This window comes from Isoptericola sp. NPDC060185 (genome assembly GCF_042728595.1).
Classification (GTDB): domain Bacteria; phylum Actinomycetota; class Actinomycetes; order Actinomycetales; family Cellulomonadaceae; genus Isoptericola.
On sequence record NZ_JBHWYY010000003.1, the window covers coordinates 110,992 to 158,226 of the forward strand.

The window sequence follows — 47,235 nt, forward strand, 5'->3', positions numbered from 1 at the left end:
CAGCGCGGTGAAGCTGAAGCGACGACCACCCTTGACGACCTTCGAGACGCGGTTGATCGTCACCACGCGCTCGACGAAGGCGTTCTTGTCGGCCGCGTCGCGGCCGCCGCCCCGGCGGTCGTCGCGACGGCCGCCGCCACGGCGCCCGTCGTTCTTGTTGGACTCGTTGGCGCCCTGGGGGGCGCCGGTGCGCTGCCCTGCAGCCATCAGAGGATCCTCATCTTCCGTGCGAAATCGCGGACGTCGGCCATCACAGCTCCAGCCCCGCTTCCCGGGCGCCGTCGGCGACCGCAGCCACCCGGCCGTGGTACTTGTTGCCACCGCGGTCGAAGACCACGGTGTCGACCCCGGCGGCCTTGGCACGCGCGGCGACGAGCTCGCCGACCTTGCGGGCCTTCGCGGTCTTGTCGCCGTCGAGGGCGCGCAGGTCCGCCTCGAGGGTCGAGGCGGAGGCGACGGTCTTGCCGACCGTGTCGTCCACGACCTGCGCCACCATGTGGCGCGAGGAGCGGGTCACGACGAGGCGCGGACGCGTCGCGGTGCCCTTGATCTTCTTGCGCAGGCGCAGGTGACGGCGCTGACGAGCGACGGCCTTGCCCTTGCCCAGAACCTTGAGAGCCATCACTTACCAGCCTTTCCGACCTTGCGGCGGACGACCTCGCCGGCGTAGCGCACGCCCTTGCCCTTGTAGGGCTCGGGCTTGCGGATCTTGCGGATGTTCGCTGCGACCTCGCCGACCTGCTGCTTGTCGATACCCGCGACCGAGAACTTGGTCGGGCTCTCGACCGAGAAGGTGATGCCCTCCGGCGCCGTGACGGTCACCGGGTGCGAGAAGCCGAGGGCGAACTCGAGGCTCTGACCCTTGGCGGCCACGCGGTAACCGGTGCCGACGATCTCGAGCTTCTTCTCGTAGCCCTCGGTGACACCGGTGACGATGTTCGCGAGGAGGGTGCGCGTGAGGCCGTGCAGCGCACGGGACTTGCGCTCGTCGTCCGGGCGCGACACCACGAGGGTGCCGGCGTCCTGAGCGACCGTGATGGGGGTGGGCACCGTGTGCTCCAGGGTCCCCTTCGGGCCCTTGACGGTCACGAGCGCACCGCTGATGGTGACGTCCACGCCGGCCGGGACCGGAACGGGGAGCTTGCCGATTCGAGACATGGCGATTCTCCTTTCCGGATTACCAGACGTAGGCGAGGACTTCGCCGCCGACGCCCTTGGCCTGGGCCTGACGGTCGGTCAGCAGGCCGGAGGACGTGGACAGGATCGCCACGCCGAGGCCGCCGAGGACCTGAGGCAGGTTGGTGGACTTCGCGTAGACGCGGAGACCGGGCTTCGAGACGCGGCGGACGCCGGTGAGGGCGCGCTCGCGGCTCGGGCCGTACTTGAGCGTGAGGGTGAGGGTCTTGCCGACCTTCGCGTCCTCGACGGTCCAGCCGGAGATGTAACCCTGCGCCTGCAGGATCTCCGCGATGTTCGACTTCAGCTTCGAGTGCGGCATGGTGACCGTCTCGTGGTGCGCCGAGTTCGCGTTACGCAGACGCGTGAGCATGTCTGCGATGGGGTCTGTCATGGTCATTGGGCTCCAGCCCTTCCTCGCCGGGGTATCCGGGCGGTACCGCGGTACCGCCCGGACCTACGGCGTAGTGGTTTTACCAGCTGCTCTTGGTGACGCCGGGGAGCTCGCCGCGGTGGGCCATCTCCCGCAGGCAGATCCGGCACAGGCCGAACTTGCGGTAGACCGAGTGCGGACGGCCGCAGCGCTGGCACCGGGTGTAGGCGCGGACGGCGAACTTCGGCTTGGCGTTCGCCTTGTTGATCAGGGCCTTCTTCGCCATGTCAGTTCTCCTTGAAGGGGAAGCCGAGACGGCGCAGCAGGGAGCGGCCCTCGTCATCGGTCGTCGCCGTGGTCACGACCGTGATGTCCATGCCGCGGACGCGGTCGATCTTGTCCTGGTCGATCTCGTGGAACATCGACTGCTCCGTGAGACCGAAGGTGTAGTTGCCGTGCCCGTCGAACTGCTTCGGGCTCAGGCCGCGGAAGTCGCGGATACGCGGCAGCGCGATCGACAGCAGGCGGTCGAGGAACTCCCACATCCGGTCGCCGCGCAGCGTGACGTGCGCGCCGATCGGCATGCCCTCACGCAGCTTGAACTGCGCGATGGACTTCTTCGCCCGCGTCACCTGGGGCTTCTGCCCGGTGATCGCGGTGAGGTCGCGGATCGCGCCCTCGATGAGCTTGGAGTCCTTCGCCGCGTCACCGACACCCATGTTCACGACGATCTTGGTCAGACCGGAGACCTGGTGCAGGTTCTGGTGGCCGAACTCCTCGCGCAGGGCCGCGACGATCTCCTCGCGGTACTTCTGCTTGAGGCGCGGGGTGGCCGGGGCCTCGAGAGTGGTCTCGGTCATCAGATGTCCTTCCCGGAACGCTTGGCGACGCGCACGCGGACGGTGCGGGTACGGCCGTCGCGCTCGACCTGCTCGGTGCGGAACCCGACGCGCGTGCCCTTCTTGGTCTCCGGGTCGACGATCATCACGTTCGAGACGTGGATCGGCGCCTCGACGGTCTCGATGCCACCCGTGCGGGTGCCGCGAGCCGTCTGGCCGGCCTTGACGTGCTTGGTGACGCGCTGCACGCCCTCGACCACGATGCGGTCGGAGTCCTTGAGGACCTCGAGCACACGGCCCGTCTTGCCCTTGTCGCGACCGGCGATGACGATCACCTGGTCGCCCTTCTTGATCTTCGCCATGGTCAGAGCACCTCCGGCGCCAGCGAGACGATCTTCATGAACCGCTTGTCGCGCAGCTCGCGCCCGACCGGGCCGAAGATGCGGGTGCCGCGGGGCTCGCCGTCGTTCTTGAGGATGACGGCGGCGTTCTCGTCGAACTTGATGTAGGAACCGTCCGGACGACGGCGCTCCTTGGCGGTCCGGACGACGACGGCCTTGACCACGTCGCCCTTCTTCACGTTGCCGCCGGGGATCGCGTCCTTGACGGTGGCGACGATCGTGTCGCCGATACCGGCGTAGCGACGGCCGGATCCACCGAGAACACGGATGCAGAGAATCTCCTTGGCACCCGTGTTGTCGGCGACCCGCAGTCGCGACTCCTGCTGGATCATCGATTGATCTCCTGTCGTCGAGCTGGTTCTCGTCCCGAGAGATCCCGGGCGAGCCTTGCCGAACGGATAGTTGCTGTGGTGGTCGGGACGGGCCGCATACGTGTGTCACGGCCCGCCCCGGCCGAAGGTCTCAGAAGACCTTCTGGATCACTTGGCCTTCTCGAGGATCTCCGTCAGGCGCCACCGCTTGGTCGCGGACAGCGGACGGGTCTCCATGATCTCGACCAGGTCGCCGATACCGGCGGAGTTCTGCTCGTCGTGCGCCTTCACCTTGGTGGTGGTGCGCAGGACCTTGCCGTACAGCGGGTGCTTCTTGCGGTCCTCGACCTCGACGACGATGGTCTTGTCCATCTTGTCGCTGACGACGTAGCCGCGACGCACCTTGCGCGTACCGCGCTCGGTCGCCTCAGCGGCCACCGCGTTGGTGTTCTCGCTCATCGATGCCTCACTCACTCACGCTCGGGGCCGTGCGGATACCGAGCTCGCGCTCGTGCAGGACCGTGTAGATCCGCGCGATGTCGCGCTTGACGGCCTTGATCCGACCGTGGGACTCCAGCTGGCCGGTGGCCGACTGGAAGCGGAGGTTGAACAGCTCCTCCTTGGCCTTCTTCAGCTCGGCGACGAGCTTCTCGTCGTCGAAGCCATCGAGGTCAGCGGGGGCCAGGCCCTTGGTTCCGACTGCCATCAGTTAGCACCACCCTCGCGCACCACGAAACGGCACTTCATCGGGAGCTTGTGGATCGCGCGGCGCATGGCCTCACGGGCCAGCTCCTCGTCGACACCCGCCAGCTCGAAGACGATCCGGCCGGGCTTGACGTTGGCGACCCACCACTCGGGCGAACCCTTACCGGAGCCCATGCGGGTCTCGGCGGGCTTCTTGGTCAGGGGACGGTCCGGGTAGATGTTGATCCAGACCTTGCCGCCACGCTTGATGTGGCGGGTCATCGCGATACGAGCAGCCTCGATCTGGCGGTTGGTGACGTAGGCCGGCTCGAGAGCCTGGATGCCGAAGTCGCCGAACGCGATCGTGGTGCCACCCTTGGCCGCGCCGGAGCGCTTGGGGTGGTGCTGCTTGCGGTGCTTGAGCCTGCGGGGGATCAGCATGACTCAGGCCTCCGTTCCGGACTCGGGGGCCGCAGCCTGCTCCGTCGCCGGGGCCGCGTCGGACGCGGGGGCGTTCTCGGCGGCCGGCTGGGCCTGACGCTCGGGGCGACGACCGCCACCGCGGCGCTCCCCACGCTCCGGACCACGGCCACGACCCTGACGGGGCGCGGCGGCGGCCTGCTGCGCGGCGAACTCCTTCTCGGTGATGTCGCCCTTGTAGATCCACACCTTCACGCCGATGCGGCCGAAGGTGGTGCGGGCCTCGTAGAAGCCGTAGTCGATGTTCGCGCGCAGCGTGTGCAGCGGCACACGACCCTCGCGGTAGAACTCCGACCGGCTCATCTCGGCGCCGCCGAGGCGGCCGGAGACCTGCACGCGGATGCCCTTGGCACCGGCCCGCTGGGCGGACTGGATGCCCTTGCGCATGGCGCGGCGGAACGAGACGCGGCTCGCGAGCTGCTCGGCGATGCCCTGCGCGACCAGCTGCGCGTCGATCTCCGCGTTCTTGACCTCGAGGATGTTGAGCTGGACCTGCTTGCCCGTGAGCTTCTCGAGCTCGCCGCGGATGCGGTCGGCCTCGGCACCCCGGCGACCGATGACGATGCCCGGACGCGCCGTGTGGATGTCCACGCGGACGCGGTCGCGGGTGCGCTCGACCTCGACCTTGGAGATGCCGGCCCGCTCGAGACCGGTGCTCATGAGCTTGCGGATCGCCACGTCCTCGCGGACGTAGTCGCGGTACCGCTGACCAGGCTTGGTGCTGTCGGCGAACCAGCGCGACCGGTGGTCGGTGGTGATGCCGAGGCGGTACCCGTGCGGGTGAACCTTCTGCCCCACTATCGGGCCCCTTCCTTCTGCTCACGCGGTGCGACGACCACCGTGATGTGGCTGGTGCGCTTGAGGATCTGGCTCGCACGCCCCTGCGCCCGCGGACGGAACCGCTTGAGCGTCGGCCCCTCGTCGACGAACGCCGCCGAGACGAAGAGCTCCGTCTCGTCGAAGCGCTCGCTGGCGCGGTCGGCCTTCACCCGGGCGTTCGCGACGGCGCTCTCCACAACCTTGCGGATCGGCTCGCTCGCCGCCTGCGGCGCGAACTTCAGCACCGCGACGGCCTCGGCGGCCTGCTTGCCACGGATGAGGTCCACGACGCGCCGGGCCTTCTGGGGCGTGACACGGACGAACCGCGCCTGCGCCTTGGCTTCCATTGCTGTCCTGCTTCCTTTTCTCAGACCGTCGGGGCCTGTCGTCCGGCTGACCCGGGGGTCAGCGGCGACGGCCCTTCTTGTCGTCCTTCACGTGGCCGCGGAAGGTTCGCGTGGGAGCGAACTCGCCGAGCTTGTGGCCGACCATCGCCTCGGTGACGAAGACCGGGGTGTGCTTCCGGCCGTCGTGCACGGCAAAGGTGTGACCGAGGAAGTCGGGCGTGATGACCGACCGACGGGACCAGGTCTTGATGACGTTCTTGGTCCCCTTCTCGTTCTGAGCGTCCACCTTCTTCTGCAGGTGGTCGTCGACGAAGGGGCCCTTCTTCAGGCTACGAGGCATCTGTCAGGCTCCTATCAGCGCTTCTTGCCGGTGCGGCGACGGCGGACGATCAGCTTGTCGCTCGGCTTGTTCGGGCGGCGGGTCCGGCCCTCGGGCTGGCCCCACGGGCTGACCGGGTGGCGACCACCGGAGGTCTTGCCCTCACCACCACCGTGCGGGTGGTCGACCGGGTTCATGACCACACCACGCACGGTCGGGCGGACGCCCTTCCAGCGCTTGCGGCCGGCCTTGCCCCAGTTGATGTTCGACTGCTCGGCGTTGCCCACCTCGCCGACCGTGGCGCGGCAGCGCAGGTCGACGTTGCGGATCTCGCCGGACGGCATGCGCAGCTGGGCGTACGGGCCGTCCTTCGCGACGAGCTGCACGGACGCACCGGCGGAGCGGGCGATCTTCGCGCCGCCACCGGGGCGGAGCTCGACGGCGTGGATGACCGTACCGGTCGGGATGTTGCGCAGCGGCAGGTTGTTGCCGGGCTTGATGTCGGCGCCGGCACCGGCCTCGACGACGTCGCCCTGCGACAGCTTGTTCGGCGCGATGATGTAGCGCTTCGTGCCGTCCGCGTAGTGCAGGAGCGCGATCCGAGCCGTGCGGTTCGGGTCGTACTCGATGTGCGCGACCTTGGCGGGCACGCCGTCCTTGTCGTGGCGACGGAAGTCGATGACGCGGTACGCGCGCTTGTGGCCACCACCCTTGTGACGGGTCGTGATGCGGCCGGTGTTGTTGCGCCCACCGGTCTTGGACAGCGGTCGGACCAGAGACTTCTCCGGCTGCGAGCGCGTGATCTCGACGAAGTCGGCGACGCTGGAGCCGCGGCGGCCGGGCGTCGTCGGCTTGTACTTACGGATTCCCATGGGTTAGTCCTCGATCTGCTCTCTGCGCCTCAGGAAGCCGGACCGCCGAAGATGTCGATCGTGCCCTCACGGAGGGTCACGATCGCGCGCTTCGTGTCCTTGCGCTTGCCCAGGCCGAAGCGCGTGCGACGCGCCTTGCCCTTGCGGTTGATCGTGTTGACCGAGTCGACCTTGACGCCGAAGACCTGCTCGACCGCGATCTTGATCTCGGTCTTGTTGGCCCGCGGGTCCACGACGAAGGTGTACTTGCCCTCGTCGAGGAGGTTGTAGGACTTCTCGGAGACGACCGGCGCGATCAGGATGTCGCGCGGGTCCTTCGTCACGGCGGTCACTTGGTGGCCTCCTCGGTCTCGGCCGCCTCGGACTCCGTGGCGACGGCCTTCACGCTCTTGCCCGTGGCCGGGCCGGCGAGGAACGCGGCGAGCGCACCCTCCGTGAAGACGACGTCGTCGGAGACGAGCACGTCGTAGGTGTTGAGCTGGTCCGCCGTCAGCAGGTGGACCTGCTGGACGTTGCGGAGCGACTTGATCGTCAGCTCGTCCGAGCGCTCGGTGACCACGAGGACGTGCGTGCGCTCGGTGAGCGCGGCGATCGTCTTGACGGCGGTCTTGGTCGACGGCGCGCCGTCGATGCCGAAGCCGGAGACCACGTGGACGCGGCCGGCGCGAGCCCGGTCGGACAGGGCACCGCGCAGGGCGGCGGCCTTCATCTTCTTCGGGGTCCGCTGGTCGTACTTGCGCGGCTGCGGGCCGTGGACGGTGCCACCGCCGGCGAACTGCGGGGCGCGGGTCGAACCCTGGCGGGCGCGGCCGGTGCCCTTCTGCTTGTACGGCTTGCGGCCACCGCCGCGGACCTCGCCGCGGGTCTTGGTGGCGTGCGTGCCCTGGCGGGCGGCAGCGAGCTGCGCGACGACCACCTGGTGGATCAGCGGGACGTTGGTGTCGATGTCGAACACCTCGGCAGGAAGCTCGGCGGAGCCGGCCTTCTTGCCCTGGGCGTCGAGCACGTCGACGGTCTGGTTAGCCATGGGGGTCACGCACCCTTCGCGGCGCTACGCACGACGACGACGCCACCCTTGGGGCCGGGAACCGCGCCCTTGACGAGCAGCAGACCCTTCTCGGCGTCGACCGCGTGGACGGTCAGGTTCTGGACGGTCATGCGCTCGTGGCCCATGCGACCGGCCATCCGCAGGCCCTTGAACACGCGCGACGGCGTCGAGGCGCCACCGATCGAGCCGGCCTTGCGGTGGTTGCGGTGGGCACCGTGCGAGGCGCCGACACCGGAGAAGCCGTGGCGCTTCATGACGCCCGCGGTGCCCTTGCCCTTGGTGGTGCCGACGACGTCGACCACGGCGCCGGCCTCGAAGGCGGCGGCAGTGATCTCCTGGCCGAGCGTGAACTCGGCGGCGTCCTCGGTCCGGACCTCGGCGACGTGGCGGCGCGGCGTGACGCCGGCCTTCTCGAAGTGGCCCTTGAGCGGCTTGGTGACCTTGCGCGGGTCGATCTGGCCGGCGGCGAGCTGGACGGCCGCGTAGCCGTCGGCGTCCGCGGAGCGGACCTGCGTCACGACGTTGGTCGGGACGGCCACGACGGTGACGGGGACAAGACGACCGGCGTCGTCCCACAGCTGCGTCATACCGAGCTTGGTGCCGAGCACCGCGGTCACGTTCTTCTGCTGGTTGGTCATATCTATCCCAGCCTCAGAGCTTGATCTCGATGTTCACGTCGGCAGGCAGGTCGATACGCATGAGCGAGTCGACGGCCTTCGGCGTGGGATCGATGATGTCGATGAGCCGCTTGTGCGTACGCATCTCGAAGTGCTCGCGGCTGTCCTTGTACTTGTGAGGCGACCGGATGACGGTGAAGACGTTCTTCTCCGTCGGCAGCGGCACCGGACCCACGACCGTCGCACCAGCGCGCGTCACCGTGTCGACGATCTTGCGCGCCGAGCTGTCGATGACCTCGTGGTCGTAGGACTTGAGCCGGATGCGGATCTTCTGTCCCGCCATGGCGTCGTCTGACTCTCTCTCTCGAACCGCTACTGTCCGACCCCCGCGCTCGGGCGTGTCGCAGTTGTTGAAACAACAGCGCGACGTACCCGGGCGCACACCGAACCGGCGTGGGGCCGTTGATTGTGGTCCGCGAGGCGGACCACGACGTTTGTCTGGCCTGTCGAGACATGTGTCCCGCGGGGCGCTCTAGCGCGTCGACAGCCGGCAACCCCGCGACCCCTCTCCGGGAGGGGATCCGCTCCAGGCGACGCGGGCCGTTCCGAAGATTCCGGACCGGCGCACGCACCGTGGTGCTACACACTGTTCGACACGAGAAAGAACGCGCCCGTGACAGGCAACCTGAACATCTTGCCACAGGGAAGCCCCTGATTCCAAGCCGGAACGGGGTTCTTCCGCTGTGACGCCGGACGCACCGGTCCTCGAGGACCAGCTGCGCCCGGGCACGCAGGAGGCCCGGACCCTGTGCGGGCCCGGGCCTCCTGCTCAGGCGATCAGCAGATCACTTGATGATCTTGGTGACACGGCCGGAACCGACCGTGCGGCCACCCTCACGGATGGCGAAGCCGAGGCCCTCCTCCATGGCGATCGGCTGGATCAGCGCGACCGTCATCTCGGTGTTGTCGCCGGGCATGACCATCTCGGTGCCCTCGGGCAGCGTGATGACGCCGGTGACGTCCGTGGTGCGGAAGTAGAACTGCGGACGGTAGTTCGAGTAGAACGGGTTGTGGCGCCCACCCTCGTCCTTGCCCAGGATGTAGACCTGAGCCTCGAAGTCGGTGTGCGGGGTGATCGAACCCGGCTTCACGACGACCTGGCCGCGCTCGACGTCCTCGCGCTTGATGCCGCGCAGGAGCAGACCGGTGTTGTCGCCGGCCTGGGCCTGGTCCATCTGCTTGTGGAACGTCTCGATACCGGTGACCGTGGTCTTCTGCGGCTCGCGGATACCGACGATCTCGACCTCGGAGTTGACGTCGAGCGTGCCGCGCTCCACCTTGCCGGTCACGACGGTGCCGCGGCCGGTGATCGTGAAGACGTCCTCGATCGGCATGAGGAACGGCTTGTCGAGCTCGCGCACGGGGTCGGGGACGTTCTCGTCCACGGCCTCCATGAGCTCCAGGATCTTCTTGGTCCACTCGGGGTCACCCTCGAGGGCCTTGAGGCCGGAGACGCGGACGACGGGCGCGTTGTCGCCGTCGAAGTCCTGCGACGACAGCAGCTCGCGGACCTCCATCTCGACGAGCTCGAGGATCTCCTCGTCGTCGACCATGTCGGACTTGTTGAGCGCGACCAGCAGGTAGGGCACGCCCACCTGGCGGGCCAGCAGCACGTGCTCGCGCGTCTGGGCCATCGGACCGTCGGTCGCCGCGACCACCAGGATCGCGCCGTCCATCTGGGCGGCACCGGTGATCATGTTCTTGATGTAGTCGGCGTGACCCGGGGCATCGACGTGCGCGTAGTGACGCTTGGGCGTCTCGTACTCGATGTGCGCGATGTTGATCGTGATGCCGCGCTGCTTCTCCTCCGGCGCGGCGTCGATCTCGTCGAAGTTGCGCTGCGTGTTCGCCGGCAGGTCGGGGTACGTGTCCGCGAGCGTCTTCGAGATCGCGGCGGTGAGCGTGGTCTTGCCGTGGTCCACGTGCCCGATCGTGCCGACGTTGACGTGCGGCTTGGTCCGCTCGAACTTGGCCTTAGCCACTGGGGTCCTCCTGGGACTTGGGTAGATGTTCCGAACGTTGCGGGTGTTGGCCGATCAAGCCTAGACCCGCGGGGCGTTGCGGCTTCCTACAGGTTGATGGTTGTGCTGGTCGTCGACCTGTGGGGGCTCACTCGCCCCGGGTCTTCTTGATGATCTCGTCAGCAACGTTGCGAGGAACCTCGGCGTAGCTGTCGAACTGCATCGAGTACACCGCGCGGCCCTGCGTCTTGGAACGCAGGTCACCGATGTACCCGAACATCTCGCTCAACGGTACCTGGGCGCGCACGACCTTGACACCGGTCGCGTCCTCCATGGACTGGATCATCCCACGACGCGAGTTGATGTCACCGATCACGTCGCCCATGTACTCCTCGGGCGTCCGGACCTCGACGGCCATGACGGGCTCGAGGATGACCGGGTCGGCCCGCTTGATGCCCTCCTTGAAGACCATCGAGCCGGCGATCTTGAACGCCATCTCCGAGGAGTCGACGTCGTGGTAGGCACCGTCGAGCAGCGTGGCCTTGACCCCGACCACGGGGAACCCGGCCAGGACGCCCTGCTGCATCGCCGACTGGATGCCGGCGTCCACGGACGGGATGTACTCGCGCGGGATGCGCCCACCGGTGACCGCGTTGGCGAACTCGTAGAGCTCGCCGTCCGCCGTCTCGAGCGGCTCGAAGGTCACCTGGACCTTCGCGAACTGGCCCGAGCCACCGGTCTGCTTCTTGTGCGTGTAGTCGATCTTCTCCGCGGCGCGGCGGATCGTCTCGCGGTACGCCACCTGCGGCTTGCCGACGTTCGCCTCGACCTTGAACTCGCGACGCATGCGGTCGACGAGGATGTCGAGGTGGAGCTCGCCCATGCCGCCGATGACGGTCTGGCCGGTCTCCTCGTCCAGCTTGACGCGGAAGGTCGGGTCCTCCTGGGCGAGCTTCTGGATCGCCGTGGAGAGCTTCTCCTGGTCGGCCTTCGTCTTCGGCTCGATGGCCACGTCGATGACCGGCTCGGGGAAGGTCATCGACTCGAGGATGACCGGGTTCGCCGGGTCGCACAGGGTGTCACCGGTGGTGACGTCCTTGAGCCCGATGAACGCGTAGATGTGCCCGGCGTGGGCCTCCTCGACCGGGTTCTCCTTGTTGGAGTGCATCTGGAAGAGCTTCCCGATGCGCTCCTTCTTGCCCTTGGTCGAGTTCTGGACCTGCGCGCCCTGCGCGACCTTGCCCGAGTACACGCGCACGTAGGTGAGCTTGCCGAAGAACGGGTGCGTGGCGACCTTGAACGCGAGGGCCGAGAACGGCTCCGCCTCGTCCGGGCGACGCTCGATGATCTTCTCCGCGTCCTTGACGTCGTGGCCCTGGACGGCCGGGACGTCGAGCGGGGTCGGCAGGTAGTCGATGACGGCGTCGAGCATGGGCTGCACGCCCTTGTTCTTGAACGCCGAGCCGCACAGGACCGGGAAGGCCTCCGAGCGGATCACGAGCTTGCGGATGCCGGACTTGATCTCGGCGATCGAGAGCTCCTCGCCACCGAGGAACTTCTCGAGCAGCTCGTCGTCGGCCTCGGCGACGGCCTCGACGAGCTCGGCCCGGTACTGCTGAGCCTTCTCGACGAGGTCGGCCGGGATCTCCTCGACCGCGTACTCCTCGCCCATCTTGGTGTCGCCGCGCCACGTGAGCGCCTTCATCTCGAGCAGGTCGACGACGCCCTCGAAGTCGTTCTCCGCCCCGATCGGGAGCTGGATGACCAGCGGCTTCGCCTTGAGACGGTTGATGATGGTGTCGACCGTGAAGTAGAAGTCGGCGCCCAGCTTGTCCATCTTGTTGACGAAGCAGATGCGCGGGACGTCGTACTTGTCGGCCTGGCGCCACACGGTCTCCGACTGGGGCTCCACGCCCTCCTTGCCGTCGAACACCGCGACGGCACCGTCGAGCACGCGCAGCGAGCGCTCGACCTCGACGGTGAAGTCCACGTGACCGGGGGTGTCGATGATGTTGATCTGGTTGTTCTTCCAGTAGCAGGTCGTCGCGGCGGACGTGATCGTGATGCCGCGCTCCTGCTCCTGCTCCATCCAGTCCATCGTCGACGCACCGTCGTGCGTCTCACCGATCTTGTAGTTCACACCCGTGTAGAACAGGATGCGCTCGGTGGTGGTGGTCTTGCCGGCATCGATGTGGGCCATGATGCCGATGTTGCGGACCTTGTTCAGGTCGGTCAGCACGTCGAGTGCCACGGTGTCTTACCCCTTGTCGGTGGAAGGTCGGAAGCCGGGCCGGAGGTCCGGCCCCCGGCCGGCTCCGGATCCGCGGACGGCCCCGGGGATCACCCGGAGCCGTCCTGAGCGCATCACCAGCGGTAGTGCGCGAACGCCTTGTTCGAGTCGGCCATCTTGTGCATGTCCTCGCGGCGCTTCACCGCGGCACCGAGGCCGTTGGAGGCGTCGAGGATCTCGTTCATCAGACGCTCGGTCATCGTCTTCTCGCGACGGGCGCGCGAGAAGTCCGTGAGCCAGCGGAGCGCGAGCGTCGTGGAACGGGCCGGACGGACGTCGACGGGAACCTGGTAGGTGGCGCCACCGACACGGCGGGAGCGGACCTCGAGAGCCGGGCGGACGTTCTCCAGCGCGCGCTTGAGCACGACGACCGGGTCCTGGTCCGTCTTGGCACGGACACCCTCGAGGGCGCCGTAGACGATCGCCTCGGCGGTGGACTTCTTGCCGTCGAGCAGGACCTTGTTGATCAGCTGCGTGACGACGGGCGACCCGTAGACGGGGTCGACGATGAGCGGCCGCTTGGGGGCCGGACCCTTGCGAGGCATCAGGCCTTCTCCTTCTTCGCGCCGTACTTGCTGCGGGCCTGCTTGCGGTTCTTCACGCCCTGCGTGTCGAGCGCGCCGCGCACGATCTTGTAGCGGACACCCGGGAGGTCCTTCACACGGCCGCCGCGGACGAGCACGATCGAGTGCTCCTGCAGGTTGTGGCCGACGCCCGGGATGTACGCCGTGACCTCGGTACCCGAGGACAGCTTGACGCGCGCGACCTTGCGGAGCGCGGAGTTCGGCTTCTTGGGGGTGGTGGTGTACACACGGGTGCACACGCCGCGCCGCTGGGGGGAGGACTTGAGGGCGGGCGTCTTCGACGCCGTGGCCTTCGTGCTCCGGCCCTTGCGGACGAGCTGCTGGATCGTAGGCACTACGTCTCCGTCGTCTTCTCGAGCTCACGAGGGCCGGCCGGCCCTCGACGGTGGTCTGTCTGGCTGGTGCGTGCCGATCGCATGCGGCACCGGCGGCCCTCACGGACCGCAACGCCACTTACCACCGGCTCGATGGCCCGGGCCCGCTCCCCCGTCCTCGCGGACGGTCCGAGCGATCTTCCCGGGGTACCTGTGCGCTCAGGTCGGCGACGCCTCCGGCAGCCGGCCCGAGCCGAGGCTCCGGACTGACAGCGGGATGCGCGCGCGACGGCACGGGCACGGCTTCCAAGATTACCCGCGGAAGCAAGCGGGGTCAAAGGAACGAGGCATCCGCTCGGTGTGACCTGCGCCCGGCCCCCCGCCGAGGTAGTTCGATTCTCGGCGAGGTGGTACGCAGCACGCCGCGCCCGCTCGGTGAGCGGACGCGGCGTACTCCCTCGCCGAGGATCGAACTACCTCGGCGCTATGGCATCAGCGGAAGTCGCCGAAGTCGAGGTCCTCCAGCGGGATGGCCTCGCCCGTGCCCATGCCGAGCGTCGGGAAGTCGATCTCGTCGTAGCCGAAGCTCGGGTAGAGCTCCGCCTTCGCCTGCTCGGTGGGCTCGACCTCGATGTTCCGGTAGCGGGGCAGGCCCGTGCCGGCGGGGATGAGCTTACCGAGGATGACGTTCTCCTTGAGGCCCAGCAGCGGGTCACGACGACCGCTCATGGCCGCCTCGGTGAGCACGCGGGTCGTCTCCTGGAAGGAGGCGGCCGAGAGCCACGAGTCGGTGGCGAGCGAGGCCTTCGTGATGCCCATGAGCTCCGGACGGCCGGAGGCCGGCTGGCCACCCTCCGCCACGGCACGACGGTTCGCGTCCTCGAAGCGGACGCGCTCCGCGAGCTCACCCGGCAGCAGGTGCGAGTCACCCGAGTCGAGCACGGTCACGCGACGCAGCATCTGCCGCACGATGACCTCGATGTGCTTGTCGTGGATGTCCACGCCCTGCGAGCGGTAGGTCTCCTGGACCTCGTCCACCAGGTGCTTCTGCGTGGCACGCGGGCCGAGGATGCGCAGCACCTTCTTCGGGTCGACGGCGCCCTGGACCAGCTGGGTACCGACCTGGACCTGCTCGCCGTCCGTGATCAGGAGGCGCGCACGCTTGGTCACCGGGTAGCGGATCTCCTCGCCACCGTCGGCCGGCGTGAGGACCAGGTGGCGCGTGCGCTCCGTGTCCTCGATCGCCACGGTGCCCGTGTACTCCGCGATAGGCGCCTCACCCTTGGGGGTGCGGGCCTCGAAGAGCTCGGTGACACGCGGCAGACCCTGCGTGATGTCCTCCGCGGAGGCGACACCACCGGTGTGGAAGGTACGCATCGTCAGCTGCGTGCCCGGCTCACCGATGGACTGCGCCGCGATGATGCCGACGGCCTCGCCGATGTCCACCAGCTTGCCGGTGGCCAGGGAGCGGCCGTAGCACTTGGCGCAGGTGCCGACGCGCGACTCGCAGGTCAGCACGGAGCGGACCTTGACGTTCTCGATGCCGGCGGCGATGACCTTGTCGATCACCACGTCGCCCGCGTCCGAGCCCGCCTCGGCCACGACGTTGCCGTCCGCGTCCACGACGTCCGTCGCGAACGTGCGCGAGTAGATGCTGGTCTCGACGCGCGGGTGCGGCACCAGCACGTCGCCGATGCGCTCGGCGACGGGCAGCGTGAGGCCGCGCTCGGTGCCGCAGTCCTCCTCGCGGATGATGACGTCCTGCGACACGTCGACGAGACGACGGGTCAGGTAGCCGGAGTCCGCGGTACGCAGCGCCGTGTCGGCCAGGCCCTTGCGGGCACCGTGCGAGGCGATGAAGTACTCGAGGACGGACAGGCCCTCGCGGTAGTTGGACTTGATCGGGCGGGGGATGATCTCGCCCTTCGGGTTCGCCACGAGGCCGCGCATACCGGCGATCTGACGGACCTGCATCCAGTTACCACGGGCGCCCGAGGACACCATGCGGTACAGCGTGTTCCGCGAGTTGCTCTCGAGGTTCTCGCGCATGACCGACGCGATCTTGTCGGTGGCCTGCGTCCAGATCTCGATGAGCTCCTGGCGACGCTCGTCGTCGGTGATCAGACCCTTGTCGAACTGGTCCTGCACCTTGAGCGCGCGCTGCTCGTGCTCGTCGAGGATCGTGTCCTTGACCGCCGGCATCGCCACGTCCGAGATCGCGATCGTGACGCCCGAGCGCGTGGCCCACCGGTAGCCGGCGTCCTTCAGCGCGTCGAGCGACGTCGCGACGTCGACCTTGGGGTAGCGCTCCGCGAGGTCGTTGACGATCGTCGAGAGCTCCTTCTTGCCGACGACGCCGTTCTGGAACGGGTAGTCGATCGGGAGCGCCTCGTTGAAGATCGTGCGGCCCAGGGTGGTCTCGAACAGCAGCGTCTGCCCCTGCTCCCAGCCCTCGGGGGCCTCGAAGCCGCTGGTCGGCGGCACGAGGTCGGACATCCGCAGCTTGATCGTGGCGTTGAGGTCCAGCTCGCCGCGGTCGAGGGCCATGATCGCCTCGGCCTGCGAGGAGAACACGCGCCCCTCCCCCGTCGCGCCGGGGCGGTCCGAGGTGAGGTGGTGCAGACCGATGATCATGTCCTGCGAGGGCATGGTCACCGGACGGCCGTCCGACGGCTTGAGGATGTTGTTGCTCGAGAGCATGAGGATGCGGGCCTCGGCCTGCGCCTCCGCGCTCAGGGGCAGGTGGACCGCCATCTGGTCGCCGTCGAAGTCCGCGTTGAACGCGGCGCACACGAGCGGGTGCAGGTGGATGGCCTTGCCCTCGACGAGCTGCGGCTCGAACGCCTGGATGCCGAGGCGGTGCAGGGTGGGGGCACGGTTCAGCAGCACCGGGTGCTCCTGGATGACCTCCTCCAGCACGTCCCAGACCTCGCCGCGGGTGCGCTCGACCATGCGCTTGGCGCTCTTGATGTTCTGCGCATGGTTGAGCTCCACGAGCCGCTTCATGACGAACGGCTTGAACAGCTCGAGCGCCATCTGCTTGGGCAGACCGCACTGGTGCAGCTTGAGCTGCGGGCCGACCACGATGACCGAACGGCCCGAGTAGTCGACGCGCTTGCCGAGCAGGTTCTGACGGAACCGGCCCTGCTTGCCCTTGAGCATGTCGGAGATCGACTTCAGCGGGCGGTTGCCCGGGCCGGTGACCGGACGGCCGCGGCGGCCGTTGTCGAACAGCGAGTCCACGGCCTCCTGGAGCATCCGCTTCTCGTTGTTGACGATGATCTCCGGCGCGCCCAGGTCGAGCAGGCGCTTGAGCCGGTTGTTGCGGTTGATCACGCGGCGGTACAGGTCGTTCAGGTCCGACGTCGCGAACCGGCCACCGTCGAGCTGCACCATCGGGCGCAGGTCCGGCGGGATGACCGGGACGGCGTCCAGCACCATCGCCGTGGGCGAGTTGGTCGTCGTGAGGAACGCGTTGACGACCTTCAGGCGCTTGAGCGCGCGCGTCTTGCGCTGGCCCTTGCCCGTGCGGATGGTCTCGCGCAGCGACTCGGCCTCGGCGTCCAGGTCGAAGCTCTCGAGGCGCTTCTGGATCGCCGCGGCGCCCATCGAGCCCTCGAAGTACGTGCCGTACCGGTCGACGAGCTGGCGGTACAGCATCTCGTCACCCTCGAGGTCGGCGACCTTGAGGTTCTTGAACCGGTCCCAGACCTGCTCGAGGCGGTCCAGCTCCGCGTCGGCACGCTTGCGCAGCTGCGCCATCTCGCGCTCGGCGGAGTCGCGCACCTTGCGGCGCGCGTCGGCCTTGGCGCCCTCGGCCTCGAGCTCGGCCAGGTCGGCCTCGAGCTTCTGGGCGCGGACGTTGATGTCGTTGTCGCGGCGGTCCGAGATCTCCTTCTTCTCCAGGTCGATCTCGTTCTGGAGGTTCGGGAGGTCCTCGTGGCGGGCCTCGTCGTCGACCCACGTGACCATGTAGGCCGCGAAGTAGATGACCTTCTCCAGGTCCTTCGGGGCCAGGTCCAGCAGGTAGCCGAGGCGCGACGGCACACCCTTGAAGAACCAGATGTGCGTGACCGGGGCGGCGAGCTCGATGTGACCCATGCGCTCACGGCGCACCTTCGAGCGCGTCACCTCGACGCCGCAGCGCTCGCAGATGATGCCCTTGAACCGCACGCGCTTGTACTTGCCGCAGTAGCACTCCCAGTCCCGGGTGGGGCCGAAGATCTTCTCGCAGAAGAGCCCGTCCTTCTCCGGCTTCAGGGTGCGGTAGTTGATGGTCTCGGGCTTCTTGACCTCACCGTGCGACCAGGCACGGATGTCGTCGGCCGTTGCCAGGCCGATACGCAGCTCGTCGAAGACGTTGACGTCGAGCAAGATGTCCTACTTCCTCAAAGCTTTTCGAATGTCCGTGGAGTTCAGCTGGTCGCTGGATCAGATCTCGTCGACCGTGGCGGCCGAGTTGGGGCGTCGGGACAGATCGATGCCCAGCTCCTCCGCGGCGCGGTACACCTCGTCGTCGGACTCCTTCATCTCGATGGAGGTCCCGTCGCTCGAGAGCACCTCGACGTTCAGGCACAGCGACTGCATCTCCTTGAGGAGCACCTTGAAGGACTCCGGGATGCCCGAGTCGGGGATGTTCTCGCCCTTGACGATGGCCTCGTACACCTTCACGCGGCCGGGGACGTCGTCGGACTTGATGGTGAGCAGCTCCTGCAGCGTGTAGGCCGCGCCGTACGCCTCGAGGGCCCACACCTCCATCTCACCGAAGCGCTGGCCACCGAACTGCGCCTTACCACCCAGCGGCTGCTGCGTGATCATCGAGTACGGGCCGGTCGAGCGCGCGTGGATCTTGTCGTCGACCAGGTGGTGGAGCTTGAGGATGTACATGTAGCCCACCGACACCGGGTCCGGGAACGGCTCGCCGGAGCGGCCGTCGAAGAGCCGGGCCTTGCCGTCGGTGGCGACCATGCGCTCGCCGTCGCGGTTCGGCAGGGTCGTCGAGAGCAGGCCGCGCAGGCCGGACTCCTCGAGGCCGTCGAACACCGGCGTCGCCACCGGCGTCCCCGGCTCCGACTTCGCCGCGACCGCGGGCAGCGTCTCCTTCCAGGAGAGGTCGTCGCCCTCGGCCAGCTCGATGTCCCAGCCGCGGCTGGCGACCCAGCCCAGGTGGGTCTCGAGGACCTGGCCCACGTTCATACGACCGGGCACGCCCAGCGGGTTGAGGATGACGTCGACCGGGGTCCCGTCGGGGAGGAACGGCATGTCCTCCTGCGGCAGGATCTTCGAGATGACGCCCTTGTTGCCGTGCCGGCCGGCGAGCTTGTCGCCGACGGTGATCTTGCGGCGCTGGGCGATGTAGACGCGCACCAGCTGGTTCACGCCGGCGGGCAGCTCGTCGCCGTCCTCGCGGTTGAACTCGCGCACGCCGATGACCGTGCCCTGCTCGCCGTGGGGCACCTTGAGGGACGTGTCGCGGACCTCGCGGGCCTTCTCGCCGAAGATGGCGCGCAGCAGGCGCTCCTCCGGGGTCAGCTCGGTCTCGCCCTTCGGGGTGACCTTGCCGACCAGCACGTCGCCCGCGCCGACCTCGGCACCGATGCGGATCACGCCGCGCTCGTCGAGGTCCGCCAGGACGTCCTCGGAGACGTTCGGGATGTCCCGCGTGATCTCCTCGGGTCCGAGCTTCGTGTCGCGGGCGTCGACCTCGTGCTCCTCGATGTGGATCGAGGAGAGGACGTCGTCCTCCACGAGGCGCTGCGACAGGATGATCGCGTCCTCGTAGTTGTGGCCCTCCCACGACATGAACGCCACGAGCAGGTTGCGGCCGAGCGCGAGGTCGCCCTCGTCGGTCGCCGGGCCGTCGGCCAGCACGGAGCCGACCTCGACCCGCTGGCCCTCGTCCACGAGCACGCGCTGGTTGTAGCTGGTGCCCTGGTTCGAGCGGCGGAACTTCGCGGCGCGGTACGAGCCGGTGGTGCCGTCGTCGTTCGCGACGAGGACCAGGTCGGCCGAGACCTCGGTGACCACACCGGGCTTGGTCGCCACGATGACGTCGCCGGCGTCGACGGCCGCACGACGCTCCATGCCGGTGCCGACCAGCGGCGCCTCGGAGCGCACCAGCGGCACGGCCTGGCGCTGCATGTTGGCGCCCATCAGCGCGCGGTTCGCGTCGTCGTGCTCGAGGAACGGGATGAGCGCCGTCGCGACGGACACCATCTGACGCGGCGAGACGTCCATGTAGTCGATCTCGGCCGGCGGCAGGTCGTCGGTCTCGCCACCCTTGGTGCGCACCAGCACGCGCTCGCGGAGGAACGTGCCGTCCACGGCGAGCTCGGTGTTCGCCTGGGCGATGATGTGGCGGTCCTCGTCGTCGGCGGTCAGGTAGACGATCTCGTCCGTGACCTTGCCGTCGGTGACCTTGCGGTACGGCGTCTCGATGAAGCCGAACGGGTTGATGCGACCGAACGACGCGAGCGAGCCGATGAGGCCGATGTTCGGGCCCTCAGGGGTCTCGATCGGGCACATGCGGCCGTAGTGCGACGGGTGGACGTCGCGGACCTCCATGCCGGCGCGGTCGCGGGACAGACCACCCGGGCCGAGGGCGTTCAGACGACGCTTGTGCGTCAGGCCCGCGAGCGGGTTGTTCTGGTCCATGAACTGCGACAGCTGCGAGGTGCCGAAGAACTCGCGGATCGACGCCACCACAGGGCGGATGTTGATCAGCGTCTGCGGAGTGATCGCCTCGACGTCCTGCGTCGTCATGCGCTCGCGGACCACGCGCTCCATGCGGGACAGGCCCGTGCGCACCTGGTTCTGGATGAGCTCTCCGACGGCGCGGATGCGGCGGTTGCCGAAGTGGTCGATGTCGTCCGTCTCGACGCGGACCTCGACCGGCTGGCCGTCGCGGGTGCCGGGGATGGTCGCCAGGTCGGCGTGCAGCGCGGCGAGGTACTTGATCGTCGCGACGACGTCCGTCACGGACAGCGTGGAGTCGGCCAGCGGCGCGTCGACACCGAGCTTCTTGCTGATCTTGTACCGGCCGACCTTCGCCAGGTCGTAGCGCTTCGGGTTGAAGTAGAAGTTCTCCAGCAGCGCGCGACCGGCCTCGACCGTGGGCGGCTCGCCCGGACGGATCTTGCGGTAGAGGTCGACGAGGGCCTCGTCCTGCGTGTGGACGTGGTCCTTCTCGAGGGTGTCGAGGATCGACGGGAAGTCCGCGAACTCCTCGCGGATCTCCGCCTCCGTGAGACCGAGGGCCTTGAGGAGGACGGTGACGGGCTGCTTGCGCTTGCGGTCGACGCGCACGCCGACGGCGTCGCGCTTGTCGATCTCGAACTCGAGCCAGGCGCCGCGCGACGGGATGACCTTCGCCGAGAAGACGTCCTTGTCGCTCGTCTTGTCGGGCGTGCGCTCGAAGTAGACGCCCGGGGAGCGGACCAGCTGCGAGACGACGACGCGCTCGGTGCCGTTGATGATGAACGTGCCGCGCGCGGTCATGAGCGGGAAGTCGCCCATGAAGACCGTCTGGCTCTTGATCTCACCGGTCGTGTAGTTCACGAACTCGGCCGTCACGAACAGCGGCGCGGCGAACGTGAAGTCCTTCTCCTTGCACTCGTCCGCCGTGTACTTCGGCGGCTCGAAGCGGTGGTTCGAGAAGGAGAGGGACATCGACTGACCGAAGTCCTCGATCGGCGAGATCTCCTCGAAGATCTCCTCCAGGCCCGACGTCGCGGGGACGTCGTTGCGGCCGGCCGACGTCGCGGCCTCGACCCGGGCCTGCCAGGCGGGGCTGCCGAGCAGCCAGTCGAAGCTCTCGGTCTGCAGCCCGAGGAGGTCGGGGACCTCGAGCGGCTCGTAGATCTTGGCGAAGGAGACGCGGCGGGAAGCGGTGCGGTTCGCGATGGCGTCGGCGGACGGAACAGAAGGGGTGCGCGAGGCAGCCAAGAGGGGTCCTTCCCTGCAGTTCGATGGCACGCTGTACGCTCTGCGAGGGCTGGAGGCGCCGGACCGCGGGAGAGGACCGTCCCAGGGGTCACGAAGACGTGATCACGGAGGGCGGGGCTTCGTCGGCGGGGAGGCGTCGGGGCACAAGCGAGCGCAAAGCGCTAGCGTAGCCAGAACTTCGTCGTTTGTCCACTCGCGCGGGCACACGAGCGGACGCCCTCGGTTCTGGGTCTTTGAGGACGTTGTCTCGGTGGCCGCCATATGCCGCCCAAGAAACGGTTGTCGGACCAGCCTAACCCGTGCTATGGCCGTCCGGCCAGGCGTCGGCGCGCGACGTCGGTCACGGCACGACACCTCCACAAGCGGGCCGCTCCCCCGCCACGTCGTTGCCGCACCGCTCGCTCGCGGCGGCAGCTCGAGCTGCCGCGCCGACGTCGTCGGGCGTGCCGGGCCGTCGTCGATGGTCAGACGCAGCGAGGCCCGCACCCCCGAAGGGATGCGGGCCTCGCGGAGCGATGCGCGGCTAGGCCGCGACGATCACTTGAGGGTGACGGTGGCGCCGGCGCCCTCGAGGGCAGCCTTGGCCTTCTCGGCCGTCTCCTTGTTCGCGGCCTCCAGGACCGGCTTCGGGGCGCCGTCCACGAGGTCCTTGGCCTCCTTCAGGCCGAGGGACGTGAGCGCGCGCACCTCCTTGATGACCTGGATCTTCTTGTCGCCGGCGGCCTCGAGGATGACGTCGAACTCGTCCTTCTCCTCGGCGGCCTCGGCGCCACCGGCACCGCCGGCGGCGGGGGCGGCGGCCACGGCGGCGACCGGGGCCGCGGCGGTGACGTCGAACTTCTCCTCGAAGGCCTTCACGAACTCGTTGAGCTCGATGAGCGTGAGCTCCTCGAAGGCGGCCAGGAGCTCGTCGGTGCTGAGCTTCGCCATGATGGCGTTCCTTTCGATCAATGTCCCGTGGCGCCTGTCGGCCGGCCACGTGATCCGGGTGGTGCGTCCTGGGACCCGGGGGCCCCGCAGAAGCAGAGGGGGTGGTGCTCGCCGCACCGCCGTCAGGCGGCAGCGGCCTCCGATTCCTGCTTCTGACGCAGGGCATCGATGACGCGAGCGGCCTGGGCCGGCTTCGCAGTGAAGGCGTAGGCAGCCTGGTAGAGCTTGGCCTTCATCGCGCCGACCGTCTTGGCCAGCAGGACCTCGCGGGACTCGAGGTCCGCGAGCTTGGTGACCTCTGCAGCGGTCAGCGGCTTCCCGTCAAGGACACCGCCCTTGATGACCAGTGCAGGGTTCGCCTTGGCGAAGTCACGCAGACCCTTGGCGGCCTCGACCGGGTCACCGGTCACGAACGCGATCGCGGACGGACCCTTGAGGTCCGCCTCGAAGGCGTCGATCCCAGCCTCCTTGGCCGCGATGGAGGTCAGCGTGTTCTTCACCACGGCGTAGGTTGCGTTGCCGCTGAGCGACCGACGCAGCTCCTTGAGCTGCGCGACGGTGAGCCCGCGGTACTCGGTCAGCACGGCCGCGTTCGAGTCACGGAACTTGTCCGCGACCTCCGCGACAGCGGCTGCCTTGTCCGGCCTCGCCATGGCAATCCTTCCGGTGGTGGTGCCACCGGTACCCGGAAAAGAAAGGAGCCCCGGCGCAGGTGCGCACGGGGCTCGGAGCTCACAGCGGACTGTGTGATCGTCGTCGTGTCACCTACGCAGGCCCCCGCACTCTTCGCGGGACTTCGGTCTTCGGCTTCCTGGGCGAGCCCGGGCAGCGTCTGACGACCGGCGGTCTTGGGTTACCCGACGATGCTAGCGCACGCAGCCCCTCGGCCCAAGCCGCGGACAGCACATTGTGACCCAGATCATGGTGCTGCTAGCTTCACCCCGCGGCTGCGTGGGGACGTCGAACATGAGCGCCCCCTCCCATGGGCCACCGAGCCCGCGTGCCATGCATCTCGTCCAACGCAACGAGGAAGGAAGCGACGATGAGCGACCCCATCACCATGGGCCACTGAGCCTGCTTGCCCCGCATCTCGTCGAGACGACACAGGGAAGGAAGCGTCGATGAGCGACCCCATCACCGTGGGCCACTGACACACCGTCGTGCCCGCCCCAGACCCCCCCCCCCGCGACCTGGTTCCGTCCCGCCCGAGGGGTGCCGACCACCGAGAACGGACAACCTTTCTGTGACTCCTGGCGACACGGCGCCGACGCTGAGGCAGATCGACCGGCGGTTCACCGCCCTCACGGCACTCCGCTGGCTCCCGTCCGGGCTGTCGGTCCCGACGATGGTCCTGCTGATGCAGGAACGCGGACTGGACGTGCGCACCGTCGGCATCCTGCTCGCGGTCCTGGCGGCGGCGATCATCGTGCTCGAACTCCCGTCGGGCGGGTTCGCCGACGTGGTCGGCCGTCGTAACTCTCTCCTGATCTGCGGATCCTTGAGCGCACTCGCCGCCCTCGGCTTTGCCTTGAGCCCCGGCATCGGCGCTTTCGCCGTGACGATCCTCGTCCACGCGGTCGCCAAGGCGCTCGACTCCGGGCCCCTGAAGGCGTGGTACGTGGACGCCGCACAGTCGCTGGATCCCGACGTGGACCTGACGCCAGGCTTCGCCCGCGCGGCGACGGCCGAGTCGCTCGGTCTGGGAGCCGGCGCGCTGCTCGCAGGCGGTCTCGTCGCCATCGCGCCGTTGCCCGCCGCGGAGGGTCCGATACTTGCCCTGTCCGTGCCGTACCTCGCCGGGAGCTGTCTGACGTTGCTGTCGCTCGGACTCGTCGCGCGCTGGGTCCACGATCCGCCGCGCCAGCGCGCCCTCGTCGTTCGCGAGATCGTGACGCGAGAAGTTCCGGCGACCATGGCGCGAGGCGTCCGCCTCGCGGTGACGCGCGGGCCATTGCGCAGCATCGCGCTCTACATAATCGCCCTCGGCGTCGCGCTGTCGGGCGTCGAGCTGCTCGCACCCACCGCGTTCTCGGGGTTCTTCGGTGGCGGCTCGGCCGCGTCCGGCTTCTACTCGGTCCTGGTGACCGCGGGGTTCGCGGGGTCGGCACTCGGTGCGTCGCTCGCACCTCGCGTCGCGCAGCTGGTCCGCGGTTCGCGCCGTGGCGCAGGTCTCGCGACGGCGGTGGCGGCACTCGGGATCTGCGGGCTCGCGGTGCCACTCGTCGGGTTCGCGGCCGCCGGGTACTTCCTCGTGTTCCTGCTCCTCGGGATCGCCAGCCCGCTCGTGGACGAGGCGACGCAGAGCGCGACGCCGTCGGACCAACGCGCCACCGTCGGCTCCGTGATGTCCCTGGCGATGCAGTCGGGCGGAGTTCTCGCGAACGTCGTCTGCGGCGCTCTCGCGGCATCGGTCGCCCTGCCCATGGGCGTGGGTGTCATCGCCCTCGGCCTGGTGCTCGGCGCCGTCGCCATCGTCACCAGCACGAGCACGAGCGGGGATCGCCGCACCCGGACCTCCCGCGAACACCCTGCAGGCGACCCTTGGACGGCGGGCCAGCCCGCCGGTCGCCCCTAGAGGACCAGCGGCCCGAAGCACACCAGCGGGACAGGCTCCGGCTCGTCCGCCACCGCCCGGGCGAGTGCCTCCCCCGGCCGTAGCCCGTCGCGCAGCCCCACGTGGAGCACCGGCATCACTCGGACGGCGACGTCGTCGCGCAGCGGCGCGACGCTCGCGATGACGGCCCGGGCACCCATGCGTAGCAGCACGCTGGTCAGGCCGAGCGGCTCGCCCCCCTGGCGGATGCTCGCGGACCCCACGTCGCATGCCGAGAGGACCATGACTGCCCGAGTCAGGTCGTGCCCATCCAGCTCGTGCGCGAACAGCGGTCCGTCGGCCAGGAGGAGGCTCGAGAAGACCGGGTTGTCCGGCTCGTGCGAGCCGTGGGTGGCCAGATGGACCACCGATGCCTCCTTGACCGCGCCTGCGACCGCCGCGCAGGTCGCCTCGCCGTCCACCAGGGTCCGCGCCGCACTCCCCCACACCCTGGCCACCTCGGCGGCCTCCGCGCCCGCCAGCCGAAGGCCGGGGCCGGCGACCGCCAGTGCCGAGCCGGCTTCCCACCCGCCATCGCCGCTGGTGACCCAGGAATTCACGACCGTCGACACTCCGCGCCGGGACGGCAGCATGGACCACGGGACCGACACCAACCGGTCCCGGGCCGCGATGTACACGGGCCCGTCGACGTCGGCGCCCCGGAGGAGTGCGTCGTCCAGCCAGGCCAGGCTCCGTGCGAGGGACTGCGAGACGGTGGCACGCAGCGGCGGGGGGAGCAACGGGTTGGACAGCGCCCCAAGGTCTGCGCGCACACGACGCGCCTGCTCGAGCGTCTGCTCCAGCGGGGCCAGGTCGAGCAGGCGCGTGCCACCCCCGTCGACCCGCACCGCGCAGACCCGGCCCTTGATCATCATGAGGTCGAGGACGGTGCGGTCCGAGCCCGCCGCCCGGAGCTCCGCACGCAGCGCGCGGGCCGAGGTGGCCTGCGGCACCCCCGCGTGGCCGTCCGCGTGCCAAGACCGTTCGCGGGCCCGGCTCTGGAGCCGGCGCGCGTCGCGCCGGAGCCGCGCCTGCTCGATCCCGGAGGTCGCGTCCCCCTCGAGCTGCCGGGCGCGCTCGGCTAGCCGGCGCGCGCTCCCCACGAGCGCGGCCATCTCAGGGTCCTCGGGGGGCTGCACCCTCCCGGACCCCGCGAAGGTGGCGCGACCGCGCTCCACCGCGTCGAAGACCGCGTCGGGACGCCCTGAGCGCATGGCCGCGTCCAGGTCCACCGACTGGAGCCGGATCCCGTGGACCGACGCGGCGGTGACCGCCTCGACGGAGCCCAGCCGCTGCCGGTGCTGCGCCAGGAGCTGGTGGCCCCTGCGCACCGCGGCGAGACCGCGGCGCCGGTCCTCGTCCGCGAACGCCGCGAGGGCCCTCACGACCTGGGCGCGCAGCTGCGTGCCCAGCGAGAGCCCCGACGGCGGCGGCAGCCGGCGCAGCCGCTCGGCCGCCACGTCCGGCCGCCCGCCGCGCACGGCCCCCTCAGCGACCACCAGGTCGAGGTCGACGGCCACGCGGTCGGCGCCCGGCAGGGCCCGCGCGCGCTCGGCGAGGCGCGCCGCGTCGTGCGCGAGCCGCAGGAACGCGCGCGGCGGCGCACCCTCGTCAACGAGCACCTCGTGCCGCGCGTCGATGGTGATCAGGCCCGCCCGCAGGTCGAGCAGGTCGTGACCGGCCCGTCGTGCCCGCCCCCGCACACGCCGGGCGACGGCCATCGCCTCGTCGTAGCGCCCCAGCCCCACCAGGCACCGGGCCTGGCCGAGCTGCGCGTCGATGAGGTCGCGCCACGCGCGGGTGTCCGCGAGGACGTCGGCGGCCATCCCGAGCGCCTCGGCCGCCTCGGTCAGCAGGCCGGCCTCGTAGAGCACCGCGGCCTTGTCCATGAGGCCGATGCCCGCGTGCTCGGGTGGCGAGCTCTCCGCCGCAGCGTCCATCGCCCGGAGCGCCGCCGGCAGATCGCCGCCCAGGTAGCGTGCGTAGCCCAGGTTGTGCTCGGCCATGAGCTCGACCGCGGTCTCCCCCACCCGGTGCGCGAGCTCCCGAGCGCGCTCGAGGTCCCTGACAGCCACGTCGAGCTCGCCGGTCTCGAGGCACAGCCAGCCCCGGTTGATGAGGACGGGCACGAGGTCCCGCTCGTCCATGATCCCCACGAGGGCCGCGTCGAGCTCGGCCCGCGCCTGGGCGAGGTCCCCCATGCGCATGAGCTGCAGGCCACGGTGCCCCTGCACCACCGCGACCATCGACTCGTCGCGAGCCCCCGACGCGAGGACCTGCGCGGCGTCGAGGAGGTCCAGGACGACGTCCCGCTCGGCGCCACGCTCGTACTCGCAGGTGGCGATCCCGACGAGGACTCGCGCGCGGGCCCGGACGACGTCCGCGCCGCCCGGGCCCTGCATCCCGTCGAGCCTGCGGAGGGCGGCGCGGTAGGTCCGCAGGGCGAGCCCGAACCGCCGGTGCGACCGGGCGCTCGTCCGTGCCCGTTCGATCTGCTCCAGCACGGCCTCGAGCCCGTCCACGCCTCACCTCATGTCGTCACCCTCGGTGGGCACCCTCCACCGACAGCCCGCCGGTCGCACCGCTGATGGCCGACCAGATCTGCTGCACCCTCGTGGGGACGAGCGTATCGGCGTCGTCCTCCGCACCCAACGCGAGGGCGTCCTGGCGCAGTGCCAGGAGCTCCCGGGCGATCTCGCCCGCCAGCACGGGGGCGGAGAAGGAGGTGCCGCTCCACGTCGCGAACCCGCTCTGGAAGCCCTCAGGGTCGATGGTCGACCGGAACTGGTCCGAGTGCCGCTCCTTGATGCGCAGCGAGGGCGTCACCGGACCGTCGAGCGTGACGGGCACGGTACTCACCACGCCGGCGCCCGGCCGCAGGCAGGTGACCCACGGCCCGTCGTTGCTGAAGAGCGCGGTGGTCCCGTCGGGGTTCAGCGCCCCCACCGTCAGGATTGGGGGCCGCTCGGACGACGTGTCCCCTGCCTCCGTGATGGTCGGGGGCACGGACCGCCGGTCGACCTCGGGGGCGAACGCTGCGGGGAACTCGGGCCGTGTCTCGCCGTCGTTCCCGGCCGCGACGACGACGGCGACGCCGGAGTCGCGGAGCTTGGCGAGCACCGCGCGGAGGGGGTGGTCCCACCGCATGTCCTCCGGGCGCTCGTGGTAGTAGCCCATGGAGAGCACGACCACGTCGACCGGCACGTACCCGTCCTCGCCCGCCAGCCCACGGTCGTGGAAGCGCGCCAGCCGGCGCAGCGAGTCGATGACGTCGGACTCCGCCACGACCCCGGACCCGCCGACGGTCCGCACGGGCAGGAGCAGCGCGTCCGGGCAGACCTGGTGCACGATGCCGGCGATGAAGGTGCCGTGCCCCGCGACGGGGTCCAGCGGCCCGGTCAGCGGCGACGTGCTCGACCCGCCGATCTCGGCGTCCTCCTCCGGGTAGCGCTGCGCGGGGTAGGTCCCTATGGGCTCCCCGTCGAGCAGTGCGTCCCGGATGACGACCCCGTTGCCGTCCGACCCGCCGTCGGCGTCGTAGGTCCCGAACCAGTCGTGCGTCCCGATGCCCGTGTCGAGCACGGCGACGACCGGGCGGGCCGCGCCGTCCGGGGTCCGCCGCATGTCGCCGTCGTCACGCACGTGGCGGGTCGGGGCGGCCCCGAGCCAGCGGACGGGAGCACGGCCGCCCGACCCGGCGACGCCGTACTCCGCGAGCCCCTCGACCGGGTGGGTCGAGAACGGGTGGGTCGAGAACGGGTGCGTCGAGAACGGGTGCGTCGAGAACGGGTGCGTCGAGAACGGGTGCGTCGAGAACGGGTGCGTGGAAAACGGGTGCGTGGAGAACGGGTGCGTCGAGAACGGGTGCGTCGAGAACGGCCGCGTCGACATGACGTGGTCGAGGCTGAGAGACCAGTCCGTCGAACGGTCGTCGCCGTCGGCCTCGAGCGCCTCCCACGCGTCGGGCTGCGCGTCCTGGCTCTCGGGGAGCAGGCGGAGCACGAAGCCGCGCTGGTCGTCCACGTCGCCGAGCAGGTCCGACGACGCGCCGTCCTCGCGGTAGTGCACCTGGAGGCTCACCCTGCACCCCTGGCGTCGTGCCTCCCGCTCCACCCGGGTCGCCTGCGCGGCGTCGTCGGGGAAGTCCACGTCGAGAAGACGAGGGCGTGCGTCGGGGGCCTCAGGTCGCCGCACCCGGTCACGCAGGCCGCGGGGCAGCTCGCCGTGCACGATCACCCGGTCAGCGACGTACCACGTCGGCTCGACCGCGCGACGCCCCGGGCGGGCGCGCAGCGCGTTCGGGTCCAGGTACCGCATCGGCGAGTCGGCCGGTCGCGGCTCGCGACCTCCCGGTCCAGTGGGCGTCTCGGTCACGGGTCCTCCTCGTCACGGGCGCGCCGGATCGGCGCAGGTCAGGTCCGGGCGCAGGTCGCGCCCGGGTTCAGAGCTCGACGACCGGGGTGGCGACGGTGAGGTCGCTGCCGTCGGGCAGTCGCACGAGCAGGCTGGTGGGGCCGCGGTCGACGGCGGTGAACGCGAAGCGGCCGTCGTCGTCGGCGGTGGTGACGCGCTCGCCACCGGGCTGGCGCAGCTCCACGACCAGGGTGTCCGCGGGAGCCACCCAGCCGTCGAGGCGCACGTGCGTGCCGTCGTCGTCGGTGGACAGCGCGATCATCACCGTGAGTCGCTCGTGCGTGAAGGTGATGGTGCGCGCCTCGAGCGGCGGGGCGTCACCGCGCACGGAGCCGACGGGCGCGTCGATCTGCTGCAGGTCCATCACCTCGGCCTCGAGGCGGGCGAGCGTCATCGCGAACAGCGACCGCTCGACGAGGCCCTCGGGCATCGGGTCCACCGCCTGCACGGCACGGCCGAGGCGGTCCAGGACGGCGACGTCACGCTCGTCCAGGGGCTCGTCCTCGCCGGGCACGGGCGCACCCCACGCGTTCTCGTGCTTCGGGTTCATGTCCACGAGGCCTCCCCTTGTTCGGTGAGGACGGCGCGCAGCTTCGCCAGGCACCGTCCCCGTGTGGCGCCGATGCTTCCCACCGGCATGCCGATCGACGCCGAGATCGCCTTGTAGTCCGGGCGGTCGGCGAGCGAGACGAGTCGCAGCAGCTCCTGGCAGCGCTCCGGGAGCTTGCGCAGCGAGGACCACAGGAGGCGGTCGCGCTCGTCGCGCAGCACCTCCGCCTCCGGGCCCGGGCCGGCGTCGGGCAGGGCCGCGGAGCCCTCCGTGACGTCGTCGGGCAGCTCCGTGCGGCGACGCTGGTCGGCGCGCCCCTTGCGGACCGCCTCCCACGCGGCCCGGCGGGCCGTCACGAGGAGCCACTTCAGCACGGCCTTCGGCTCCGCGATCGTGTCCGCGTGCCGCACCAGCGCCGCCCACGTGGACTGCACCACGTCGTCGGCGACGTCCCGGTCGACGCCCTGGGCGCGCACCGTGTGCCACAGCAGCGGGCTGGCCTCCCGGACCAGGTCGGTCAGGGCGTCGGTGCGCCCCTGGCGGAAGTCGAGGATCGCCCGCGCGGCCCGGTCGCCCAGGCTCTCGTCGGCGTCGGGCGCCCCACCGAGCGGTTCCTCAGTGGCTCGTGTCATGGCTGTTCGCACCTCGTGAGGGCTCGTCGAGAAGCCGGGGCGGCCGCGACCCGGAGTCTCTGAGCCTACGGCGTGCGCCGACGACGCGGCAGAGGCGGGTTGCATCCTCATGCAAGGTCCTCCTCCCGCGCGCGTGCGGAGCGGCGTACTCGTCATCGCCCGGAAAGAGGACGACCCGCACCGCGTGATACACGCGGCGCGGGTCGATCTCGACGGGCTCGGGTCAGCAGGCGCCCAGGTCCCGCCACACCCCCCACTGCCCGCTCTGCGCGGGGTTCTCGTTGGTGGTCCACCACTTCGCCTCGTACGTGTGCCCCTGGTAGGACACCCGGTTGCCGCCGGTGTAGACCGACGACGCGGCCCAGGCCGCCGCAGTGCAGTCGCCCGGGTCGACAGGCGGGTCGGTCGGGTCGACCGGCCGGTCGGTCGGGGGCGTGCTCGGCCCGGTCGCGAGGCGCCCGCCGACGACGTCCGCGAACGCGTAGCCGTTCGTGGCGTCCCAGTTGATCGACCAGGTCATGGCGCCGCCGATCGGGCCGTACGCCTTCGCGGGCGTGAACGCGCCGCAGCCCGTGCGCGCCTCGAGGCAGTCGAGGGCCTGCACGACGTTCGACGCGGGCTGGTACCCGCCGCCCGCGGCCCGGGACGTCGCGGGAACGCCGATGCCGACCTGGTCCGGGCGCAGGCCCATCTCGAGCTGGATGCACGACAGCGCGGTGAGGAAGTCGACCGTCCCCTGCGAGTAGACCTTCTGGTCGCACCCGAGCATCGACCCGGAGTTGTAGTACTGCGTGTTGACGATCGTGAGGATGTCCTTGATCGCCAGCGTGAGCTGGTAGTAGCCCATGCTCGTCGCCTGGTAGTCGATCGTCTGCGGCGCCATCGTGAGGATCAGGTCGGGCCCGGCCCTCGCCGAGAGCTGGTGCAGGGCGTCGGCCATCGCGGTGGCGTCGATGCCGTGCTCGAGGTCGATGTCGACGCCGTCGAACCCGTACTCCTGCATGAGCGCGTACGCGCTGTCGGCGAAGCTCTTCGCCTCCGTCGCGTTCGAGATGACGACGTTGCCCTTCTCGCCGCCGACGGACAGCACCACCTTGCGGCCCTGTGCGTGCATCGCGGCGACGTCGGCCTTGAACTGAGCCTCCGTGTAGCCGCCCAGCTCGGCGCTCGCGACCTCGAACGTGATGCCGCCCGGGGTGCCGGCCTGGTTCTCGGCGAAGGCGACCGCGACGAGGTTGTACGCCGCCGGGACCTGCGACAGGCGCAGCACCGTGGCGCCGTTGTCGAAGTTCTGCCAGTAGCCCGTGAGCCACGGGCCGCCGGCCACGGCGGCCGCCGCCGCGGGCTCCTGCGCGGCGGGGGCGGGCCCGGCGGCCGAGGCCAGGGCCCCGCCCGTCAGGGCGAGGGCGGCGGCGCCGAACGCCGCCACCAGGCCGGCCACGGCCCTCCTCGTTGCTGTTCTCACGGCGTGCTCCCTCGTCGTCGAGCGGTGCGGTCGACACGACGGTAGGCCCGCGGCCGCGTCCGACGGCATGAGGGATTCCCCGGCATCTGCGCCGGCGGGATGAGGGAGTTCGCGTACGACGACGGCCCGGCACCCTCGCGAGTGCCGGGCCGTCGTCCGTGGTTCAGCGGGTCCCTGCCGGGATCACGCCTCCTCGAGGAGCTTCGAGGTGCGCGACTGGTCCAGCGGGATGCCGGGGCCCATCGTCGTCGCCATCGTGGCCTTGGTGATGTACCGGCCCTTGGACGACGTCGGCTTGAGACGCAGGACCTCGTCCAGCGCGGCGGCGTAGTTCTCCACCAGCGCCTTCTCGTCGAAGGACGCCTTGCCGATGATGAAGTGCAGGTTCGCGTGCTTGTCGACGCGGAACTCGATCTTGCCGCCCTTGATGTCGGACACGGCCTTGGCCACGTCCATCGTCACGGTGCCGGTCTTCGGGTTCGGCATCAGACCACGGGGGCCGAGCACCTTGCCCAGGCGGCCGACCTTGCCCATGAGGTCCGGCGTCGCCACGGCGGCGTCGAAGTCGGTGTAGCCCGCCGCGACCTTGGCGATGAGCTCGTCGCCACCGACCTCGTCGGCGCCGGCGGCCACGGCCTCCTCGGCCTTGGCGGCGTTCGCGAAGACGATCACGCGGGCCGTCTTGCCGGTGCCGTGGGGCAGGTTGACCGTGCCGCGGACCATCTGGTCGGCCTTGCGGGGGTCGACGCCCAGGCGGAACACGACCTCGACGGTCGCGTCGTACTTGACCGTCGCGGTCTCCTTGGCGAGGCGAACCGCCTCGAGGGGGGCGTACAGGGCGTCGCGGTCGATCTTCTCCGCCGCGGCGCGGTACGCCTTGCTGCGCGTTGCCATCTGCTTCTCCTTCTGCAGTCGTGGTGAGCGGGTCCGCGCGGACCCTGCCACGTGCCCGGCGTCGTTCGCCGGGGCTTGGTCCGAGCCGCCCGGGCCGGACCGGACGGATCCGGTCACGGCACGGGCGGCCCGGGCGCGGATCACTCCGCGACGGTGATGCCCATCGAACGAGCGGTGCCGGCGACGATCTTCATCGCGGCGTCGATGTCGTTCGCGTTGAGGTCCTGGAGCTTCGTCTGCGCGATCTCGCGGACCTGGTCCTGGGTGAGCTGCGCGACCTTGACCGTGTGCGGCGTCGCGGAGCCCTTGGCCACACCAGCGGCCTTCTTGATGAGCTCGGCGGCCGGCGGCGTCTTCGTGATGAAGGTGAACGAGCGGTCCTCGTAGACCGTGATCTCGACCGGCACCACGTTGCCGCGCTGCGACTCGGTGGCCGCGTTGTAGGCCTTGCAGAACTCCATGATGTTCACGCCGTGCTGACCGAGCGCGGGGCCGATCGGCGGGGCGGGGGTGGCCGCACCGGCGTTGATCTGGAGCTTGATGAGGCCGGAGACCTTCTTCTTGGGAGGCATGACTCTTCCCTGTCTTTCTTGTTCGTGGGCCGACGCCGTGGGCGATGACCCGGTTGCAGTACCGCGTCCGTCAGATCTTGGCGACCTGGTTGAACGACAGCTCGACCGGGGTCTCCCGGCCGAAGATGGAGACGAGGACCTGGAGCTTCTGGGCCTCGGCGTTGATCTCGGAGATCGTGGCGGGCAGCGTGTCGAACGGGCCGTCGGTGACGGTGACCGACTCGCCGACCTCGAAGTCGACCTCGACGGGGGTCTTCGCCGCCGCGCCGGACGACGCCGCGGCGCCCTTGCCGGCCTCGGGGGCGGCCTCGACGAACACCGGCGCCAGCATCGAGAAGACCTCGTCGAGCGTCAGCGGCACGGGCTGGTGCGTGTGGCCGACGAAGCCTGTGACGCCCGGCGTGTGCCGCACGGCGCCCCACGACTCGTCCGTGAGGTCCATGCGCACGAGGACGTAACCCGGGATACGGACGCGGCGGACGGTCTTCTTCTGCGCGTTCTTGATCTCGGTCACCTCCTCCATGGGGACCTCGATCTGGAAGATGTAGTCCTCCATGTTCAGGCTCTGGATGCGGTTCTCCAGGTTGGCCTTCACACGGTTCTCGTACCCGGCGTACGAGTGGATGACGTACCAGTCGCCGAACTGTGCGCGCAGCGTGCGGCGGAACTCCTCGGCCGGGTCCTCGACGACGTCGCCGTCGGCGTCCGCGGGGCGCTCGCCCTCGGCGGCCTCGTCGGCGTTCTCGACGTCGGTGTCCTCAGCAGCGCCCTCGGTACCGGACTCCTCAGCAGCGTCCTCGGTGCCCGCCTCGGGCTCCGCGTCCGCGGGCGCGCCGAGGTCCGCCTCGACGCCGTCGGCGTCGGGCTGCGTGGGGTCGACGTTCTCCGTCTGGTCCAGCGGATCCTGGGACACGAACGAACCTGCTTTCTGGAATCTGCTTGCTTCGGTGGCGGGCGACCGGCGGCCTGCCGCGGTCAGTCGCCGAAGAGGGCGAGGACGCCCAGCCCGATGGCCCAGTCGAGCGCCGTCACGAACAGCATGACCACGACCACGAACACCAGGACGACGATCGTGTAGTTGACCAGCTCCGAGCGGGTCGGCGTGACGACCTTGCGGAGCTCCGCGACGACCTGGCGCACGAAGAGCGCGATCCGCGCGAACAGGTGCGGGCGCTTGCCGGTGGCCGACTTGCCGCCGCCGGGCGTCCCCACGGCCTCAGCCGGTGACTCGCTCACTCGCACTACCCCGTTTCGCGTTCCCGCCGCGGCCGCGCCACCTGCCGGTGACGCACCCACGGCACTGACTCTGGCGTTCCGGGGTCATGCGATGGCCCCGCTGCGCGCGGCCCCGCGGGGGATCACGCTGGCAGGGTAGACAGGACTCGAACCTGCAACCTGCGGTTTTGGAGACCGCTGCGCTACCAATTGCGCCACTACCCTTCGTGCTCGACGCCCGTCGTCCAGGCTCGAATCACCCGGAAGGGCGCGTTCGAGCATTGGCGGGCATCAACCACCGAGGGACAACTGTACGCGACGCGCGGGCGTGGGTCGAACCACCCCCGTCCACACCCGCGGCAGCCCCTCGGCACCGCCCCGCACACCCCCGCCGAGCCCGACCCGTCCACCAATCGGTGGACCACGGGTCCCCCCGTCCGGGGCTCCCGCGGGCCCCGGCACGACGGCGAGGCTCGGTGCATGGCCTCGACGACGACCCCCGCACCGGCACCGCCGCCCGCCCCCGAGGGGCGCGCCTCCGCCCGCCCTCCCGCGCAGCGCAGCACCGCGCACCGACCCCCGGACGGGGCGGCCGTCCGCGTCCGAGGGCTGGCCAAGCGCTACGGCACCAAGCAGGCCGTGGACGGGCTCGACCTCGACCTCGCCGCCGGCGAGATCGTCGCCGTGCTCGGACCGAACGGGGCCGGCAAGACCACGACGGTCGAGATCCTCGAGGGCTTCCGTGACCGCGACGGCGGCGAGGTGCGCGTGCTCGGCGAGGACCCGGCCCGCGCCGGCCGCGCCTGGCGGGCCCGGATCGGCGTCGTCGCGCAGGACTCCCGCGACCAGGCCGAGCTGACCGTGGCGGAGTCCGTGCGGTCCACGGCGCGCTACTACCCCGCGCCGCGCGACCCCGACGAGGTCGTCGCCGCGGTCGGCCTCGGCGCCAAGGCGGGGGCCCGGGTGCGGTCGCTCTCCGGCGGCCAACGACGCCGCCTGGACGTCGCGCTCGGCGTCGTCGGCGGCCCCGAGCTGCTCTTCCTCGACGAGCCGACCACCGGCTTCGACCCCCAGGCGCGGCGCACCTTCTGGGACCTCGTCCTGAGACTGCGCGAGACCGGCACCACGATCCTGCTGACCACCCACGACCTCGCCGAGGCCGCGCACCTGGCGGACCGCGTCGCCGTCGTGCGCGCCGGGCGGGTCGTGGCCGAAGGCGCCCCCGAGTCCCTCGGCGGCGCCGAGGCGCGCACTCCCCTCGTGACCTGGACGCAGGACGGCGTGCGTCGCAGCGAGCGCACCGACGCGCCCACCGCCCTCGCCGCCCACCTCATGGCGACCGCCGCGGGGGCCGACGGCGAGGTCGCCGACCTGTGCATCACCCGCCCGAGCCTCGAGGACGTGTACCTGGGGCTCGTCACGAAGGAGGACCACGCATGAGCGCCACCGTCGTCGGCACCCGGGGCGCGCCTGGCCGGGCCCGTCAGAGCGGGCGGCTGCCCGGCGTCGCGCGACTCTCGCTCGTGCGCGCCGGCCTGGAGCTGCGCCAGTTCTGGCGCGAGCGCGACGCCGTGATCTTCGTCTTCGCGTACCCGATCGTCATGCTGGCGATCTTCGCCACGGTGTTCGGCGGGCAGGACCAGGGCACCGACGTCGCCGAGATCGGCTTCGCCCAGTACTTCCTGCCCGGCATGGTCGCCACGGGCGTGGTGCTCACCAGCTTCCAGTCGCTGGCGACCTCCATCGCCGTGGAGCGCGACGACGGCACGCTGCGGCGCCTGCGCGCCACGCCGCTGCCCGCCTCGGGGTACTTCGGCGGCAAGGTGCTGCTGACCCTCGCGACGTCGGTCGTGCAGACGGCCCTGCTGCTGGCGGTCGCCGCGATCGTGTACGACGTGCCGATGCCGTCCGACGCCGGCCGCTGGGCCACGTTCGGCTGGGTCTTCGTGCTCGGCACCGCCACCGGCACCGTCTGCGGCGTGGCGTTCTCCTCGCTGCCCCGCTCCGGCCGGTCCGCGAGCGCCGTCGTGACGCCGGTGGTGCTGGTGCTGCAGTTCGTCTCGGGCGTGTTCTTCGCGTTCTTCGCCCTGCCCGCGTGGATGCAGACCCTGGCCTCCGTGTTCCCCCTGAAGTGGATCGCGCAGGGCATGCGGTCCGTCTTCCTGCCGGAGGAGATGGTGGCGCTGGAGCCCGGGGACTCCTGGCAGCACCTGGCCACCGCTGGTGTACTGGTCGTATGGCTGATCGCGGGGCTCGTCGTCGGCGTGCGCACCTTCCGGTGGCGACGTCGTGACGACGGCTGACGGCGCGGCCGTGGAGCACGCACCCGGCGGTCCGCCGGACCGGTACGCGGCGGTGGTCGACGACGGCTGGGAGCGGCAGGTCGTCTGGTGGGACCGCACGTTCGTCGCGATCGTGCTCCTCACCGCCGTCGCGCTCCCCCTCGCCGGGCAGCGCGGCGCCGCCCTGTGGATCGGCTACGCCGCGATGGCCGCGATCCTCGCCGCCTACGCCGTCTGGGGCGCGCGGGCCGCCCGGACGCGCGACCAGCGCACGGCCACGGCGTACGTCGTCGTCCTGATCTCGGGGACCGCCGTCGCGGTGGCCCAGAACGGCATCGCGACGCTGCTGCTGTTCGGTGCGTTCACCCAGCTGTGGATGCTGTTCGACCCGCCACGCCGGGCGGTGGTGGCGTCGGTGGTGCTGGCGGCTGCGACGACCGTCGGGATCGCCTTCCAGGGCGGGTTCGACGTGGCGACGCTGCTGCAGGCCGCGCCCCAGCTGGCCATCGCGCTGGCGTTCACCATCGCGCTGGGGCTGTGGGTCGCGACCACCATGCGGCTCTCCGAGGAGCGAGCCCGCCTGCTGGCCGAGCTGCGGGCCGCGCAGGCCGAGCTCGCCGAGTCGCACCACGCGGCGGGCGTGACGGCCGAGCGCGAGCGCCTCGCCCGCGAGATCCACGACACCCTGGCGCAGGGCTTCACGAGCGTCGTGACGCAGACGCAGGCCGCGACCGCGGCCCTCGACCGGGGCGAGCAGGACCGCGCGCGCGAGCGCCTGCTGCTGGTGGAGCAGACCGCGCGGGACAACCTCGCCGAGGCGCGCGCCCTGGTGGCGGCGTTCGCTCCGGTGCCCCTGCAGGGCTCGACGCTGGCCGAGGCGCTGCGCCGGCTGGCCGAGCGGTTCACCGCCGAGACGGGCGCGCGCGTGCTGCTCGACGTCGCCGGCACGGCCGCCCCCGGCGGGGCCACCGGCCACGCGGCGGCGGACGTCGTGCTGCTGCGCGCGGCGCAGGAGGCGCTCGCCAACGTGCGGCGGCACGCCGGGGCGCACGCGGTGACGATCCGGCTGACGCGCGACGCGGCGGCGGACCCGTCGACCGACCCCGCCGGCGGCGGGGAGCACGCCCCGGGCGTCCGGCTCGAGGTGACCGACGACGGCCGGGGGCTGCCCGCCGGGCACACCGACGGCCTCGGCCTGGCCGGGATGCGCGAACGGGTCTCGGCCGTGGGCGGCACGCTCGACGTCGGGCCCGGCGAGCGGGGCGGCACGCGCGTCGAGGTGCACGTGCCCGCCGGGGACGCCTCGTGAGCGGGGGCGGCACCGGCGGCATCGCGGGCGGGGCCGGCCCGGCCGCGCCCGCCGTGCGCGTGCTGGTCGCCGACGACCACCCCGTGGTGCGCTCGGGGATCATCGGGATGCTGGACGGCGAGCCCGACGTCGAGGTCGTGGGCGAGGCCCCCGACGGCGAGGCGGCCGTGGCGCTGGCCGCCGAGCTCGCGCCCGACGTCGTGCTCATGGATCTGCGGATGCCCCGGCTCGACGGGGTGGGCGCGACGGAGCGGATCGTCGGGGCGGCGCGCAGGGGCGGGCCGCACGTCGTCGTCCTCACGACGTACGACACCGACGCCGACATCCTGCGCGCCGTGGAGGCCGGGGCCACCGGCTACCTGCTCAAGGACACCCCCCGCGACCAGCTCGTCGCGGGCGTGCGGGCGGCGGCGCGGGGCGAGACCGTGCTGGCACCAGGCGTCGCGACGCGGCTCGTGACCAGCGTCCGCACGGCGGCCGAGCGGCCGACGGCGCGCGAGGCGCAGGTGCTGGGGCTGGTGGCGCGCGGGCTGTCCAACGCGGCGGTGGGCCGGGAGCTCTTCATCGCCGAGGCCACCGTGAAGACGCACCTGCTGCGGGCGTTCGCGAAGCTGGGCGTCGACGACCGCACCGCAGCCGTCACCGTGGCCCGGGAGCGCGGCTGGCTGACCTGACCAGCTCCCGACCACCAGGCCCTGACCGGGCCCGAACCGACCGGGTCGGGGCAGACTGGCGCCGTGCGCGATCTGGCGAAGCTCCCCAAGGCTCATCTGCACCTGCACTTCACGGGGTCGATGCGGGTGCCGACCCTGCGCGACCTGGCCGACGAGCACGGCGTCCGCCTGCCCGGCGCGCTGACCGACGGGGACCCGCTGCGCGTGCCCGCGGACGAGCGCGGCTGGTTCCGGTTCCAGCGCCTGTACGACGCGGCGCGCGCCTGCGTGCGGTCGGAGGCGGACATGCGGCGGCTGGTCGACGAGGCCGCCGCGGACGACGCCGCGGAGGGGTCGCGCCGGCTCGAGATCCAGGTGGACCCCACGTCGTACGCCCCGTTCGTCGGCGGCATCACCCCCGCGGTCGAGATCGTGCTCGACGCCGCGCGGGCCGCGAGCGCGGCGCACGACGTCGAGGTGGCGGTGGTCGTCGCGGCGTCGCGGATGCGGCACCCGCTCGACGCGCGCACCCTCGCCCGCCTGGCGGCCCGGTACGCCGGGGAGGGTGCGGGCGAGGTGGTGGGCTTCGGGCTCAGCAACGACGAGCGGCGCGGCGACACCACCGAGTTCGCGGCCGCGTTCCGGATCGCGCGCCGCGCGGGCCTCGCGTCCGTGCCGCACGGCGGCGAGCTGCTCGGTCCGTCGCACGTGCGCGAGGTCCTCGACGCCCTGCACCCCGACCGGCTCGGCCACGGCGTCCGCGCCGGCGAGGACCCCGCGCTGCTGGCCGAGCTCGTGGAGCGGGAGGTCGCCCTGGAGGTGTGCCCCGCGTCGAACGTCGGCCTCGGCGTGTACGCCGACACGTCCCGGGTGCCGCTGCGACCCCTGGTCGAGGCCGGCGCGCAGGTCGCGCTCGGCGCGGACGACCCGCTGCTGTTCTCCTCGCGGCTGCTCGACCAGTACGTCGCCGCCCGTGAGGTGCACGGCTTCACCGACCCGGAGCTCGCCGACCTCGCCCGGTCGTCCGTGCGCGCCAGCCGCGCGTCGGACGCCACGAAGCGCGCGATGCTGGCCGGCGTCGACGCGTGGCTCGCGGCCCCCGACCCGGCCCCAAGCGACGACGCGCTCTCATCTGCGTCTCATCAGCCCGCGGGATGATCCGGCCATGGCGGACGGCGAGCAGACGGGGCGTGGGTGGCGCGGGGCGCTGCCCTGGGTCCTGGCCGCCGTGCTCGTGGCGCTGATCGTCGCCGTCGTGGCGTCCGCGGCGTCCTCGCGGCCCGAGGACCGCGACGTCGGCGGGGTCGTCGTGGTCTCCCCGGGCCCCACGACCGGCCCGGCGACGCCGTCGCCGACCTCCTCGCCCTCGCCGTCGCCCACCTCGACCGACGACGATGACGACGATGACGACGACGACGTGGTCCCCGCGCCGCCCACGGACGACGACGAGCCCGACGAGGACGAGCCCGACGAGGACGACCCGGACGACGACGGCAGCCCGACCGGCGCCCCCGCGACCGGCGCCGCCGCCGGCGGGGGCCGCTGATGGCGCGCGGCACCGGGCCCCGGCGCGGGGTCACCGTCCGCACGCGCCTGCTGGCCGCGATGCTCGCCCTCACCGCCCTCGCGCTCGGCTTCGCGGGCGCCACCGCCTTCCTGCTCACCCACCGGCAGGTGGACGAGCGCATCGACGCCGACCTCGTGGAGAGCGCGGACGAGCTCCGCACCCTGGCGGCCTCCGGCGTCGACCCGGTGACGGGCCTGCCGTTCTCCTCCCCAGAGGAGGTGGTGGTCGCCGCCATCCGGCTCGAGGTGCCGGCCCGGAACGAGGGCGTCCTCGGGCTGCGCACCGGCAAGCGTCCCCTCGTCACCCAGCAGGAGGTGGAGGTGCGGCTGCAGGACGACCCCGAGCTCGTCGCCGCGGTCACCCCGCTCGTCGACGGCGACCGCGTGGCGCTGCGCACCGTGACCACCTCGACGGCCGACTACCGCGCCCTCGTCGCGCCGGTGCAGGCGCTGCCCGGGGCCGCGGGCGCGTCGCCGGCGCCGCCCGCCGCGCTCGTCCTCGCCTACGACCGCGGCGCCGAGCACGCCGAGACGCAGGCCGTCTTCCGCGGCTACGCCCTGGTGGCCCTCGTCGCGCTGGTCGCCGCCGGCGTGGTCGGGTGGCTCCTCGCCGGCCGGCTGCTGCGCCCCATCCGCACCCTCGCGCACACCGCCCAGCAGATCGGCGAGTCCGACCTGTCGGCGCGCATCCCCGAGACCGGCAACGACGACCTCACCCAGCTGACCCGCGCCGTCAACGCGATGCTCGACCGGCTCGAGGGGTCCTTCGAGTCGCAGCGGCTCCTGCTCGACGACGTCGGGCACGAGCTGCGCACCCCGCTGACGATCGTGCGCGGCCACCTCGAGCTCATGGACCCCGCCGACCCCGCGGACTCCGCCGAGACACGCGACCTCACCCTCGACGAGCTCGACCGCATGCACCGGCTCGTGGACGACCTCGTCACCCTCGCGACCGTCGGGCAGCCCGACTTCGTGCGGCCGTCGCCCGTCGAGCTCGGCCGGCTCACCGACGACGTCCTCGACAAGGCGCGCACCCTCGGCGAGCGCACCTGGCTCGTCGACTCCCGCACCGACGCGCGCACCCTCGCCGACGCGCAGCGCCTCACCCAGGCGTGGCTGCAGCTCGCCGCCAACGCCGTGAAGTTCTCCGCGCCCGGCAGCGTCGTCGCCATCGGGTCGCGCACCACCCCCGACGGCGCGCGGGTGCGCCTGTGGGTGCGCGACGAGGGTGTCGGCATCGCACCCGACGACCTCGGCCGCGTCTTCGAGCGCTTCGCGCGCGGCGAGCACGACGGCGAACGCCGCGACGGCTCCGGGCTCGGCCTCGCCATCGTCGCGGCCATCGCGCACGGTCACGGCGGGGACGTGAGCGTCGAGAGCGCCGTCGGGCGCGGCTCGGTGTTCACCGTCGAGATCCCCGTGCTGCCCGTGCCCGACGCCGACGCCGCGACTCCCCCGCACCTGCCGCCGGCCCCCGACGAGAGGACGACACCGTGAGCCAGATCTTGGTCGCCGAGGACGAGACCCGCATCGCCTCGTTCATCGCCAAGGGGCTGCGCGCCGCCGGGTACGCGAGCACCACCGTCGGCACGGGGCGGGAGGCGTTCGACCTCGCCTCCTCGGGTGACTTCGACCTGCTCGTGCTCGACCTCGGCCTGCCCGACCAGGACGGCTTCACCGTGCTGCGGCGGCTGCGCGAGGCCCGGGTGACGCTGCCCGTCATCATCCTCACCGCCCGCACGTCGGTCACCGACACCGTTGCCGGGCTCGAGGGCGGCGCCGACGACTACATGCCCAAGCCGTTCCGCTTCGAGGAGCTGCTCGCGCGCATCCGCCTGCGCCTGCGCGTCGAGCCCGCGGGGGAGGTCACGGTGCTCAGCCACGGCGACCTCAGCCTCGACCTGCGCACCCGGCGCGCCACCGCCGCCGGCGTCGAGGTGGACCTCTCCGCCCGCGAGTTCGCCCTCGCCGAGGCGTTCCTGCGCAACGCCGGGCAGGTGCTCAGCCGCGAGCAGCTGCTGTCCCGCGTGTGGGGGTACGACTTCGACCCCGGGTCCAACGTCGTGGACGTCTACGTGCGCTACCTGCGCAACAAGCTCGGCGCCGAGCGGTTCGTCACCGTGCGCGGCATGGGGTACCGGCTGGCCTGACCCAGGCCTGCCACCCCGGTGCCGAACAGGCGGTGGTGCACGTTCTGAGCACTCAGAACGGGCACAACCGCCTGTTCGGCGAGGGTGGGTGGGCCGGTCAGCCGGCGGACGGGGCGCTCGGGGCCGACTGCGGCGTCACCGGGCTGACCGGGCTCGCCGGCGTGTTCGGGCTGGCGGGCGTGTTCGGGCTCGCCGGCGTGTTCGGGCTGGCGGGGGTCTGCGGCGACGGGGCGGACTTTGCCGACGGAGCCGTCGGGGCCGTCTTCGCGGACTGCGCGGTCACGGTGGTGACGGTCGACGCGTTCTGCACCGCCGACGGGGACGGGTCCGCCGACTCGGCGGGCGCGGTCGCCGCGTTGGCGGGCGACGTCGGGTCCACCGCCGGGCCCCTGTCGTCGGCCGCCTGGACGGTGGACGCGACGACGTCGTCCGACGGCGCGCGGTCGAGCGTGCCCTGCGCCGCGGCGGCGACCGCGCCCAGGCCGACCGCGCCGAGCGCCCCGGTGACGATCCAAGCGCTGCGTGCCTTCATGGTGTTGCTCCTTCGTGTCGGCGGCGGCGTGGGCCGCCGCGATGGTCCCGGGCCTCCTGCCCGGCTGGTTCCCAGCCTTCGCGGCCCCCGTGAGACGCCGGGGAGCCGCAGGTGAGAGGTCTCTCAGAAAGTCGCCGCGTCCGCCGCGAGCCGCTCGGCGACCGCGAGGAAGGCGTCCGCGAGCGACGCGTCGTCGGCGCCCGCCGCGAGCGACGCCGCCACGGCGGCCGCGCGTGCCCGCAGGAGGGCCGGGTCCGCCGCGCGGCCGAACACGTCGAGGCAGCGCGCGACCAGGCCGTCCGCCCCGTCGTACGTGGCGGGGGCGAGCGCGGGCAGCACGGCCAGGTGCGCGACGGCGCACGCCAGGTCGTCGACGAGGTGGCCCGGGCCGAGCGTGTCGACGTCGAGCAGGCCGCCGATGCGGGGTGCGCGCCGCGGGTCGGAAGCGGACGCGGCGGGGTCGAGCAGGAGGTTCGCGGCGTGCAGGTCGCCGTGCGTCGTGACGACGGGGCCAGGGTCGCGGGTGTCGACGACGGCGCCGATCCGGGCCTCCAGCCGCGCGAGGCGCCCGGGGTCGACGCCGTGCAGCTCAGCGAGCGTGCGGAGGTAGTGGTCGAGCCGGTCCGCCCACGCCGCGCGCCGCGGGAGCCACGTGCCCTCGGCGGGGAGCCCGCGCGCGACCCGCAGGATCTCGGCCGGGTCGAGGCAGGTAGCGCGGTCGGCCGCGGGCGTCCGCGCGAGGAGGTCGGCGACGGACTCGCCCGGCACCTCCGTCAGCAGCACGACGCCGTCGTCCGACGCCCCGGGCGCGCCGAGCACCCGCGGGGCCACGACGTCCTCCGACCGGGCCAGGAGCGCGTGCCGGCGCACCAGGTCGGCGGCGCGGGAGGGCCGGACCACCTTGACGTACACGGTGCCGGCGGTGGTGCGCGCGCGGAGCACCGCGCGGCGCAGCGGCCGGTACGTGACGGTCTCCAGGGCGAGCACCTCGGCGTCCATGCCCGCCGCCCGCAGCCGATCCTGCACCCGCGCGGGCGTGGCGCCCACCGCCAGGCCGGGCAGCGCCGGGTCGTGCGGGTGCCGCCACACGTGCAGGCTCCGGCCGGCGTCGTCCAGCCGCACGACGCCCGGGCCGAGCGAGACCCCGGGGCCGGTGCCGCGCGCCCGGCGGAACGCGGACCCCGGCGCGCTCGACGCGAACAAGTGCTCGGTCGCGCGGACGGTGCCACCGTCGCCGGCCCGGCGGGCCACGACCTCGTAGGACACCGTCACCTCGGCGCCCGGGCGGGCGTGCACCTGCCGCACCGTCCAGGACTCGAGCTCGGCCCCGTCGGCCGCGAGCGCCGCTGCCAGCACGTCGGCCGCCGCGTCGCCGGCGAGCAGGTCGAGCCACGCGCGGTGGTCGTCGGGCGCGACGGCGGTCGCGGACGGCGCCGGCGCGGCCGGGGCGAGCGCGGACGGGGCGGTGAGCGTCGCGGAGGTCGGCACACCGTCATCCGACCCGGCCGGGGCGAGGGCGGCGTGAGACGCCGATGAGAGCCCTCTCATCCGGAAGCCGTGGTCCCCGGGGACCATCCCGCACGGCACCCCGGGCGGACGCGCCGGGCCACGCCGCGGCGTAGCGTGCCCGGCATGGAGCGCGGCCCCCTCGACCGTTGGCGCCCCCGGCTGTTCCTGGCGCTGGCGCTCGCCGTCGTCGTGACCTTCGGGACCCTGGGGGCGTCGCACTGGCAGCCGGGCACCCGCGACCTCGACGTGCTGGGCCTGGCCCTCGCGCTCGTCGGCCCCCTCGTGCTGCTGGCCCTCTCCCGCCGCCCCGTGCTCGCCGTGCTGCTGGCCGTGGGAGCGCTCGGCGCCTACCTCGCGCTCGGGTACGCGTGGGGACCGGTGTTCGCGGGCACGGTCGGTGTGCTCGTCATGGTGCTGCTCACGGGCCCCGCGGGGCGGGCGCGGGTGATCGCCTGGTCGGGGGCGCTGCTCATGTGGGGCGCCGTCGTGGGTGCCACCGCCCTGCGCGACGACGCGCCCCGCTCGGCCGCCCTCCTCGGCGGGGCCGCATGGACCGCCGTCGCGCTGCTGATCGCCACCGGCATCCGCGAGCGGGTCGCGCGCGCCACGGCGCTGCGCGCCGCCCGCGCCGACCGGGAGCGTACGGCCGTGGCGACGGAGCGGCTGCGCATCGCGCGCGAGCTGCACGACGTCCTCGCGCACTCCCTGTCCGCGATCAACGTGCAGGCCGGCGTGGGCCTGCACCTGCTGGACCGCGACACCGAGCAGGCCCGCTCCGCGCTCGCGTCCATCAAGGCCACCAGCCGCGACGCCCTCGACGAGGTGCGCGCCGTGCTCGGCGTCGTGCGCGGCGAGGACGACGCCGCACCCGAAGCCCGCACCCCCACGTGGGACCTCGCCACCCTGCCCCGCCTGGCCGAGCCGCTGCGCGCCCGCGGCGTCGACGTCCGCTTCGACGTCGAGCCGAGTCTCCTGGGCGACGGCGCCGTGCCCGCGCACCTCGCGGGCGTCGCGTACCGGGTGGTGCAGGAGGCCCTCACCAACGTCGGCCGGCACGCCCCGCGCGCGCGGACCGTCGTGGTGCGCGCGGCACGGGGACGCGGCGGCCTGACGGTGACGGTGACGGACGACGGCGGACCGTCGGGCGCCGGCGACGAGGTCCTCGCCGGATACGGTCTGCGGGGCATGCGCGAACGGGTCGAGGGCGCCGGGGGCGCGCTGCACGCCGGGCCACGGTCCCCGGCCGACGGCGCCGGGTTCCTCGTCGACGCCACGATCCCCCTGCCCGACCACCCCGTGCCCGACAACCCCACGGAGGACGCATGATCCGCGTGCTGCTGGCCGACGACCAGGCGCTGGTGCGCGGCGGGTTCCGCGCCCTGCTCGACGCCGAGGACGACATGACGGTGGTGGGCGAGGCCGCCACCGGCGACGAGGCCGTGCGCCTGACGCTGGAGCTGCTGCCCGACGTCGTCCTGATGGACGTGCGGATGCCCGGCGCGGACGGCCTGGAGGCCACGCGCCGCATCGTCGCCGACCCGGGCACGGGCGGCGTGCACGTCGTGGTGGTGACGACGTTCGAGCTGGACGAGTACGTCGCCGAGGCGATCCGCGGCGGGGCCAGCGGCTTCCTCGTCAAGGACACCGAGCCGGCGGACCTCGTGCGGGCCGTGCGCGTCGCCGCTGCGGGCGACGCCCTCCTGTCCCCCGGCGTCACCCGCCGCCTGCTGGCCCGCGTGGCCGACGCGACCCGCCTCGTGCCGCCCCCGCCCGGCCTCGGGGATCTCACGGCCCGCGAGCGCGAGGTGCTCGTCGAGGTGGCCGGTGGGCTGTCCAACGACGAGATCGCGCGCACGCTCTACCTGTCCGAGTCGACCGTGAAGACGCACGTCTCCCGGGTGATGGCGAAGCTCGGCGCCCGCGACCGTGCGCAGCTCGTCGTGGCGGCGTACGAGGGCGGCGTCGTGCGCCCGGGCTGGTCCGGCTGACGGACCCCGCCTGCCGTGCCGAACAGGCACCTGACACCGTGACGGGCCTTCACGGAGTCCCATAACGGTGTCAGGTGCCTGTTCGGCACGGCGGGGTCGGCACCACGGGACGACGCAGGTCGGTACGCCCGGCTGACGACGCGGCCCGTGCCGGCGGGCGACGGTGGTGGTCGAGGGCCCGCACCGGGCGGACCCACCGTCACGAGGAGTCCACGATGCTCACCACTGCCACCGCGATCGCCGTCCCCGCGGCCGTCGCCGCGCACCCGTACGCCGCCGGCGGGGGGCCGGGCTGGTGGATCGTCTTCCCGATCCTGTGGTTCCTGCTGTTCGCCTCCGTGGTGTTCCTCATCGCCCGCCGTGCCCGGCGGTACGGCCCGCCGTGGACCCGTGGTGGCGGCGGGGTCTCCGTCCTGGGCGAGCGGTACGCCCGCGGCGAGATCGACGAGGCCGAGTACCGCCAGCGCCTCGCCGTCCTCAAGGAGGACCGCCGCTGACCCGGCGCGCCACCCACGCGACCGCTCGCGTCGTCCCTCCCGGCGA

Annotated in this window: 50 protein-coding genes and 1 tRNA gene (1 of these 51 only partly in view); 12 read left to right on the forward strand and 39 right to left on the reverse strand. The window is 71.7% G+C overall.

Annotation, left to right across the window (positions count from 1 at the left end; translation table 11 throughout):
* The 27 genes from rpsE to rplJ all read right to left on the reverse strand — a co-directional run.
* Positions 1–207, reverse strand: the beginning of a protein-coding gene (gene rpsE / locus ACFWDO_RS02130) for a 30S ribosomal protein S5 (protein ID WP_380321649.1). It extends 465 nt beyond the left edge of the window; only the first 207 of its 672 coding nucleotides appear in the window; the start codon lies at positions 205–207; the stop codon falls past the left edge of the window.
* Positions 208–250: 43 nt separating this feature from the next.
* A complete protein-coding gene (gene rplR, locus ACFWDO_RS02135; protein ID WP_380321646.1) occupies positions 251–622 on the reverse strand; it encodes a 50S ribosomal protein L18 in 372 nt (123 codons plus the stop codon).
* Entirely contained in the window at positions 622–1,158 is a 537-nt protein-coding gene (gene rplF / locus ACFWDO_RS02140) for a 50S ribosomal protein L6 (RefSeq protein WP_380321643.1), read from the reverse strand. The genes rplR and rplF overlap by 1 nt, the downstream gene beginning before the upstream one ends.
* Before the next feature lie 19 nt (positions 1,159–1,177).
* A complete protein-coding gene (gene rpsH / locus ACFWDO_RS02145; protein ID WP_380244185.1) occupies positions 1,178–1,576 on the reverse strand; it encodes a 30S ribosomal protein S8 in 399 nt (132 codons plus the stop codon).
* 73 nt (positions 1,577–1,649) lie between these two features.
* Positions 1,650–1,835, reverse strand: coding sequence for a type Z 30S ribosomal protein S14 (locus tag ACFWDO_RS02150; protein WP_013837851.1), 186 nt, complete (start codon positions 1,833–1,835; stop codon positions 1,650–1,652).
* A gap of 1 nt (position 1,836) precedes the next feature.
* Positions 1,837–2,409 carry a 50S ribosomal protein L5 gene (gene rplE / locus ACFWDO_RS02155; RefSeq protein ID WP_380321640.1) on the reverse strand — a complete coding sequence of 191 codons (573 nt, stop codon included), beginning with the start codon at positions 2,407–2,409 and terminating at the stop codon, positions 1,837–1,839.
* Entirely contained in the window at positions 2,409–2,750 is a 342-nt protein-coding gene (gene rplX, locus ACFWDO_RS02160; protein WP_380321637.1) for a 50S ribosomal protein L24, read from the reverse strand. Before rplX ends, rplE begins: the two co-directional genes overlap by 1 nt.
* A 2-nt stretch (positions 2,751–2,752) precedes the next feature.
* Complete coding sequence (gene rplN, locus ACFWDO_RS02165) at positions 2,753–3,121, reverse strand: 50S ribosomal protein L14 (RefSeq protein ID WP_380321634.1); 369 nt, start codon at positions 3,119–3,121, stop codon at positions 2,753–2,755.
* Positions 3,122–3,268: 147 nt separating this feature from the next.
* Positions 3,269–3,559, reverse strand: a complete 291-nt coding sequence (gene rpsQ, locus ACFWDO_RS02170) for a 30S ribosomal protein S17 (RefSeq protein WP_380321631.1) — start codon at positions 3,557–3,559, stop codon at positions 3,269–3,271.
* Positions 3,560–3,566: 7 nt separating this feature from the next.
* A complete protein-coding gene (rpmC, locus tag ACFWDO_RS02175) occupies positions 3,567–3,806 on the reverse strand; it encodes a 50S ribosomal protein L29 (protein WP_380321628.1) in 240 nt (79 codons plus the stop codon).
* Positions 3,806–4,225 (reverse strand): 50S ribosomal protein L16, encoded by a 420-nt coding sequence (gene rplP / locus ACFWDO_RS02180; RefSeq protein ID WP_380244191.1) that lies wholly within the window; start codon positions 4,223–4,225, stop codon positions 3,806–3,808. Before rplP ends, rpmC begins: the two co-directional genes overlap by 1 nt.
* A gap of 3 nt (positions 4,226–4,228) precedes the next feature.
* A complete protein-coding gene (gene rpsC, locus ACFWDO_RS02185) occupies positions 4,229–5,062 on the reverse strand; it encodes a 30S ribosomal protein S3 (protein ID WP_380321625.1) in 834 nt (277 codons plus the stop codon).
* Positions 5,062–5,430, reverse strand: coding sequence for a 50S ribosomal protein L22 (gene rplV / locus ACFWDO_RS02190; protein ID WP_079572426.1), 369 nt, complete (start codon positions 5,428–5,430; stop codon positions 5,062–5,064). Before rplV ends, rpsC begins: the two co-directional genes overlap by 1 nt.
* A gap of 58 nt (positions 5,431–5,488) precedes the next feature.
* Positions 5,489–5,770 carry a 30S ribosomal protein S19 gene (rpsS, locus tag ACFWDO_RS02195; protein ID WP_075829208.1) on the reverse strand — a complete coding sequence of 94 codons (282 nt, stop codon included), beginning with the start codon at positions 5,768–5,770 and terminating at the stop codon, positions 5,489–5,491.
* Between the two features lie 14 nt (positions 5,771–5,784).
* On the reverse strand, positions 5,785–6,621 hold the full coding sequence (rplB, locus tag ACFWDO_RS02200) for a 50S ribosomal protein L2 (RefSeq protein ID WP_380321622.1): 837 nt from the start codon (positions 6,619–6,621) through the stop codon (positions 5,785–5,787).
* A gap of 29 nt (positions 6,622–6,650) precedes the next feature.
* The gene (gene rplW, locus ACFWDO_RS02205; RefSeq protein ID WP_079572420.1) at positions 6,651–6,953 is read right to left on the reverse strand and encodes a 50S ribosomal protein L23; all 303 of its coding nucleotides are present in this window, start codon (positions 6,951–6,953) and stop codon (positions 6,651–6,653) included.
* Positions 6,950–7,648, reverse strand: a complete 699-nt coding sequence (gene rplD / locus ACFWDO_RS02210) for a 50S ribosomal protein L4 (protein ID WP_380321620.1) — start codon at positions 7,646–7,648, stop codon at positions 6,950–6,952. The genes rplW and rplD overlap by 4 nt, the downstream gene beginning before the upstream one ends.
* Positions 7,649–7,653: 5 nt before the next feature.
* Positions 7,654–8,307 (reverse strand): 50S ribosomal protein L3, encoded by a 654-nt coding sequence (gene rplC / locus ACFWDO_RS02215; protein WP_380321618.1) that lies wholly within the window; start codon positions 8,305–8,307, stop codon positions 7,654–7,656.
* Between the two features lie 13 nt (positions 8,308–8,320).
* Entirely contained in the window at positions 8,321–8,629 is a 309-nt protein-coding gene (rpsJ, locus tag ACFWDO_RS02220; RefSeq protein ID WP_013837837.1) for a 30S ribosomal protein S10, read from the reverse strand.
* Between the two features lie 502 nt (positions 8,630–9,131).
* Entirely contained in the window at positions 9,132–10,328 is a 1,197-nt protein-coding gene (gene tuf, locus ACFWDO_RS02225) for an elongation factor Tu (RefSeq protein WP_380321615.1), read from the reverse strand.
* A gap of 127 nt (positions 10,329–10,455) precedes the next feature.
* Positions 10,456–12,558, reverse strand: coding sequence for an elongation factor G (fusA, locus tag ACFWDO_RS02230; protein ID WP_380321612.1), 2,103 nt, complete (start codon positions 12,556–12,558; stop codon positions 10,456–10,458).
* A 113-nt stretch (positions 12,559–12,671) separates the two neighbouring features.
* Positions 12,672–13,142: a 30S ribosomal protein S7 gene (gene rpsG, locus ACFWDO_RS02235; protein ID WP_380321609.1), complete on the reverse strand. Its 471-nt coding sequence runs from the start codon at positions 13,140–13,142 to the stop codon at positions 12,672–12,674.
* A complete protein-coding gene (gene rpsL / locus ACFWDO_RS02240) occupies positions 13,142–13,516 on the reverse strand; it encodes a 30S ribosomal protein S12 (protein ID WP_380321606.1) in 375 nt (124 codons plus the stop codon). The genes rpsG and rpsL overlap by 1 nt, the downstream gene beginning before the upstream one ends.
* A gap of 471 nt (positions 13,517–13,987) precedes the next feature.
* The gene (locus ACFWDO_RS02245; protein WP_380322277.1) at positions 13,988–17,869 is read right to left on the reverse strand and encodes a DNA-directed RNA polymerase subunit beta'; all 3,882 of its coding nucleotides are present in this window, start codon (positions 17,867–17,869) and stop codon (positions 13,988–13,990) included.
* Positions 17,870–17,926: 57 nt separating this feature from the next.
* Positions 17,927–21,439 carry a DNA-directed RNA polymerase subunit beta gene (gene rpoB, locus ACFWDO_RS02250; RefSeq protein ID WP_380322280.1) on the reverse strand — a complete coding sequence of 1,171 codons (3,513 nt, stop codon included), beginning with the start codon at positions 21,437–21,439 and terminating at the stop codon, positions 17,927–17,929.
* Positions 21,440–21,976: 537 nt separating this feature from the next.
* The gene (rplL, locus tag ACFWDO_RS02255) at positions 21,977–22,369 is read right to left on the reverse strand and encodes a 50S ribosomal protein L7/L12 (RefSeq protein WP_380322283.1); all 393 of its coding nucleotides are present in this window, start codon (positions 22,367–22,369) and stop codon (positions 21,977–21,979) included.
* Positions 22,370–22,491: 122 nt separating this feature from the next.
* The gene (gene rplJ / locus ACFWDO_RS02260) at positions 22,492–23,022 is read right to left on the reverse strand and encodes a 50S ribosomal protein L10 (RefSeq protein WP_380322286.1); all 531 of its coding nucleotides are present in this window, start codon (positions 23,020–23,022) and stop codon (positions 22,492–22,494) included.
* A gap of 590 nt (positions 23,023–23,612) precedes the next feature.
* Between rplJ and ACFWDO_RS02265 the strand changes: the two genes are divergently transcribed.
* A complete protein-coding gene (locus ACFWDO_RS02265; RefSeq protein WP_380322289.1) occupies positions 23,613–24,944 on the forward strand; it encodes an MFS transporter in 1,332 nt (443 codons plus the stop codon).
* Here ACFWDO_RS02265 and ACFWDO_RS02270 read toward each other — a convergent pair.
* From ACFWDO_RS02270 to ACFWDO_RS02315, 10 genes are all read right to left on the reverse strand, one after another.
* Positions 24,941–27,484 carry a CHAT domain-containing protein gene (locus ACFWDO_RS02270; RefSeq protein WP_380322292.1) on the reverse strand — a complete coding sequence of 848 codons (2,544 nt, stop codon included), beginning with the start codon at positions 27,482–27,484 and terminating at the stop codon, positions 24,941–24,943. The genes ACFWDO_RS02265 and ACFWDO_RS02270 overlap by 4 nt on opposite strands.
* 16 nt (positions 27,485–27,500) lie before the next feature.
* On the reverse strand, positions 27,501–29,336 hold the full coding sequence (locus tag ACFWDO_RS02275; protein WP_380322295.1) for a S8 family serine peptidase: 1,836 nt from the start codon (positions 29,334–29,336) through the stop codon (positions 27,501–27,503).
* A 67-nt stretch (positions 29,337–29,403) separates the two neighbouring features.
* Entirely contained in the window at positions 29,404–29,925 is a 522-nt protein-coding gene (locus ACFWDO_RS02280) for a hypothetical protein (protein WP_380322304.1), read from the reverse strand.
* Positions 29,922–30,557 (reverse strand): RNA polymerase sigma factor, encoded by a 636-nt coding sequence (locus ACFWDO_RS02285; RefSeq protein ID WP_380322298.1) that lies wholly within the window; start codon positions 30,555–30,557, stop codon positions 29,922–29,924. Before ACFWDO_RS02285 ends, ACFWDO_RS02280 begins: the two co-directional genes overlap by 4 nt.
* Before the next feature lie 223 nt (positions 30,558–30,780).
* Positions 30,781–32,022: a glycosyl hydrolase family 18 protein gene (locus ACFWDO_RS02290; RefSeq protein ID WP_380346773.1), complete on the reverse strand. Its 1,242-nt coding sequence runs from the start codon at positions 32,020–32,022 to the stop codon at positions 30,781–30,783.
* Between the two features lie 183 nt (positions 32,023–32,205).
* Positions 32,206–32,916 (reverse strand): 50S ribosomal protein L1, encoded by a 711-nt coding sequence (gene rplA, locus ACFWDO_RS02295; RefSeq protein ID WP_380323554.1) that lies wholly within the window; start codon positions 32,914–32,916, stop codon positions 32,206–32,208.
* A gap of 140 nt (positions 32,917–33,056) precedes the next feature.
* Positions 33,057–33,488 carry a 50S ribosomal protein L11 gene (gene rplK / locus ACFWDO_RS02300; RefSeq protein ID WP_380323551.1) on the reverse strand — a complete coding sequence of 144 codons (432 nt, stop codon included), beginning with the start codon at positions 33,486–33,488 and terminating at the stop codon, positions 33,057–33,059.
* A 70-nt stretch (positions 33,489–33,558) separates the two neighbouring features.
* The gene (nusG, locus tag ACFWDO_RS02305) at positions 33,559–34,401 is read right to left on the reverse strand and encodes a transcription termination/antitermination protein NusG (RefSeq protein WP_380323548.1); all 843 of its coding nucleotides are present in this window, start codon (positions 34,399–34,401) and stop codon (positions 33,559–33,561) included.
* 62 nt (positions 34,402–34,463) lie between these two features.
* Positions 34,464–34,724: a preprotein translocase subunit SecE gene (secE, locus tag ACFWDO_RS02310; RefSeq protein ID WP_380323545.1), complete on the reverse strand. Its 261-nt coding sequence runs from the start codon at positions 34,722–34,724 to the stop codon at positions 34,464–34,466.
* A 128-nt stretch (positions 34,725–34,852) separates the two neighbouring features.
* A tRNA-Trp gene (locus ACFWDO_RS02315) sits at positions 34,853–34,928 on the reverse strand.
* Between the two features lie 255 nt (positions 34,929–35,183).
* On the opposite strand from ACFWDO_RS02315, the gene ACFWDO_RS02320 reads away from it, so the two are divergent.
* The 8 genes from ACFWDO_RS02320 (at position 35,184) to ACFWDO_RS02355 (ending at position 42,663) form a co-directional block, all read left to right on the forward strand.
* Complete coding sequence (locus ACFWDO_RS02320) at positions 35,184–36,143, forward strand: ABC transporter ATP-binding protein (RefSeq protein ID WP_380323542.1); 960 nt, start codon at positions 35,184–35,186, stop codon at positions 36,141–36,143.
* The gene (locus tag ACFWDO_RS02325; protein WP_380323539.1) at positions 36,140–37,006 is read left to right on the forward strand and encodes an ABC transporter permease; all 867 of its coding nucleotides are present in this window, start codon (positions 36,140–36,142) and stop codon (positions 37,004–37,006) included. Before ACFWDO_RS02320 ends, ACFWDO_RS02325 begins: the two co-directional genes overlap by 4 nt.
* Positions 36,993–38,294: a sensor histidine kinase gene (locus ACFWDO_RS02330; RefSeq protein ID WP_380323536.1), complete on the forward strand. Its 1,302-nt coding sequence runs from the start codon at positions 36,993–36,995 to the stop codon at positions 38,292–38,294. The genes ACFWDO_RS02325 and ACFWDO_RS02330 overlap by 14 nt, the downstream gene beginning before the upstream one ends.
* On the forward strand, positions 38,291–38,968 hold the full coding sequence (locus ACFWDO_RS02335) for a response regulator (protein WP_380323533.1): 678 nt from the start codon (positions 38,291–38,293) through the stop codon (positions 38,966–38,968). The genes ACFWDO_RS02330 and ACFWDO_RS02335 overlap by 4 nt, the downstream gene beginning before the upstream one ends.
* A gap of 63 nt (positions 38,969–39,031) precedes the next feature.
* A complete protein-coding gene (locus ACFWDO_RS02340; protein ID WP_380323530.1) occupies positions 39,032–40,105 on the forward strand; it encodes an adenosine deaminase in 1,074 nt (357 codons plus the stop codon).
* 7 nt (positions 40,106–40,112) lie between these two features.
* Positions 40,113–40,493 (forward strand): hypothetical protein, encoded by a 381-nt coding sequence (locus ACFWDO_RS02345; protein WP_380323527.1) that lies wholly within the window; start codon positions 40,113–40,115, stop codon positions 40,491–40,493.
* Complete coding sequence (locus tag ACFWDO_RS02350) at positions 40,493–42,010, forward strand: sensor histidine kinase (RefSeq protein ID WP_380323524.1); 1,518 nt, start codon at positions 40,493–40,495, stop codon at positions 42,008–42,010. Before ACFWDO_RS02345 ends, ACFWDO_RS02350 begins: the two co-directional genes overlap by 1 nt.
* Complete coding sequence (locus ACFWDO_RS02355; RefSeq protein ID WP_380323521.1) at positions 42,007–42,663, forward strand: response regulator transcription factor; 657 nt, start codon at positions 42,007–42,009, stop codon at positions 42,661–42,663. The genes ACFWDO_RS02350 and ACFWDO_RS02355 overlap by 4 nt, the downstream gene beginning before the upstream one ends.
* A gap of 97 nt (positions 42,664–42,760) precedes the next feature.
* Here the strand turns inward: ACFWDO_RS02355 and ACFWDO_RS02360 are convergent, their stop codons facing one another.
* The gene (locus ACFWDO_RS02360; RefSeq protein ID WP_380323518.1) at positions 42,761–43,195 is read right to left on the reverse strand and encodes a hypothetical protein; all 435 of its coding nucleotides are present in this window, start codon (positions 43,193–43,195) and stop codon (positions 42,761–42,763) included.
* A 123-nt stretch (positions 43,196–43,318) separates the two neighbouring features.
* The gene (locus tag ACFWDO_RS02365; RefSeq protein WP_380323515.1) at positions 43,319–44,683 is read right to left on the reverse strand and encodes a phosphotransferase family protein; all 1,365 of its coding nucleotides are present in this window, start codon (positions 44,681–44,683) and stop codon (positions 43,319–43,321) included.
* Between the two features lie 144 nt (positions 44,684–44,827).
* Here ACFWDO_RS02365 and ACFWDO_RS02370 point away from each other — a divergent pair, with 144 nt between their 5' ends.
* From ACFWDO_RS02370 to ACFWDO_RS02380, 3 genes are all read left to right on the forward strand, one after another.
* Positions 44,828–46,030, forward strand: a complete 1,203-nt coding sequence (locus tag ACFWDO_RS02370; RefSeq protein ID WP_380323512.1) for a sensor histidine kinase — start codon at positions 44,828–44,830, stop codon at positions 46,028–46,030.
* Positions 46,027–46,692: a response regulator gene (locus ACFWDO_RS02375; RefSeq protein ID WP_380323509.1), complete on the forward strand. Its 666-nt coding sequence runs from the start codon at positions 46,027–46,029 to the stop codon at positions 46,690–46,692. The genes ACFWDO_RS02370 and ACFWDO_RS02375 overlap by 4 nt, the downstream gene beginning before the upstream one ends.
* 215 nt (positions 46,693–46,907) lie before the next feature.
* On the forward strand, positions 46,908–47,189 hold the full coding sequence (locus ACFWDO_RS02380; protein WP_380323506.1) for an SHOCT domain-containing protein: 282 nt from the start codon (positions 46,908–46,910) through the stop codon (positions 47,187–47,189).
* Positions 47,190–47,235 lie beyond the last annotated feature (46 nt).

Bases quoted from the DNA above. Each gene is read 5' to 3' on its own strand.
- rplC (WP_380321618.1), bottom strand. From the start codon at position 8,307: ATGACCAACCAGCAGAAGAACGTGACCGCGGTGCTCGGCACCAAGCTC.
- ACFWDO_RS02150 (WP_013837851.1), bottom strand. From the start codon at position 1,835: ATGGCGAAGAAGGCCCTGATCAACAAGGCGAACGCCAAGCCGAAGTTC.
- ACFWDO_RS02325 (WP_380323539.1), top strand. From the start codon at position 36,140: ATGAGCGCCACCGTCGTCGGCACCCGGGGCGCGCCTGGCCGGGCCCGT.
- rplX (WP_380321637.1), bottom strand. From the start codon at position 2,750: ATGGCGAAGATCAAGAAGGGCGACCAGGTGATCGTCATCGCCGGTCGC.
- rplN (WP_380321634.1), bottom strand. From the start codon at position 3,121: ATGATCCAGCAGGAGTCGCGACTGCGGGTCGCCGACAACACGGGTGCC.
- rplA (WP_380323554.1), bottom strand. From the start codon at position 32,916: ATGGCAACGCGCAGCAAGGCGTACCGCGCCGCGGCGGAGAAGATCGAC.
- ACFWDO_RS02285 (WP_380322298.1), bottom strand. From the start codon at position 30,557: ATGACACGAGCCACTGAGGAACCGCTCGGTGGGGCGCCCGACGCCGAC.
- ACFWDO_RS02370 (WP_380323512.1), top strand. From the start codon at position 44,828: ATGGAGCGCGGCCCCCTCGACCGTTGGCGCCCCCGGCTGTTCCTGGCG.
- ACFWDO_RS02360 (WP_380323518.1), bottom strand. From the start codon at position 43,195: ATGAAGGCACGCAGCGCTTGGATCGTCACCGGGGCGCTCGGCGCGGTC.
- rplP (WP_380244191.1), bottom strand. From the start codon at position 4,225: ATGCTGATCCCCCGCAGGCTCAAGCACCGCAAGCAGCACCACCCCAAG.
- rpsJ (WP_013837837.1), bottom strand. From the start codon at position 8,629: ATGGCGGGACAGAAGATCCGCATCCGGCTCAAGTCCTACGACCACGAG.
- ACFWDO_RS02320 (WP_380323542.1), top strand. From the start codon at position 35,184: ATGGCCTCGACGACGACCCCCGCACCGGCACCGCCGCCCGCCCCCGAG.
- rplL (WP_380322283.1), bottom strand. From the start codon at position 22,369: ATGGCGAAGCTCAGCACCGACGAGCTCCTGGCCGCCTTCGAGGAGCTC.
- rpsH (WP_380244185.1), bottom strand. From the start codon at position 1,576: ATGACCATGACAGACCCCATCGCAGACATGCTCACGCGTCTGCGTAAC.
- rplV (WP_079572426.1), bottom strand. From the start codon at position 5,430: ATGGAAGCCAAGGCGCAGGCGCGGTTCGTCCGTGTCACGCCCCAGAAG.
- rpmC (WP_380321628.1), bottom strand. From the start codon at position 3,806: ATGGCAGTCGGAACCAAGGGCCTGGCCCCCGCTGACCTCGATGGCTTC.
- ACFWDO_RS02375 (WP_380323509.1), top strand. From the start codon at position 46,027: ATGATCCGCGTGCTGCTGGCCGACGACCAGGCGCTGGTGCGCGGCGGG.
- rpsQ (WP_380321631.1), bottom strand. From the start codon at position 3,559: ATGAGCGAGAACACCAACGCGGTGGCCGCTGAGGCGACCGAGCGCGGT.
- rplE (WP_380321640.1), bottom strand. From the start codon at position 2,409: ATGACCGAGACCACTCTCGAGGCCCCGGCCACCCCGCGCCTCAAGCAG.
- ACFWDO_RS02380 (WP_380323506.1), top strand. From the start codon at position 46,908: ATGCTCACCACTGCCACCGCGATCGCCGTCCCCGCGGCCGTCGCCGCG.
- rplF (WP_380321643.1), bottom strand. From the start codon at position 1,158: ATGTCTCGAATCGGCAAGCTCCCCGTTCCGGTCCCGGCCGGCGTGGAC.
- rplJ (WP_380322286.1), bottom strand. From the start codon at position 23,022: ATGGCGAGGCCGGACAAGGCAGCCGCTGTCGCGGAGGTCGCGGACAAG.
- rpsS (WP_075829208.1), bottom strand. From the start codon at position 5,770: ATGCCTCGTAGCCTGAAGAAGGGCCCCTTCGTCGACGACCACCTGCAG.
- rpsG (WP_380321609.1), bottom strand. From the start codon at position 13,142: ATGCCTCGCAAGGGTCCGGCCCCCAAGCGGCCGCTCATCGTCGACCCC.
- ACFWDO_RS02345 (WP_380323527.1), top strand. From the start codon at position 40,113: ATGGCGGACGGCGAGCAGACGGGGCGTGGGTGGCGCGGGGCGCTGCCC.
- rplB (WP_380321622.1), bottom strand. From the start codon at position 6,621: ATGGGAATCCGTAAGTACAAGCCGACGACGCCCGGCCGCCGCGGCTCC.
- rplD (WP_380321620.1), bottom strand. From the start codon at position 7,648: ATGGCTAACCAGACCGTCGACGTGCTCGACGCCCAGGGCAAGAAGGCC.
- ACFWDO_RS02350 (WP_380323524.1), top strand. From the start codon at position 40,493: ATGGCGCGCGGCACCGGGCCCCGGCGCGGGGTCACCGTCCGCACGCGC.
- rplK (WP_380323551.1), bottom strand. From the start codon at position 33,488: ATGCCTCCCAAGAAGAAGGTCTCCGGCCTCATCAAGCTCCAGATCAAC.
- ACFWDO_RS02280 (WP_380322304.1), bottom strand. From the start codon at position 29,925: ATGAACCCGAAGCACGAGAACGCGTGGGGTGCGCCCGTGCCCGGCGAG.
- rplR (WP_380321646.1), bottom strand. From the start codon at position 622: ATGGCTCTCAAGGTTCTGGGCAAGGGCAAGGCCGTCGCTCGTCAGCGC.